The 55,411-nt window shown below is 69.9% G+C and carries 57 protein-coding genes, 1 pseudogene, 1 CRISPR repeat array and 1 riboswitch (2 of these 60 running past the window's edge); of the genes and pseudogenes, 42 read left to right on the top strand and 16 right to left on the bottom strand.

Translation table 11 applies throughout. The features are described from left to right. The 6 genes in view from A8W25_RS01245 to A8W25_RS01220 are tightly spaced (at most 37 nt apart) and all read left to right on the top strand, a layout consistent with a single transcriptional unit that may run on beyond the window. Positions 1-617 carry the 3' portion of a lysine N(6)-hydroxylase/L-ornithine N(5)-oxygenase family protein gene (locus A8W25_RS01245; RefSeq protein WP_067154349.1) on the top strand. It extends 688 nt beyond the left edge of the window, so the window shows 617 of its 1,305 coding nt (coding positions 689-1,305); its start codon lies off the left edge, out of view; it ends in the stop codon at positions 615-617. 31 nt (positions 618-648) lie between these two features. Then, positions 649-1,299, top strand: coding sequence for an FMN-binding negative transcriptional regulator (locus A8W25_RS01240; RefSeq protein ID WP_067154346.1), 651 nt, complete (start codon positions 649-651; stop codon positions 1,297-1,299). Further along, positions 1,289-2,887, top strand: a complete 1,599-nt coding sequence (locus tag A8W25_RS01235) for an AMP-binding protein (RefSeq protein WP_067154343.1) — start codon at positions 1,289-1,291, stop codon at positions 2,885-2,887. The genes A8W25_RS01240 and A8W25_RS01235 overlap by 11 nt, the downstream gene beginning before the upstream one ends. Next, positions 2,884-3,150 (top strand): phosphopantetheine-binding protein, encoded by a 267-nt coding sequence (locus tag A8W25_RS01230; RefSeq protein WP_079125734.1) that lies wholly within the window; start codon positions 2,884-2,886, stop codon positions 3,148-3,150. Before A8W25_RS01235 ends, A8W25_RS01230 begins: the two co-directional genes overlap by 4 nt. 37 nt (positions 3,151-3,187) lie before the next feature. Next, positions 3,188-4,504 carry a condensation domain-containing protein gene (locus A8W25_RS01225; RefSeq protein WP_067154336.1) on the top strand — a complete coding sequence of 439 codons (1,317 nt, stop codon included), beginning with the start codon at positions 3,188-3,190 and terminating at the stop codon, positions 4,502-4,504. After that, positions 4,501-5,274, top strand: coding sequence for a hypothetical protein (locus A8W25_RS01220; RefSeq protein ID WP_067154333.1), 774 nt, complete (start codon positions 4,501-4,503; stop codon positions 5,272-5,274). The genes A8W25_RS01225 and A8W25_RS01220 overlap by 4 nt, the downstream gene beginning before the upstream one ends. On the opposite strand, the gene A8W25_RS01215 is transcribed toward A8W25_RS01220, so the two are convergent. Then, positions 5,268-6,167: a phosphotransferase gene (locus A8W25_RS01215; RefSeq protein WP_079125733.1), complete on the bottom strand. Its 900-nt coding sequence runs from the start codon at positions 6,165-6,167 to the stop codon at positions 5,268-5,270. The genes A8W25_RS01220 and A8W25_RS01215 overlap by 7 nt on opposite strands. Positions 6,168-6,254: 87 nt before the next feature. Here A8W25_RS01215 and A8W25_RS01210 point away from each other — a divergent pair, with 87 nt between their 5' ends. From A8W25_RS01210 to A8W25_RS01195, 4 genes are all read left to right on the top strand, one after another. Further along, positions 6,255-7,058: an inositol monophosphatase family protein gene (locus A8W25_RS01210; protein WP_158942345.1), complete on the top strand. Its 804-nt coding sequence runs from the start codon at positions 6,255-6,257 to the stop codon at positions 7,056-7,058. Positions 7,059-7,061: 3 nt separating this feature from the next. Continuing rightward, the gene (locus A8W25_RS01205; RefSeq protein WP_067154329.1) at positions 7,062-7,880 is read left to right on the top strand and encodes an SDR family NAD(P)-dependent oxidoreductase; all 819 of its coding nucleotides are present in this window, start codon (positions 7,062-7,064) and stop codon (positions 7,878-7,880) included. A gap of 51 nt (positions 7,881-7,931) precedes the next feature. After that, positions 7,932-8,870, top strand: a complete 939-nt coding sequence (locus A8W25_RS01200; protein WP_067154326.1) for an HpcH/HpaI aldolase/citrate lyase family protein — start codon at positions 7,932-7,934, stop codon at positions 8,868-8,870. Positions 8,871-8,980: 110 nt separating this feature from the next. Beyond that, positions 8,981-10,699, top strand: coding sequence for a non-ribosomal peptide synthetase (locus tag A8W25_RS01195; protein ID WP_158942343.1), 1,719 nt, complete (start codon positions 8,981-8,983; stop codon positions 10,697-10,699). Between the two features lie 130 nt (positions 10,700-10,829). Here the strand turns inward: A8W25_RS01195 and A8W25_RS01190 are convergent, their stop codons facing one another. From A8W25_RS01190 to A8W25_RS01175, 4 genes are all read right to left on the bottom strand, one after another. Continuing rightward, a complete protein-coding gene (locus A8W25_RS01190) occupies positions 10,830-11,237 on the bottom strand; it encodes a hypothetical protein (protein ID WP_067154318.1) in 408 nt (135 codons plus the stop codon). 1,665 nt (positions 11,238-12,902) lie between these two features. After that, a CRISPR array of direct repeats spans positions 12,903-13,725; the repeat unit is 28 nt; unit sequence GAACTACCCCCGCGGGTGCGGGGACGAC. Between the two features lie 385 nt (positions 13,726-14,110). After that, on the bottom strand, positions 14,111-14,854 hold the full coding sequence (locus tag A8W25_RS01185; RefSeq protein ID WP_067154313.1) for a thioesterase II family protein: 744 nt from the start codon (positions 14,852-14,854) through the stop codon (positions 14,111-14,113). After that, on the bottom strand, positions 14,851-15,780 hold the full coding sequence (locus A8W25_RS01180) for a ketopantoate reductase family protein (protein WP_067154310.1): 930 nt from the start codon (positions 15,778-15,780) through the stop codon (positions 14,851-14,853). Before A8W25_RS01180 ends, A8W25_RS01185 begins: the two co-directional genes overlap by 4 nt. A 75-nt stretch (positions 15,781-15,855) precedes the next feature. After that, on the bottom strand, positions 15,856-16,377 hold the full coding sequence (locus A8W25_RS01175; protein ID WP_067154307.1) for a winged helix-turn-helix transcriptional regulator: 522 nt from the start codon (positions 16,375-16,377) through the stop codon (positions 15,856-15,858). A gap of 293 nt (positions 16,378-16,670) precedes the next feature. On the opposite strand from A8W25_RS01175, the gene A8W25_RS01170 reads away from it, so the two are divergent. The 5 genes from A8W25_RS01170 to A8W25_RS01150 all read left to right on the top strand — a co-directional run bounded on the left by A8W25_RS01170 (position 16,671) and on the right by A8W25_RS01150 (position 21,563). Further along, on the top strand, positions 16,671-17,450 hold the full coding sequence (locus tag A8W25_RS01170; protein WP_420708403.1) for a hypothetical protein: 780 nt from the start codon (positions 16,671-16,673) through the stop codon (positions 17,448-17,450). Positions 17,451-17,599: 149 nt separating this feature from the next. Beyond that, on the top strand, positions 17,600-18,043 hold the full coding sequence (locus A8W25_RS01165) for an SPW repeat protein (protein WP_079125730.1): 444 nt from the start codon (positions 17,600-17,602) through the stop codon (positions 18,041-18,043). Between the two features lie 224 nt (positions 18,044-18,267). After that, the gene (hemC, locus tag A8W25_RS01160) at positions 18,268-19,203 is read left to right on the top strand and encodes a hydroxymethylbilane synthase (protein WP_067154301.1); all 936 of its coding nucleotides are present in this window, start codon (positions 18,268-18,270) and stop codon (positions 19,201-19,203) included. Between the two features lie 217 nt (positions 19,204-19,420). Then, a complete protein-coding gene (locus A8W25_RS01155) occupies positions 19,421-20,722 on the top strand; it encodes a radical SAM protein (protein WP_067154298.1) in 1,302 nt (433 codons plus the stop codon). 316 nt (positions 20,723-21,038) lie between these two features. Beyond that, a complete protein-coding gene (locus A8W25_RS01150; protein WP_234386088.1) occupies positions 21,039-21,563 on the top strand; it encodes an ATP-binding protein in 525 nt (174 codons plus the stop codon). Positions 21,564-21,597: 34 nt separating this feature from the next. On the opposite strand, the gene A8W25_RS01145 is transcribed toward A8W25_RS01150, so the two are convergent. After that, complete coding sequence (locus A8W25_RS01145) at positions 21,598-21,807, bottom strand: hypothetical protein (protein WP_067154296.1); 210 nt, start codon at positions 21,805-21,807, stop codon at positions 21,598-21,600. A 409-nt stretch (positions 21,808-22,216) separates the two neighbouring features. Here A8W25_RS01145 and A8W25_RS01140 point away from each other — a divergent pair, with 409 nt between their 5' ends. Further along, the gene (locus tag A8W25_RS01140; protein ID WP_067154293.1) at positions 22,217-22,669 is read left to right on the top strand and encodes a subtilase-type protease inhibitor; all 453 of its coding nucleotides are present in this window, start codon (positions 22,217-22,219) and stop codon (positions 22,667-22,669) included. Then, on the top strand, positions 22,578-22,844 hold the full coding sequence (locus tag A8W25_RS35525; protein WP_324616172.1) for an LAETG motif-containing sortase-dependent surface protein: 267 nt from the start codon (positions 22,578-22,580) through the stop codon (positions 22,842-22,844). The genes A8W25_RS01140 and A8W25_RS35525 overlap by 92 nt, the downstream gene beginning before the upstream one ends. Positions 22,845-22,928: 84 nt before the next feature. On the opposite strand, the gene A8W25_RS01135 is transcribed toward A8W25_RS35525, so the two are convergent. Next, a complete protein-coding gene (locus A8W25_RS01135) occupies positions 22,929-25,106 on the bottom strand; it encodes a discoidin domain-containing protein (RefSeq protein WP_067154290.1) in 2,178 nt (725 codons plus the stop codon). 193 nt (positions 25,107-25,299) lie between these two features. Between A8W25_RS01135 and A8W25_RS01130 the strand changes: the two genes are divergently transcribed. Beyond that, on the top strand, positions 25,300-26,364 hold the full coding sequence (locus A8W25_RS01130) for a LacI family DNA-binding transcriptional regulator (RefSeq protein WP_067154287.1): 1,065 nt from the start codon (positions 25,300-25,302) through the stop codon (positions 26,362-26,364). 27 nt (positions 26,365-26,391) lie between these two features. On the opposite strand, the gene A8W25_RS01125 is transcribed toward A8W25_RS01130, so the two are convergent. Next, positions 26,392-27,723 (bottom strand): ROK family protein, encoded by a 1,332-nt coding sequence (locus A8W25_RS01125; RefSeq protein WP_067154284.1) that lies wholly within the window; start codon positions 27,721-27,723, stop codon positions 26,392-26,394. A gap of 150 nt (positions 27,724-27,873) precedes the next feature. Here A8W25_RS01125 and A8W25_RS01120 point away from each other — a divergent pair, with 150 nt between their 5' ends. Beyond that, positions 27,874-29,187 (top strand): ABC transporter substrate-binding protein, encoded by a 1,314-nt coding sequence (locus A8W25_RS01120; protein ID WP_067154280.1) that lies wholly within the window; start codon positions 27,874-27,876, stop codon positions 29,185-29,187. A gap of 70 nt (positions 29,188-29,257) precedes the next feature. Here A8W25_RS01120 and A8W25_RS01115 read toward each other — a convergent pair whose 3' ends face one another. Continuing rightward, entirely contained in the window at positions 29,258-29,944 is a 687-nt protein-coding gene (locus tag A8W25_RS01115; RefSeq protein ID WP_067154277.1) for a histidine phosphatase family protein, read from the bottom strand. Next, positions 29,941-31,254: a glutamate-1-semialdehyde 2,1-aminomutase gene (gene hemL / locus A8W25_RS01110; RefSeq protein WP_067154274.1), complete on the bottom strand. Its 1,314-nt coding sequence runs from the start codon at positions 31,252-31,254 to the stop codon at positions 29,941-29,943. Before hemL ends, A8W25_RS01115 begins: the two co-directional genes overlap by 4 nt. A gap of 150 nt (positions 31,255-31,404) precedes the next feature. Here hemL and A8W25_RS01105 point away from each other — a divergent pair, with 150 nt between their 5' ends. The 10 genes and pseudogenes from A8W25_RS01105 (at position 31,405) to A8W25_RS01060 (ending at position 39,168) form a co-directional block, all read left to right on the top strand. Then, the gene (locus A8W25_RS01105) at positions 31,405-31,986 is read left to right on the top strand and encodes a hypothetical protein (RefSeq protein WP_079125728.1); all 582 of its coding nucleotides are present in this window, start codon (positions 31,405-31,407) and stop codon (positions 31,984-31,986) included. 284 nt (positions 31,987-32,270) lie between these two features. Then, entirely contained in the window at positions 32,271-32,666 is a 396-nt protein-coding gene (locus tag A8W25_RS01100; RefSeq protein WP_067154267.1) for a TOBE domain-containing protein, read from the top strand. A 136-nt stretch (positions 32,667-32,802) separates the two neighbouring features. Further along, positions 32,803-33,606 (top strand): molybdate ABC transporter substrate-binding protein, encoded by an 804-nt coding sequence (gene modA / locus A8W25_RS01095; RefSeq protein ID WP_067154264.1) that lies wholly within the window; start codon positions 32,803-32,805, stop codon positions 33,604-33,606. A gap of 70 nt (positions 33,607-33,676) precedes the next feature. Then, a pseudogene (locus A8W25_RS01090) lies at positions 33,677-34,615 on the top strand (ABC transporter permease); the annotation flags it as partial. Positions 34,616-34,659: 44 nt separating this feature from the next. Next, positions 34,660-35,052, top strand: coding sequence for a WXG100 family type VII secretion target (locus A8W25_RS01085; protein WP_067156525.1), 393 nt, complete (start codon positions 34,660-34,662; stop codon positions 35,050-35,052). Between the two features lie 61 nt (positions 35,053-35,113). Then, the gene (locus A8W25_RS01080) at positions 35,114-35,419 is read left to right on the top strand and encodes a WXG100 family type VII secretion target (RefSeq protein WP_067154260.1); all 306 of its coding nucleotides are present in this window, start codon (positions 35,114-35,116) and stop codon (positions 35,417-35,419) included. Continuing rightward, the gene (locus A8W25_RS01075; protein ID WP_067154258.1) at positions 35,419-37,107 is read left to right on the top strand and encodes an RNase A-like domain-containing protein; all 1,689 of its coding nucleotides are present in this window, start codon (positions 35,419-35,421) and stop codon (positions 37,105-37,107) included. The genes A8W25_RS01080 and A8W25_RS01075 overlap by 1 nt, the downstream gene beginning before the upstream one ends. A 75-nt stretch (positions 37,108-37,182) precedes the next feature. Then, the gene (locus A8W25_RS01070) at positions 37,183-37,482 is read left to right on the top strand and encodes an RNase A-like domain-containing protein (protein ID WP_067154255.1); all 300 of its coding nucleotides are present in this window, start codon (positions 37,183-37,185) and stop codon (positions 37,480-37,482) included. Between the two features lie 8 nt (positions 37,483-37,490). Next, positions 37,491-38,141 carry a contact-dependent growth inhibition system immunity protein gene (locus tag A8W25_RS01065; protein ID WP_067154251.1) on the top strand — a complete coding sequence of 217 codons (651 nt, stop codon included), beginning with the start codon at positions 37,491-37,493 and terminating at the stop codon, positions 38,139-38,141. Position 38,142: 1 nt separating this feature from the next. Next, positions 38,143-39,168, top strand: a complete 1,026-nt coding sequence (locus A8W25_RS01060; protein WP_067154248.1) for a hypothetical protein — start codon at positions 38,143-38,145, stop codon at positions 39,166-39,168. Positions 39,169-39,231: 63 nt separating this feature from the next. Here A8W25_RS01060 and A8W25_RS01055 read toward each other — a convergent pair whose 3' ends face one another. Continuing rightward, complete coding sequence (locus A8W25_RS01055; protein ID WP_067154245.1) at positions 39,232-39,648, bottom strand: VOC family protein; 417 nt, start codon at positions 39,646-39,648, stop codon at positions 39,232-39,234. 20 nt (positions 39,649-39,668) lie between these two features. Then, on the bottom strand, positions 39,669-39,890 hold the full coding sequence (locus A8W25_RS01050; protein WP_067154243.1) for a hypothetical protein: 222 nt from the start codon (positions 39,888-39,890) through the stop codon (positions 39,669-39,671). 232 nt (positions 39,891-40,122) lie between these two features. On the opposite strand from A8W25_RS01050, the gene A8W25_RS33780 reads away from it, so the two are divergent. Continuing rightward, positions 40,123-40,437 (top strand): hypothetical protein, encoded by a 315-nt coding sequence (locus A8W25_RS33780; protein WP_158942341.1) that lies wholly within the window; start codon positions 40,123-40,125, stop codon positions 40,435-40,437. Between the two features lie 192 nt (positions 40,438-40,629). Further along, the gene (locus A8W25_RS01045; protein ID WP_067154240.1) at positions 40,630-41,784 is read left to right on the top strand and encodes a response regulator transcription factor; all 1,155 of its coding nucleotides are present in this window, start codon (positions 40,630-40,632) and stop codon (positions 41,782-41,784) included. Between the two features lie 72 nt (positions 41,785-41,856). Here the strand turns inward: A8W25_RS01045 and wrbA are convergent, their stop codons facing one another. Beyond that, positions 41,857-42,462, bottom strand: a complete 606-nt coding sequence (gene wrbA, locus A8W25_RS01040; protein ID WP_067154237.1) for an NAD(P)H:quinone oxidoreductase — start codon at positions 42,460-42,462, stop codon at positions 41,857-41,859. Positions 42,463-42,670: 208 nt separating this feature from the next. Between wrbA and A8W25_RS01035 the strand changes: the two genes are divergently transcribed. The 3 genes from A8W25_RS01035 (at position 42,671) to A8W25_RS01025 (ending at position 44,505) form a co-directional block, all read left to right on the top strand. Then, complete coding sequence (locus A8W25_RS01035; protein ID WP_067154234.1) at positions 42,671-43,297, top strand: TetR/AcrR family transcriptional regulator; 627 nt, start codon at positions 42,671-42,673, stop codon at positions 43,295-43,297. A gap of 259 nt (positions 43,298-43,556) precedes the next feature. Beyond that, positions 43,557-44,009, top strand: a complete 453-nt coding sequence (locus A8W25_RS01030) for an STAS domain-containing protein (protein WP_067154230.1) — start codon at positions 43,557-43,559, stop codon at positions 44,007-44,009. 31 nt (positions 44,010-44,040) lie between these two features. Beyond that, positions 44,041-44,505, top strand: a complete 465-nt coding sequence (locus A8W25_RS01025; RefSeq protein WP_067154227.1) for a Crp/Fnr family transcriptional regulator — start codon at positions 44,041-44,043, stop codon at positions 44,503-44,505. Between the two features lie 4 nt (positions 44,506-44,509). On the opposite strand, the gene A8W25_RS01020 is transcribed toward A8W25_RS01025, so the two are convergent. After that, positions 44,510-45,931, bottom strand: coding sequence for a short-chain fatty acyl-CoA regulator family protein (locus A8W25_RS01020; RefSeq protein WP_067154224.1), 1,422 nt, complete (start codon positions 45,929-45,931; stop codon positions 44,510-44,512). A 391-nt stretch (positions 45,932-46,322) separates the two neighbouring features. Here A8W25_RS01020 and aceA point away from each other — a divergent pair, with 391 nt between their 5' ends. The 3 genes from aceA to A8W25_RS01005 all read left to right on the top strand — a co-directional run bounded on the left by aceA (position 46,323) and on the right by A8W25_RS01005 (position 49,472). Next, on the top strand, positions 46,323-47,642 hold the full coding sequence (gene aceA / locus A8W25_RS01015) for an isocitrate lyase (RefSeq protein WP_067154221.1): 1,320 nt from the start codon (positions 46,323-46,325) through the stop codon (positions 47,640-47,642). A gap of 62 nt (positions 47,643-47,704) precedes the next feature. Beyond that, positions 47,705-48,571, top strand: coding sequence for a 3-hydroxybutyryl-CoA dehydrogenase (locus A8W25_RS01010; RefSeq protein WP_420708391.1), 867 nt, complete (start codon positions 47,705-47,707; stop codon positions 48,569-48,571). A 109-nt stretch (positions 48,572-48,680) separates the two neighbouring features. Beyond that, positions 48,681-48,832, top strand: a riboswitch (cobalamin riboswitch). Positions 48,833-49,046: 214 nt separating this feature from the next. Continuing rightward, positions 49,047-49,472, top strand: a complete 426-nt coding sequence (locus A8W25_RS01005; protein ID WP_067154218.1) for an acyl-CoA thioesterase — start codon at positions 49,047-49,049, stop codon at positions 49,470-49,472. A 74-nt stretch (positions 49,473-49,546) separates the two neighbouring features. Here the strand turns inward: A8W25_RS01005 and A8W25_RS01000 are convergent, their stop codons facing one another. Beyond that, positions 49,547-51,001 (bottom strand): multicopper oxidase family protein, encoded by a 1,455-nt coding sequence (locus A8W25_RS01000; protein WP_067154215.1) that lies wholly within the window; start codon positions 50,999-51,001, stop codon positions 49,547-49,549. Between the two features lie 509 nt (positions 51,002-51,510). On the opposite strand from A8W25_RS01000, the gene A8W25_RS00995 reads away from it, so the two are divergent. The 5 genes from A8W25_RS00995 (at position 51,511) to A8W25_RS00975 (ending at position 55,194) form a co-directional block, all read left to right on the top strand. Then, entirely contained in the window at positions 51,511-51,753 is a 243-nt protein-coding gene (locus A8W25_RS00995; protein ID WP_067156520.1) for a hypothetical protein, read from the top strand. A gap of 59 nt (positions 51,754-51,812) precedes the next feature. Then, complete coding sequence (locus A8W25_RS00990) at positions 51,813-53,060, top strand: flotillin family protein (RefSeq protein ID WP_079125725.1); 1,248 nt, start codon at positions 51,813-51,815, stop codon at positions 53,058-53,060. 97 nt (positions 53,061-53,157) lie between these two features. Beyond that, on the top strand, positions 53,158-53,643 hold the full coding sequence (locus tag A8W25_RS33775; RefSeq protein ID WP_158942339.1) for a luciferase family protein: 486 nt from the start codon (positions 53,158-53,160) through the stop codon (positions 53,641-53,643). Between the two features lie 155 nt (positions 53,644-53,798). Beyond that, the gene (locus A8W25_RS00980) at positions 53,799-54,443 is read left to right on the top strand and encodes a hypothetical protein (protein WP_067154210.1); all 645 of its coding nucleotides are present in this window, start codon (positions 53,799-53,801) and stop codon (positions 54,441-54,443) included. A 145-nt stretch (positions 54,444-54,588) separates the two neighbouring features. Next, a complete protein-coding gene (locus tag A8W25_RS00975; RefSeq protein WP_067154207.1) occupies positions 54,589-55,194 on the top strand; it encodes a sigma-70 family RNA polymerase sigma factor in 606 nt (201 codons plus the stop codon). Positions 55,195-55,284: 90 nt separating this feature from the next. Here the strand turns inward: A8W25_RS00975 and meaB are convergent, their stop codons facing one another. Beyond that, a protein-coding gene (meaB, locus tag A8W25_RS00970) for a methylmalonyl Co-A mutase-associated GTPase MeaB (RefSeq protein ID WP_067154203.1) crosses the window boundary here: on the bottom strand, positions 55,285-55,411 show its final stretch. 866 nt of this gene lie beyond the right edge of the window; only the last 127 of its 993 coding nucleotides appear in the window; its start codon lies off the right edge, out of view — the gene reads right to left on this strand; its stop codon occupies positions 55,285-55,287.

Below are 55,411 nucleotides of genomic sequence, written 5' to 3'. Positions count from 1 at the left end.
CGCGGGCCGAAATCCACGCGGTCTTGACCCGGTACGGATACAGCGTTGCCGACGACAGCCCCTTCGCCAACCGCATCTTCGACCCGTCAGCCGTGGACGACTTCTTCTCCGCACCCGAGGACGTCAAGCAGAGACTGCTCGCCTACCACAGCAACACGAACTACGCGGTGGTCGACCTGGACTTGAGCCAGAGCCTGTATCGCACTGCCTACCGGGAGAAGGTCTCCGGCGGTCGACGCCTACACCTCCACAACGTCAGCCGTGTGAGCGACGTCGAGGAGACCGCCGGGCACGTGAACCTGACGGTGGGCTCCTTGCCGGACTCCACTGCCCAACGCCTCCAGGTTGATTGCCTGGTGTATGCGACGGGCTACCGTCCAGCTGATCCGCTGCCCCTCCTGGCGGAGCTGGAGCCGGAAATCAAGAAGGACGACAACGGCAGGCCGGCGCTCACCCGGGACTACCGCGTTGTCACCACGGATGGCGTGCGCTGCGGCATCTACATCCACGGCGCCGCAGCTGAGCACTCGCATGGCCTGTCCGCCGGACTGCTGTCGAACGTCGCAGTCCGCGCAGGCGAGGTTGCACAGTCCATAGCCGCTCGCACCACTCTGTGATGGTGCGGCACGATGCGGAAGGAGTAAGAGCATGTTTGTTCCGCCCGTGTACCGTCAGCGGGACCCTCGGCAGCTGGCCGACGTCGTGCGACGGTACCCGCTGGCCGCGCTGGTGACCAATGGCGAGCCCACCCCCTACACGACTCATCTCCCGGTGATACCGGAGTCCGAAGTGGACGAGCCGGACCTGGTGGGGACTACTTTGCTCGGTCACATGAACCGGGCCAACCCCCACTGGTCGTCACTCGGTGTTGTCACCCCCGCCAAGCTGGTCTTCTGGGGGCCCCACTCCTACGTCACCCCCGTCGCTTATGAGACCGAGCCCGCAGCCCCCACCTGGAACTTCGTATCCGTCCACTTAGAAGGTGTACTGCGGAGGATCGAAGGCGTGGAGAACACCCTCGCTGTGGTCCGGCGCACCGCCTCGCTCTTCGAGTCGTCATTCGGCGCTGGCTGGGATTCTGAGGGATCGCTCGACTACTTCCGGCAGATCGTGCCCGGTGTGGGCGCCTTCCGGCTGGAGGTCAGCTCCGCCCAGGGGATGTTCAAGCTGAGCCAGGACAAGGACCTGGCCACTCAACGCCGAATCGCCGAGCGATTCGCCACGGCGGAGACGTCACATGCTCGTGAACTTGGCCAAAGCATGGACGAGTTGAGGGAGCCAGCCGACCATGACGCCTAGCGTCGAGGCTGCCCCTGAGCAGCACCTGCCACCGCGCGCCCTCTGGGGCGGACGCGCTAGCGCGCCCTGCTTCCTCGAGTCGTTCCGCACGATCGTGCGAGAACACCCCGACGTCGTCGCGGTGGTGGACGAAGACCTGGAACTCACCTACGCGCAATTGGACTCGTGGATCGGGCGTATCGCCGCGCTCCTCGTCGATCAGGGCATCACCGCCGGGAGACGAGTGGCATTCGCCGGGTCACGTGGTGCACCGGCCGTGGCCGCGATGCTGGCCGTGGTGTCATTGGGAGCCACCTACGTCCCACTCGACTCCGAATATCCGGCCAGGCGACTGGCACACATGGTGGCCGACAGCGGTGTCACCGTGTTGCTCCACGCCGGGGATCCGCCAGATTTCGACACAGCCGCCCGCCTAGTGCCGGTGCCCCCCTGGTGGAGGTCCGCCCCGGCGGCCCCAGCCGACCGGGTGCTGGCTCAATGCCGGACCGAGCTGCCCGTCTACATCATTTATACCTCCGGCTCCACCGGCCTGCCGAAGGGTGTGGCAGTTCCGCACAGTTCGTGCGACAACATGGTGGAGTGGCAACGGACGCATTCGGTTCGGCCCGACCTGAGGACTGCCCAGTACGCGCCGCTGAACTTCGATGTGTGCTTCCAGGAGATTCTCGGCACCCTGTGCGGCGGCGGCACGCTCGTCGTAGTACCCGAGCGGCTCAGACGCGATCCGATCTCCCTGCTCGACTGGCTCGTGGTGAACCGTATCGAGCGACTGTTCCTCCCCTGCGTGGCCCTTCATATGCTCACGGTCGCTGCCACCGCCGTGCATTCACTCGCCGGTCTGGTCCTGGCGGAGATCAATGCCGCCGGTGAGCAGCTGGTCTGCACGCCGGCCATCAGAGATTTCTTCGCGTTGCTGCCCGGTTGCCGACTGAACAACCACTACGGGCAGAGCGAATCGGCGATGGTCACGGTCCACACGCTGACCGGCCCCAGCCGGGAGTGGCCCGCGCTGGCTCCCATCGGCCGGCCACTGCCGGGATGCGAGGTGCTGATCGACCCCCCAGACCTCGAAGAGCCGGATGTCGGGGAACTGTTGGTGGCCGGAGCGCCTCTGTCGGCGGGATACCTCAATCAGCCCCAACTCAGCGCCGAGCGGTATGTCACCGTCGATTCAACTCCGCAGGGACACACTCGTGCCTTCCGGACGGGTGACCTCGTCCGGGTCGACGGGGACGTGCTGCGGTACCTCAGCAGGGTGGATCACGAGGTAAAGATCCGCGGCGTGCGGGTCAATCCCGTCGAGGTGGACGCTTGTCTCCTCGCCTATCCGGGCATCGTCGAGGCGGTCTGCGTAGCCGTGGAGATGAGCGAGGGTTCGCGGCAACTGCGCGCCGCCGTCACGATGGAGCCCGGACTGCCCGCCCTCGACACTGCGGCCGTCCGAAGGGCGCTGGCCGAGCGTTTGCCCGCACAGTCGCTGCCACAGTCGGTCACCGTGCTATCCCATCTTCCCCGGACCCCGAGCGGCAAGATCGATCGAGTAGCCGTCACCGAGCTGCTCACCCGTCCTGCGGAGGCCCAGCGATGACTGCGCGTCGGGATGTTGTGCTCACGCCGACCGAAGCGAGCCTGGCAGTGATCTGGACCTCAGTACTGGGCACGCCCGTGGAATCACCCGACACAGACTTCTTCGACTCCGGAGGCGACTCCTTCCTGGCCACCAAGGTCGTCGTCACCGTGCGGCAACAGTGGAGGATCGAAGTGGCGGTTGACCTCCTCCTGGAGAACACGACCCTTCGAGAACTGGCCTGGCAGATCGACGAGTTCACCTCGTCCGAACCGGTTGAGTAGATCCTGACATCCCCCCCGCACAGACAAGACGGGTTCAATGCTACGAGACGAGACCCCCACGGCCCAAGCACGGCTGGACAGCGTCCGGGGCGGCCCGCTCTCCCACGCCCAGCGACGTTTCCTGATGGCTGAGCATTTCTCGCCTGGTGCCGCAGACAACACTCTGGTGCAGGTCTACATCCTCACCGGTCCTCTGCAGCCGGACACGCTGGGCCAGGCGCTGCAGCAGGTCGTCGCCCGCCACCCGGTGTTGCGGACCGTCTATCCCTGGGCTAACGGGCAGCCCATACAGTTGGTGCTGTCGGTTCGGGACGTGATGGTGCAGCTGGAATATGTGCCACCCCCGCTCGACCGTGCGATGTCCGTCCAGGAGGTAGCCGAAGCGGTCACGGCCGACTGGTGGGACACGCTCTGGGCCCTGGACCGCGAACCCCCCGTTGAGGCGCGGTTGTGCCGTCTCTCGGAGGGACAGCACCTGCTGTGTCTCAGGTTTCACCACATCGCCTTTGACGGCTGGTCTGAGGGCGTGTTTCTGAGAGACCTGGAGCTCGCCTACCGCCAGGCCCTCGCAGGACAGACCCCCTATAGCGAGCCCGCGTCCGGCGAGCTACAGGCAGGTGCCCGGGAGCGAGAGCAGTACAGCCACTGGATGGCGGAGGAATTGCCCTACTGGGAGACCGTTTTGGCGGCGGCGCCGGGGCCAGTTCTGCCGACGCCCCAGACCAACCATGAGGCAGCCTGCCAGGAGCTCGTCGAGACCCTCCCGCCTGCCGCGGTGACGTCGTTGACCAGCGTTGTCCGACGGAGAGGAGGGCCTCCCACGGCCGCTGTCGTCGCCCTGGCTGGCTTGGCACTGAGCCGCGCGTACGCGACCCCCGATGTCTGCCTCGGGACACTGACCAGCGGCCGCTACGAGCCGGTGCTGGACTCCGCGATTGGCTACTTCGTCAATCCGCTGGCGGTGCCCCTGCGATCGCTCCTCAGCGATGTGTCGGCTGTCGTGGACACCGCGGCGGATCAGGTGCTGGCCGCCTTCGAACACGCCAGGACACCGTTTGACGAACTGGTGCGCCTCCTACGGCCCGAAAGGCCTAGACATGCGTGGTTTCAGGCCTGGGCGATCCTGCAGGGGCCGCTACCTTCAGGCGAGCTGGCCGACGGTCTAGCCTTCTCATCTGTCCGCGTGCGCCCGCCGCGTACGACGCGGGAATGGACACTCCAGGTGTTCCCCCAGGCGGACGGCGGCTGGGAATTCGTACAGCAATGGCGTGAAGATGTCATGGATCGTCGTACCGCCGCATCCGTGATGGGCCACCTGCTGGACGCGGCGGAGGAAGTGTGCGGTCTGCGATGAGGAACGGCCAACGAGACATCGTCGTGCTCGACTATCCGGGCCGGCGCGCCGCGGCCAGCATTGCGTCGCTGGGACTCGAGTCCGAGGGCTACACGCCGTGGTATCTGATGTCCCGACACCTGCCCGACGAGCCCACGGCAGCTCACTACACGGCCAGTCTGTACGAGCATGCATCCCCCGACCTCAGGGTTGGCGCCGTCATGGCATATTGCGCCGCGAGTGCGCTGGCCGGCGACTACGCGGCGCTGGTCGGAGCCGCTTCCGGCAAGCGGCCGCCGGTGATCTGCTTCGACGCGGAGCCGTGCACCGTGCGGGATCTCGTGGAGTGCTACGCCGCGGCACTCCGGCAGGTACCCGAGGGTTCTGACGGAGCGCCGCCGGTCGACATCGCCTCGCTCGCCCACCAGCCGCATCGGCTAGTCGAGACGGTACGCGAGGATCTGACCCGCCGGATGTTTCACGCTCTGCTGGCCGATGGTATCCAAAGCGCGGATGCCGAAAGCGTGGTCACGCGCAGCGTGGACATCCAAGTGTCATGGCTGACCCACCTTCTCGCCTGCTTTGACACACGCTTGCCAAACCACGAGGGGAACGTCTTGAACGTGCTCTCAAGAAGGCAGGCAGACCACGGAAAGTGGCTGGCTGGCGAGACAGCCAGCACGGTCCGGATCGACTGTTCGCGCAACGACCTGCTGCGCCATCCCGAAACCCAATCCGTGGTCCTGTCCTTCTTGGAAGAGCACCTGTCACCCGGGAGTGGTGATCAATGACCTTCCGGAAGATAATTGACCATCCTGCGCCACATGGCCTTCATCTCCCTGTCGTCAGCGTGTTCGGCGAAGAAAATGGCGGCGTATTCAGCTATCTCATTCAGGCGCCACCGCATTTCATAGAAGCGCAGAAAATCTGGACGGCAGCTCGGCGCGCGCCCCAGCGTCCGTGCGAAGTGAAACCAGTCCCGCTCGGCAGGCCCCCACATTGCCTCACCCCAGTCAGCAAACAGAAAGGAATCCGCCGTCCGGAGAATGTTGGGGGCGCCTGGTTCGCCATGCGTAATCACCAACGGCACGTCGGACTCGGCGCACCGACGGCCCACTCCGGTGAGCTCCTCATACGTCGCTGTCACAGCTGTGTAGTGGCGGCGGAGAAGCGCATGCGCGCGAGCCCCATATGGGCCGGTGTCGGGAGCCTTTCCCTCGGCCACCGTCAGCGCATCAAACAGGTCGGACTCGAAAGACAGGCCATAGTCCTCGGCGGGCAGATCCCGAGAGATGTCCACCCGGTGGATCGAACGCATCAGCCCGATCACCGTGTCAAGGTCGCTCTTGCTGAGCGTTGCAGTGTCCAGAGGCATGCCGGAGACATACGGGAAAACCACGACGGGAAAGTCTCCCACACGGTGAGAGACTCCTCCGTCGGCACCCGCCAACGGGGCCAGGACGCAGTTGAGACCGGCATCCGCCAACAGTCGGGCAGCCTCATAGGAAGCGGGAGCATGGCCCCGCAGATCCCTGCGCACGCTGACCCAGAGGTCATCCAGCCGGTATGACCAGCTGTCCTCGCCGAGAGGCTGGAATTCAAGTGCCCCGCCCGATATGTCAAATTGTTCATTAAGCATCAACATAAGCCCGGCCTCGTCCAGTCCGTGCGGTGGCAGCAGCATGAGTCCCCCTCGTCAAGAGTTGAATAGGAAAATGCGTCGCGCCGTCGAAATCTGTGATCCAACGGGAAGGTAACTATGACACAAGCCGTGTACTACGACCAAGACGATGCGCTTCTCCGCAGTCACCCGGATCTTATGCTGACGCTGCACCTCGCGCAGACGGCCGCCAAAACAGCAATGTCATATTTCGGCTGCGACGTGCGGAAGTGGGCGAAGGCGGACAGCAGCCTGGTCACGGAAGCGGACCATGCAGTGGAACGCCAAATCCTCGACACTATTTCCCGTGCGAGGCCGACCGATTCCGTACTGACCGAGGAAAGCACCGGAATTCAGTCCGGGAGCCCCCGTCAATGGGTCATCGACCCAATCGACGGCACCACCTCGTTCCTGGCGGGTGTTCGCTCCTGGGGCACGCACATCGCCTTGGATGACCACGGCACACTGCAAATGGCTGTGCTCACCCGCCCCACTGAGGACGCGTGCTGGTGGGCGGTTCGGGGACACGGAGCCTACCGAAGCCGTCTCACTGACCCCTGGCAGTCCCGCTGCCGTCTGCGGACGTCCACGGTGAGCCGCCTCGTTGAAGCGAGGATCGGCGGACTGGTCCCGCCCGGTTCAACGTCCGCCGAAGCCCTGCGCCGCGAGGCCACCTGGGCCGAGGACGAGGTGTCGGTCGTGGTCGCTCTACTGGAAGGGCGTATCGACGCGGTGCTGGACGAAGGCGGCGACGCCTGGGATCAAGCCCCCGCCACGCTGCTCGTCACCGAAGCGGGCGGCGCCTTCCACGACCCCCACGGCGGAGCCCGCTACGACCTGGGCTGGGGCCTCTACAGCAACGCACACCTCCAAGAAGAACTGCTGAAGCTCCTCCGGCCCCTCCAGAAAGGCTGACCCGTGGCAACCATACTCATCACCGGATCCAGTGCAGGCATCGGCGCCGCCGCCGCCGTCCGGCTGACCAAAGAAGGCCATCAGGTCTTCATCACCGGACGCTCTCCGGAAAAACTGACGGCCGTTCACCGCCGCCTGCTCTCCGTGGCGCCTGCCGGCGCCAAGGTGCCTAACCCCATCCCAGCCGACCTTTCGAGCCTGCACAGTGTGCGGTCCCTGGCGGAGACCATCCTGCTGCGCGCCGGGCGGCTGGACGTTCTGGTGAACAACGCTGCGGTGCAGCCTCCGCGGCGGCGTTTTTCAGAGGACGGCTTCGAACTGGGCTTTGCTGTCAACCATTTGGCCCATTTCCTGCTGACCGGGCTGCTGGCCGAGCGGCTCCGTGCCAACGGCGGACGTGTCGTCAACACGTCATCGGACGAGCATGCGGCCGGTCGGCTCGACCTCGACGACCTCAACATGGACACCCAGTGGACGTCAGCCCTGTCGTATCGTCGGTCGAAGCTCGCCAACGTCCTGTTCACCACGGAGCTCCGCAAGCAGCTCGGGCTGCCAGCCTCGTCCTTCCACCCCGGCTCCATCAGCACCGACCTCAACCGGGACGCGCCGTTCGTGCGCCTCATCAAGCCGTTCGAACGGCTGATCATGAAAAAACCCGAGGAAGGTGCCACAACGCTGGTCTGGTTGGCGACCGACCCAGAGGGCGCCGAACCGACGGCCGACTACTACGTGGACCGCCGTCCGGCGGAGACAGGGCAGGCGGCCCGCGATCCGCACACCGCCGCCCGGCTGTGGGACATCAGTGCCCGCCTCTCCGGCTGACAGCAACGAGCAAGACGATCACACGAATCTCCGTCACCGGGAGTACACCCTATGGACCTTCGGAAACAGCCGCGACGCTCGATTTTCATCACGCCCTGCACCAATTTCGAGATGATGAAGCGAGGACTAGACAGCGATGCTGACGCCGTCGTGTTCGACTTGGAGGACTCGGTCCCCGACACGGGGAAGGCCGAGGCCCGCCGACGCGCCATCGAAATGGCGCCGAACCGGAAACCAACCCAAGCCCTCGGCCTGCGCATCAACGACTGGACAAGCCCCTGGTGCTACCGCGATCTGATCGACGTCCTCGGCACCGCCGGCGAACACATCGACTACATAGTGCTGCCCAAAGCAGAGTCGGCAGAGCAGGTCGCCGCCGTCGGCTGGATCCTCCAGCAGATCGAACGGGAAGCCAGCACCAACCACCAAATCCTCGTCGAACCCTGCATCGAAAGCGCCACAGGACTGCTGGACGCGAGGAGCCTACTGGCGGCGAGCACGCGCGTATTCTCCGTCGGCTACTCGGCCACTGGCTTCGACCTCGCCGCCGACCTGCACTTCGATGACCGGGTACCTGCGGCGTTCCGCGACACCACCGCCCTCCTGCCACTCCTGGCCGCACGCGCGCTGGGCCTCGCCCTCATCGACGGGCCCCACCCCCCGCTCCACGACGCCGAGGGGCTGCGCGCCCTGGCCACCGACCGCTTCGCCATGGGCTTCGATGGCAAGTGGGCCATCCACCCTGCTCAAGTGGAAATCCTCAACGAGGCTTTCACCCCCACCCAGTCCGCGCTGCGACGCGCGGTATCCACGCTCGAATCCTACGACGAGGCCGCCCAGCGGGGGCGCGGCGCCGCCGTGGTCGACGGCAGCATGGTGGACATCGCCTCACTGCGAGTGGCTCAGCGGACGCTCGCCAGTGCCCCAGCCAAGACGACCCCCCAAGCTCAGCAGTCCGGCGCATCTATGAGGGATACCGGCGGGCGCTGAGCCTCTTGGGGCAGCGAGGAACGCAGACCCCAACTGCTGACGATTCGCATCCGACGACACGACAGGCAGATGTACGCATGGCAGATCCCTCGTGGGCCACTATTGCCCAAGTGCTGGATGAACAAGCAGCCGAGCGCGGAACGGCAACGGCCCTCAGCACCCCTGCGGGCGGACGGGTTTCCTACCAGGAACTCGCAGCACAAGTCCGGCAGGCTGCACGGCAGTTGACAGCAGCGCTCGGGTCCGGCCAGCGGATTCTGGTCCCGATGGCCAACACACCGGAATCGGTCGTAGCGGTACTCGCGGCGATGACGGCAGGAGTGGCTGTCCCGGTGAACCCGGACGCCACCGCCTCCGAGAGAGCAGCGATCGCAGCGAAAGCACGCCCGGCTGCCGTGTTCCTGCCCACGGCCGCTGCCAGCGGCTGGACAAACGGCCCACAACGCCAACTGGTACTCGGCCGCCTCCCTACGGAGCCAGCCGACACGTCCGACAAACAGCGGCCAGCCGCTGATGACCTTGCTCTGCTCATGGGCACCTCGGGAACCGCCGCGGGGCCGCGGCTGGTCGCTTTCACCCACCGCCAGTGGCTGGAGTGCGCGTGCAGAGTCGTCCACGAATTCGGACTCACCGAATCCGACCGCACTCTTAACCTGATGCCCCTCTTCCATAACCACGGGCTCAACGGAGCGGTGCTCGCATCCATCTATGTGGGGGGGCAGGTGATGTGTCCCGGACCAGCCGACATGGAACATGTGGTGACGTGGCTGGCTGAGGCGGCGCCGACGTGGCTCACCTGTGCACCCACCGTGCATGCGATGCTGCTCGATGCTGTCAAGTCCGAACAGGAATCGACCTCCAGCGCCGGGCTGCGGTTCCTGCGGACAGCCTCGGCTCCGATGTCCGCCACGCTCTGGGCACGTCTGGAGGAGACGTTTGGAGTGCCGGTTCTCAACGCCTGGGGCATGACCGAGACGGGGCAGGTGACAGCGACCCCGCTGCCGCCCGGCCTGCGTAAGCCCGGCAGTGTGGGCGTCGTCCGCCATGGCTTTGAGGTGGTCGTTCGAGACGAAGACGGGGCACCCTGCGCTCCAGGTGTGACAGGGGAGATCCTGCTCAAGGGGCCTCTCGCCTACTCAGGGTACTTCGGCGATCCTTCAGAGGCCGCCACCCTCCTCGAAAACGGCTGGCTGCATACCAAGGACCTCGGCAGGATCGACGATGACGGATATCTGTGGATCGAGGGCCGGAACGCCGACTTCGCCAACCGGGGCGGAAGCAAGATATGGCTCCCGGACATTGACGCGGCGTGCGCCGCTCACCCGGATATCGACAGCGCCCTGGCGTTCGCTGTCCCCCACCCGAGGCTGGGCCAGGACGCCGTTGTAGCCGTGGTCTTGCGAGCGGGAGCGGCCACCACCGCGGAGGCGCTGCACGGCTTCCTCAGCAGCACCTTGCCCGCAGAATCCGTTCCACGCCGTATAGAGATCCTCCCGGAGATGCCGGGGAGCCCCACGGGAAAGCCGCAGCGCCGACTCCTTCAAGAGAGATTCGGTAACCATCCCACGCCGTCGCGACGGGATACTCGTCCTCGCCGCTCCACAGTAGTCATGGAAATCGCGGCATTGTGGTGTGAGGCCCTCGACCTGGAACGGGTCGGTGAGGACGAGGACTTCCTCGCGTCGGGAGGCGATTCCCTCCTCGCGACTTGGCTCACGGCCAAAGTCGCCAAGACACTAGGCGTGGACTTGCCGGTCAGTGCCCTCTTCGACGAAGCGAACACAGTAGCCAGGATGGCCGCATTGGTGGAGGCGGCCAGGGGCGCATGACGACTGCCATGACGAGCCAACGCGACGTTGCATCCCGAAGCACGGCGGCAGAGCCTGCCAGCCGCAGCCGCTGACCTGCACGTAGATGATGGCCGCGATCAGTGGTCCGGGCACAGCGTCCCCGCTGTGCTTATCTGGCGGAGCCTACCCAGTGGGAACTGTTGTGGGTGAAGTCGGGAGTCACCTCCAGGTCGATCTTGCCCAGGTTGGCCTGAGGGACGTCGAACCCGTACACCGCCGTGGCCGATGCTCCGGGCAGGACGGTACCGGTCAGGTGGGTGCCGAGGTTTCCGGCTGAGTCGAACACTTCCTCGGCTTGTTCCCCGTCGGTGCCGGGTTTCACGTACACGGTGACCAGAGCGACCGTGAAGGTCTCGCGCGTACCGTTGGTCACGGTGATGCGCCATTTCACGCCTTGGTTCGGGGGCGTGTGGCTGGCAGCGGTGCTGGTGGGCTGGAACAGAAGGGGTTTGCCGACGATGATGGCCAGGCCGTCGGAATAGGTCTGGGTCTCGCCCCAGGTACCCGCGCTGGCCACCCGGACTGCGGAACCGGCGTGTGTCAACAAGCTACCGCCATGAGCGGCAGCTGCTGTCGTCGTCAGAAGCGCACTCGCCACGGCTGCCACCACACCGGCCCGCAAGGACCTGTATGTGGCTGGACGGCGTGCGTCACCGCTGCTGTCCATAGATTCAGCATCCGCCCTACGAACCAGTACCGCACCAGTAAGCGTGAACGGTGATGATCGCCCATTGCTGGGTAACGGGGGCGGCTTGCCTGATGGAGCGGGGTGACGTCGATCGCCGTGGCGAACTCGGGCCGGACCTTGATTTGGGCTACTGATCTTCGCTGCAAAGACTGGGGTGCAGCGGCTTCTCCCGCGCCTCAAGTCGGAATGGTGTCGGTCCTGCGGGGCAGCCGCATCGATTCCGAGGCCCGTCGCCCACGCGTGGCCGGAGCCCTGGTCGGCGGGGGTGCGGATGTCGCGCTCGGCGCCATGCCTCGGCGCGGGAATGTACGCTCGCCGGTAGGACCGCGAATCCACGCTCTGGGCACATTCATATTCATGATGTTCTTCGTGAAGTCAAGGGGCGGGGTCGCTCGATTGGCGCTCTGACGGGCGTTTTCCCAGATCAGGTGCTGTCTCGGGCAGGTGACGGTGTTCGCACGTCTAGTCAGCTTCGATCAGGTCTGGTCGGACGCATGCTGACCCAGTGCTGACTTTCCTGATGGGGCGTCAGGCGTCAAGTTGGTTGGCGTGGCCTGCTGCAGCCGACCCTTCACTCAGAGCTTTGCTTGCGACTGGGCATCGAGGCGCGGTTTATGGCGAGGGACCATGTCCTTACGGTTCTGTTCCTGCAGCAGTCGCGTGTCACGCGGTTACTCCCTCCGCCTTGGTTGGGCGCTAGTGCAGCATCGTCCTTTTACCGCAATGGATTACCTGAGGGGTGCGGCGCGTTTTGCTGCCGTCGCTCCGCCGTTGCCGGAACACGGGTGATCAATCTCTGCTGTGGGAAACAACGAGGTGCTCAAGTGCCGTTGGCATGGTCAAGGGGGGCGAGTGTTGGAGGACGATAATCCGCCGGCCGGATGGGACGGAGGTGAGTACCGGAGGTGGGAGGCGTACCGGCGCGTTGAATTGCGAGGGTGTGGTGCGCGGGGGTGCCGTGCGCTGGCTGCTGCTCTTCCCACAGCCGCCTCAGCTCGGCCATCTGGCCCGCCTACGGCTGCGCGGTGTACGCATTCGGGGCGTTCTGGATCTGTCGGAGGCTGCCGTACAAGGCGCCGTCCGTCTGCGGCAGTGCCGGTTCGACGAGGCACCGCTCTTATCAGGCGGGCAGTTCGAAGCGCCTGAGCTAAGTGAAGAAGGGCTCGGCGATGTTCGGCGACGAGATGATCGACGATCGGGTACTCGTCCTTGTGCTCCAGCTGGGTCGCGACCGGGATGATCTGTGTCGACTCCCCGGTATTTACGCGTCCAGTGCCCGTACCACCCAGGAATTCACGGTCAAAAGGTGCACCGTGAACGGCACTGTGGACCTTCGCTCCCTCAGCGTTGGCACCCATCTGTCCCTCCAGGACACAATGGTCCGCCCCGCGCGGGAGAGGCCGCGGTTGCCGCCCAGTCTGTTGCCGTCGACGAGTCCCTGTGGGCGGCGGATCTGGACTGCGTGGGCCCCTTCAACAGCAGCGGCAGTAGACGGAACTACCCCCGCGGGTGAGGGGGCGACCACCCTCGACCACGGCGTATCTGGCCCAAGGCCTGAACTAGCCCTGCGGGAGCGGGGACGACCACGACAACGGCGGGCTCGACCGCTGGGTCCGCGAACTACCCCCGCGGGTGCGGGGACGACAATACGGACAAGGGGATGCGATGCCGACGCAGGGAACTACCCCCGCGGGTGCGGGGACGACGTCGTCCGTCCGATAAAAACGGAGTCCAGCCAGGAACTACCCCCGCGGGTGCGGGGACGACGCCGAGAACGGCCAGTGCTACGCACTCGACCAGGAACTACCCCCGCGGGTGCGGGGACGACGGCCATCACGGTCTCCTTCGATTCGGGATCTTCGAACTACCCCTGCGGGTGCGGGGACGACGATGGAGACGGCGATGCTCGCGACGACGCGGGCGAACTACCCCCGCGGGTGCAGGGACGACTACGACCCCGCTGCCCACGGGTCCGAGTCTGAGGAACTACCCCCGCGGGTGCGGGGACGACACGGCCGCGCTCGACCGTATGCAGGCCGCCGACGAACTACCCCCGCGGGTGCGGGGACGACGGCACCGGGGCCGGGTAGAGCTCCGCGAGCTGCGAACTACCCCCGCGGGTGCGGGGACGACCCGGGGTCGGTGTAGCGCACGTCCGTGGCGCCGGGAACTACCCCCGCGTGTGCGGGGACGACCTCTCCCGCTCGGCGTGCTCCTGGGGCGTGAGCGAACTACCCCCGCGGGTGCGGGGACGACGTTGCCTCGGTGTAGACCCAACTGCCGTCAGGCGAACTACCCCCGCGGGTGCGGGGACGACAATCGAGGGGCTGATCGCGCCGGAGAACAACAGGAACCACCCCCGCGGGTGCCGACAGGTCGGCGATCCAGTGCTCGGCCTCGGGATGGGAGCTACCCCCGCGGGTGCGGGGACGACCCGCAGGAGGGCCTTGCGCTGGGGGGTGCGGGCGAACTACCCCCGCGGGTGCGGGGACGACAGGGCGTCGGCGGCGTCCGCAAGCCCAAGCCGAGAACTACCCCCGCGGGTGCGGGGACGACGGTCGGCGGCGGTTCGGGGCACTGCTCCGGGGGGAACTACCCCCGCGGGTGCGGGGACGACCCCCCCCTTGTGTGCGTGGGGCGGGAGGGCGTCGCGGGATGAGCGCGGGGGCCCGCCGTCTCCGGCAGGCCCCGGCACTCGCCCTTCAGCGCGCGGTCGTGGCCGCGATGTGCTCGCGGACCTCCTGTGCCACGACGGGCAGATGGGCGTCCAGGAAGAAGTGGCCGCCGGCCAGGACCCGCATCCGGAAGGACGCCGAGGTGTGCCGCTCCCACAGCGCCACGTCGTCGGGGTCGACCACCGGGTCGGCGTCGCCGCACAGGGCCACGACCGGGCAGGCCAGCGTCCGGCCCGGCTCGGGGGTGTGCGTCTCCAGCGCGCGGTAGTCGCCGCGCAGCGCGGGCAGCACCATGCGCAACAGCGACTCGTCCGCGAGGAGTTGGGAGTCCGTTCCGGAGAGTTCCCGGAGATGGCGGACCAGCGCGTCGTCGTCCACGAGGTGGAGCCGGCGGGACAGCGGGACGGAGGGCGCCGAGCGGCCCGACGCGAACAGGCCCAGCGGCCGCACCCCCTTCTCCTCCAGCCGCAGCGCGACCTCGTAGGCGACCGAGGAGCCCATGCTGTGGCCGAAGAGCGTGAGCGGCCGGTCGGTCCACGGCATCAGCTCGTCGGTGATGAGGCCGACGAGGGTGCGCATGTCCTCGACGGGGCGCTCGGCCAGCCGGTCCTGCCGCCCGGGGTACTGGATCGCCAGCACGTCCACCTCCGGCGACAGCGCCTTGGCGGCGGCGAAGAAGGAGGTGGCCGAGCCGCCCGCGTGCGGGAAGAAGACGAGCCGGGTGGGGGCCTGCGGCGCCGGGTGGTACCGCTTGATCCAGGGGCTGTTCACCGCTGCTTCGCCCCCACCCGGTGCTGGTGCACGCGAAGGTGCACGGTGGCCAGGTCGAGCAGGGGCGTGGGGACCGACAGATCACGGGCGCGTGCGGTCAGGTCCCCGAAGATGTGCTCCACCTCGGTGGGGAAGCCGGACACCACGTCGCGGTACATGGACGAGGCGAAGCCGGAGCCGGCCTGGGTGACCAACGAGGTGGTGAGCTCGCGTTCGCTCTCGGGAACGGGGAATCCCGCCGCGGCCGACACCGCGGCGCCCTCGGCCAGGACGGCCGGGCCGATGCCGGTGCCGCCGGGGACCGCGGCGACGTCACCGACCTCGCCGCGCATCAGACAGGTCACCGTGGACAGGGTGGTGATGAAGACCCACTTGTGCCACATCGAGGCGAGGATGTCGGGCGACACGCTCGCGTCGATGCCCGCCCCGGCCAGTACGGCGCGGATCTCCTCGGTGCGGGCCGAGGCGGTGCCGTCCTGCTCCCCGAGCAGAAGGACGGCCAGCGGCGCCAGCCGGACGATGTCGCCCTCGTCGTTCAGCGTGGTGATGACCTTGGCCACCCCGCCGAGGACGGACTCCTTGCCGAAGCGGGCGTTCAGTACGTCGAGGTGGCGTATGCCGTTGAGCAGCGGCACGATCACGGTGTGCGGGCCGACCGCCGGGGCGAGGTCCTCGACGGCCTGTTCCAGGGCGGTGGACTTCACCGAGAGCAGGACCAGGTCGTACGGCTCCGCCGGCTCGTCGGCGGTGATCAGACGCGGTGTGAGCACCTCGTCCCCGCCCGCGCCCGTCAGCCGCAGCCCCCGTTCGCGCAGGGCCGCGGCGCGCCGTGGCCGTACCAGGAACGTGACGTCGCCTCCCGCGAGGGCGAGCAGGGCGCCGAAGTAGCCTCCGGTGGCTCCGGCGCCGACGACCAGGATCTTCATATGCGTACACCTTTCGTCGTGAACATCGTCGTGCGAGAGGGGGGTGCGAGGGGTGTGTCCCGGCCGCGGGGCATCTCAGCCGCGCAGGGGGTGGAGCAGGCGGTGCGGGCGGCTCAGGGCCACCGTCACCGGGTCGTCGTCCTCACCGCCCGGGCCGAGGCCGGGGCCGGGCGCGACGAGGATGTCCCGTACGTCGACGGGCGCGTCGCACCGGGTGCACCGCCCGTCGGCGGCGATCGGAGCGTCGTCGGCGGTGTGCCGGAAGACCCGGCGCGGGCCGCCCCGCGCGTAGTGCTCGTCGCCCCAGCCGGTGAGCGCCCGCACCACGGGCCACAGTGACACGCCCTTCGGCGTGAGCTCGTAGACCTCGCGTCGCCCGGGGCCCGGCACCCTCGCGAGCACGTCCGCCTCCACGAGGGTGGTGAGCCGGTCGGTGAGGACGGCGCGGGGGACCCCGAGGTGTGCCGCGAAGTCGCCGAACCGGCGCACCCCGTAGAAGGCGTCCCGCACGATCAGCAGCGTCCAGCGCTCCCCGACGATCTCCAGGGAGCGCGCGAGGGAGCAGGACTGGCCGGTGTAGTCGCGGGGCAGCGTCATGGGGCCGACCCTAACCCACGACAGTTCGGTCAGTGAACTGAAATCTTGAAGGTCCTTCACCCCGCGATTACCTTGGTGTGGACCCCCCGTGCGCGGCGCGTGTTCGACCTGGTGCACGATCTGGGGGTACGTGGGGAGCTGGGGAGCTACGCGCCGATTGTCACGACCTGACTGGCGTTGCAGCGTGAGGGGTTGATCAAGCGGTGTTTCAAGTGGCCGACGGCCGTCGTGACGGGGTGGAGGGCGGCCACGGCGACCCGGTCGAGGGGGCCGGCCCGCCGGGCGTGCCGCCCGTGGCGGGCGGCGAGGGCCGCGGGCAACGGGCCGATGTGCTGGTGCGTTTCATCCGGTTCCTCGCGCGCACCCTGCGCGGCGAGTTCCACGGCATCGTCGTCGACCCCATACGGCAACTGGTCAACCGAGGTCTGCGCGGCCTCTTCCTCGGTGTGCTCGCCTGTGTCGCGGTGACCGTCTTCCACGCCATCCATCTGACGCGGGCCGGTGCGGTGGTGGTCCGGCTCACCGGCGAGGTCAAGGCCGATCTGCCGCTGTGGCTGGCGCTGCTGCGCACCCCCATCTCGCTCTTCGTCCCGGCCCTCGACCTGCCGGTCTGGGCGGGCCTCACCCAGCTGTTCCTCGGCTTCGCCCTCGCCGAACTCGTGCTCGGCCGGACCCGGACGCTGGTGATCGCGTACGTCACCACCTTGGCCGGGACGCTCAGCGCACGCGTCATGATCGCGCTCGGCCCCGGCACCTGGGGCGGCCTCGGGCTGCCGAAGGAGATCGGGCAGATCCTGGACACGGGGCCGTCCGCGGCCGTGGTCGGCCTGTTCACCTATCTCTCGGTGATCCGCCGGGCGCCGGTCGTGTTCGCGCTGACCGGCGGCTCGATGCTGTTCGAGGCGATGGTGAAGCCCAATCTGGCCGGCCGCGAGCATCTGATCGCGGTGGGCACGGCCATCGTGCTCGGTCTGCTGCACGGACGCGTCGACCTGGGCCCGGCCGCGCTGCGGCGCAGGTGGTCGCGGTGGCGCAACCGGCGCGCGATGGCGGCCGTCGAGGCTGCCGCCTAAGCATTTCTACACAGAACGCCTGGAACTTCTGTAGATATTGGATAACGGCTAAATGTACGCATAAAGGCCAGATAAGAGCACACTGGAATCGCGACCGGATGTCGCATCGGGGCCAAAAGACTTGCAGGCATCAGAAGGAGGCGAGTCACATGGCCGACGTCTCTCACCGACCAGGTGACATATCCGGGCACCCCGACGTATCGGAGATGCGCGACAGGTACGCGGCGGTACTGGAGACCCGAGGGGTCGCGGCGGTCGAGGAACTCGTGATCCTCGCCGGAATCTACGCGGCCATCTCCGGCTGGACCGTGCACTTCTCCGGCTCGCTGCCGACGCTCGCCCTGACGAACCTGATCGTCGGCATCGCTCTCGCGGTCGTGGGCCTGTGCATGTCCATCGCCCCGGAGCGGTCGCAGGACCTCAACTTCGTGGCCCTGCTGTTGGGCGCCTGGCTGATCGTCGCTCCGTGGGTGGTCGCCCGCCACCCCGGCACCGGAGCTGTCCTGAGCAACATCATCACCGGTGGTGCGGTGTGTCTGTTCGCGCTGGTCGCGGGCGGCATGCTGATGAGCAAGAACAGAAGGGCCACCTGATCCGCGGCGGCTGCCCGCACAGCCGCCCGCCCCGGGGCCCCCGCCCGCGCGAGCCGCGGGCTGGGGGCCGTCGGCGTTCCGCGCCCCATCGCAGGGCAGCTTTCCCTATCGGCTGATCGTCGCGGGCCGCGTCCGGGGCGGACGTCAACTCCCTTGGCGTACAAAGACACTGAGGTCACGGGGCGGTGTGCGCGAGATGCGGGCGCTCCCCATATCGTGGACGCATGCCGACTGCCGAGTTGATCCGGATCGTCTCGCGTGACTCGCCCATGGCGCTCGCGCAAGTGGAACGCGTACGTGCCGAACTCGCGGCCCTGCACCCCCGGGTGGCCACCGAGGTCATCCCGGTCAAGACGACCGGCGACAAGTGGATGGGCGACCTCTCGCTGGTCGAGGGGAAGGGCGCGTTCACCAAGGAGGTGGACGCCGCGCTGCTCGCGGGCGAGGCCGACCTCGCCGTGCACTGCGTCAAGGACGTGCCCGCCGACCGCCCGCTGCCCGCCGGGACCGTCTTCGCCGCGTTCCTCAAACGCGACGACATTCGCGACGCCCTGATCCACCCCGGCGGCCGCACCCTCGACGAACTGCCCGCCGGCACCCGTATCGGCACCTCCTCCGTCCGCCGGGTCGCGCAACTGGCCGCCTCCCACCCCGAACTGCGCTGCGTCCCGATGCGCGGCAACGCCAACCGCCGTCTGGAGAAGCTGGCGGCGGGGGAGGCGGACGCGCTGCTGCTCGCCGTCTCGGGCCTGGAGCGCATCGGCCGTACGGACGTGATCAGCGAGGTGCTCTCCCCGGAGGTGATGTGCCCGCCCATCGGTGCGGGCATCCTGGCCCTCCAGTGCCGCGAGGGCGACCGCGAGCTGATCGACCTGGTGAGCGACCTGGGCGATCCGGACGTCCACCGCGAGGCGACGGCCGAGCGGATGTTCCTGCACGTCCTCCAGGGCCACTGCAACAGCCCGATCGCCGGGTACGCGAGAGCTACCCGCAACGGCGATCTCTCGCTGCGGGCCTGTGTGTTCACCCCCGACGGAAAGACGGTCCTCAACGCCCACGAGTGGGCGGGCCCGCTCGACCCGGCCACCCTGGGCACCTCGGTCGCGGTCACCCTGCTCCGCCAGGGAGCCCGCGAGCTGATCGACTCCATCGCCCACTGAGGACGCCCCGTACCCGCGATGCCGGGTCCTGCGGCAAGTGCCTAAGTCTTTCGGATGAGGAGAAGCGCGACCCCGGACCGATCCGCCGAAGATCGTCCCGCGACTAGCATGGCGACAGCTCGCCGGCTTCGTCGTCGATGCCCAGTCCATCGGCGAAGCCGGCGAGAGCATAGGTTCAGTAGGACAGGAACGCGACTGGACCGGAGGACGTCAGCACATGCTCAGCCGTACCGATGAGGTCGAATCACTCATGGCCCGGTTCCCCGGAGTGCCCCGGGAAGCCGTGATCAAGGAAGATCTGCTGCGCGGAGGGATGGCCTTCGACGACTCGGCCCTCAGCGACAACGAGTCCGGGGAGGTCAAGCCGAAGTCCTACTTCATCTTCTCCTTCGACCACCGCACCCTGCCGGAGCTGGGCGCCGCCGCACTGCGCCGCCCGCCGGAGGAGATCGTGCTGACCGGTGGCCCGTACGAGCTGCGCCGCACGGTCGTGTCGGTGCGGGTCAACCCGGAGTCCCCGTACCGGGTCGCCGCCGACGACCACGGCATGCTCGGTCTGTATCTGGACGGGAAGCGGATCTCGGACGTGGGGCTGCCGCCGATGCCGGAGTACTACCGGCACAAGCTGTCCAACGGCAAGTCCGTGATGGAGGTGGCCCCGACGATCCAGTGGGGCTATCTGATCTACCTCACCGTGTTCCGGGTCTGCCAGTACTTCGGCGCCAAGCAGGAGTGCCAGTACTGCGACATCAACCACAACTGGCGCCAGCACAAGGCGGCCGGGCGCCCCTACACGGGCGTCAAGCCGGTCGAGGAGATCCTGGAGGCGCTGGAGATCATCGACCGGTACGACACCGCCAAGGCGTCGACCGCGTACACCCTCACCGGCGGTGCGATCACCTCGCACGTCGGCGGGCGCGACGAGGCCGACTTCTACGGGATGTACGCGAAGGCGATCGAGGAGCGCTTCCCCGGCCGCTGGACCGGGAAGGTGGTCGCCCAGGCGCTGCCCAAGGAGGACGTGCAGCGCTTCCACGACTACGGCGTGCGGATCTACCACCCCAACTACGAGGTGTGGGACCGGCGGCTGTTCGAGCTGTACTGCCCGGGCAAGGAGGAGTACGTCGGGCGCGACGAGTGGCACCGGCGCATCCTCGACTCGGCGGAGATCTTCGGCCCGCGCAATGTGATCCCCAACTTCGTCGCGGGTGTGGAGATGGCCGAGCCCTTCGGCTTCACCACGGTCGACGAGGCGATCGCCTCCACCGTCGAGGGGCTGCACTTCTTCATGTCGCGCGGGATCACCCCGCGCTTCACGACCTGGTGCCCCGAGCCGACCACCCCGCTCGGCAGGGCCAACCCGCAGGGCGCGCCGCTGGAGTACCACATCCGGCTCCTGGAGGCGTACCGGGCGACGATGGACGAGTACGGCCTGGCCTCCCCGCCCGGATACGGGCCGGCGGGGCCGGGGAACGCGGTGTTCTCGGTGAGCTCCTTCATGGACAGCCTGTCGGTCTAGTACCGCTGGGGCGCCGGTGCGGTGCCGGTCCAGTTATGGTTTATGATTCATCTATACGCGGGCAGCGCTGAACCGCCCGCCCCCAGTACGAGCCCCGGCAGGTCTCCCCCGTCCTGCCGGGGCTCTTTGGCGTCCGGACGGGCCGGAACCGGCCGGGACCCGGCGCCGCCGTGCGGGCCGGTGTTGCGCGTTCACCCGGATGGGGTCACGCTGAGGGCGTTCCCTCTGTATTCGAGTGACTACTTTCCGCTTTCTCGGGGCTGTCATTGTCAAAGCGGCAGCCGGTCCGCCGGCCGTCCTGATGAGGAGCGCAGTCGTGGGCGTGGTCGTGGAAGTGAACCGTCAGTACAGCCTGGATCTCGAAGCCGCCCCCGAACGGGTGCCGCAGATCCGCCGGATCGTCGCCGCACACCTTCGGTACTGGAAGCTGGAGTGTCTGATCCAGCCGGTCAGTCTCGGTGTGTGCGAGCTGCTCACCAACGTCTTCCGGCACACCGAGGGCGACAAGCGCTGCACCCTCGAACTGCGCTGGACGGGGCGCCGTCTGACCGCCGCCGTCCTCGACGGCGACCCCCGACTGCCCGTCCTGGGCGGTGGCGAGCCGCTCGCCACCCACGGCCGGGGCCTGGCCATGGTGGCCTCCCTCAGCGACAGCTGGGGCACCCACCCCACGGCCGGCGGCAAGGTCGTCTGGTTCACGCTGCGGGCCGAGTCGCCCGACGCGCAGGCCCTGGTCCGGCTGCGCCCCCTGCGGGCGCTGTCGATGGCGCAGCGCCCGCCCGGCTCGGTGGTGCGCCGCCCGCTGGTTCCGCTGGAGCGGGCGCCGCATCCCTGCGGATAGCGGGCGGACGGCGGTACGGCCCGGGCGCCCCGCCTCACGGCACTTCGCGCAGGAACAGGGCACCGCAGGTGTGGCAGAACGGCCGCGCCCGCTCGGTGCCCCAGGCGTCGGCCGGCAACTGGTCCCGGCTCATGTCGAGTTCACGGCCGCACATGGACACGCTCTGGCCGGCACGGACCATGTGCCACTCCTTGAGCGTGCTGCCTCCGGGCTCGGTCATCTCGGCGAGGATGCGGTGTTCCATCGTGTGCTGCTCCTTCGTGTGGGCCCGTGGGCGCCTGGCGGGCCGGGCGTGGCGAGCGCGGCACCGTCCCCACTCTGACGCCCGCCCCGGGTGCGCGCATGTCCGGCGGCCCCGGAGGCATGGCTGGAGGGCCCGGGTGTTGCCTTCGGATGAAATCGAATCGAAACCTAACTATTCAAGATTCAATGTTCTGGTTGCTTTAGAAAGCCAAGTAGAGGCGGCTTTGCGCCTTCTTCTCTACGGGCGTCCATCAGCCCGGCCGACCGTTCGGGTGGCTGTGGCCTGCAACTTCTAGCGATCGCGGGGTGGCGGAGGGTGACCGGATCCGTATACGGCGGTCTGCGGAGCCCCGGGGACTGGACAAGACTCTGGCTCGTTCATCGGTCCCTGAATGACAGGAGTGTTCGATATGCGTAAGACGCTTGGGCGTACGACTCTGGTGGCCGCGCTGGCGCTCGCCGGCGCTGCGGTCGCCGTACCGGGTGCGGCCGGCGCCGATCAGCACGACACCCGGGGTGCCGCGATGAGCCTCTACCCGCCGTCCGCGCTCGTCCTGACCGTGGCGCCCGGCAACGGAGACGACGGTGCGTCCGTCCTGCGCGCGGTGACACTCAGCTGCGCGCCCACCCCCTCCGGCACGCATCCGGCCGCCAAGAAGGCCTGTGCGGAGCTCAAACACAACCAGGGGAACTTCGCCGCGATCACGGCGGGTCCGCCGCTCGGAGTGGTGTGTACCAAGGAGTGGAACCCGATGACCGTCACGGCCGACGGTGTCTGGGACGGCCAGCGCGTCTCCTACAAGTACACGTTCGGCAACCCCTGCCTCAAGCAGGCGGGCCAGGGCGTCGTGTTCGACTTCTGACCGACGGGCCCACGACGAGCACACTTCGTCGTACGCGCGCCGCAGCACCATCGCACGAACGGCGGGGCGCTCGTCGAGCTCGACCCCGCTGGTGGCCGGAATGGGCGGTGCGGTGCTCGTCGCGGGCGGCGGCATCGTCTGGGCCGCGCGCCGGCGTCGCCCGACCCGGCACTGAAGCGCTCACCCCGTGGCGACTGCGCCGGTGGCCCCGTGCGGCCACCGGCGCAGTCGTGTGTCACACCCCCGGTCGGGCGGGAACTCAGGGGTAGGAGACCACCGTCGACGGCGTCGTCGAGGTGCCCGAGGTCGGCGCCCCGGTGCCGTTGACGACGTGCGCGTACTGCCCCTGGCCGCCGAGTGAGACCACCAGCAGGTCGTGCAGCCGTACGCCCGGCCGGTCCGGCACTTGGAAGCCGTGGTCCTGGACGATCGTCGGATCCACGTTGTAGTAGCAGTAGCTGCCCAGTCCCCAGCCCTCGTGGGTGGTCACCGAGTCGGCCACCTGGTACGCGGCGAACCCGCGCACGCTCCCGTTCTGCACGGCGGCCTGGTTGGGCGCGTCGTACGCCTTCTCGTTCTGGAAGAAGATCGTCCGGCCGCGCTCGCCGTTCCACCGCACGTCGTACTTGTTGAAGTGCTCCACGAACAGACCCGTGGCCAGGACGTCGTCGCCGTTGACCGTCAGACCGTAGTCGGCCCGGTTGGTGTCCCAGCCGACGCCGCTGCCGTGGTCGGCACGCCACAGCCAGGTGTGGTCCACGACGGTGTGGTTGCTGTTGATCTCCATACTGGAGGTCGCCCGGCCCGCGCCCGCCCCGCCGATCCGTACGAACACGTCCTGGACGGTCGTCGGGTCCGCCGCGTGGTCCGCGCTCGCCCCGGGCGGCCCGACCTGGAGCAGTACGGGCGAGTTGACCGGCCCCGCGTCGATGAGGAGGCCGGCGAGCCGCACCCCGTCGACGTCGGCGACCCGCATCGCGGTGACACCGTTGTCCGGCACGACGGTGGCCAGTCCCAGGCCGAGGACCACGGTGCCGGGCCGGGTGACCTCGATCGGCCGGTCCACGTGGTAGATCCCGGGCGTGAACAGCAGGTTGAGGCCCTGGGCGAGCGCCTGGTTGATGGTCGACGCGCTCGCGCCGGGCTTCACCACGTAGAACTGGCCGAGCGGGAGCGAGCTGCCCGGCGAGGCGCCGGAGGCCCAGGACACATCGCGCGCGTTGGTGCGCTTCGCGGGGACGAACACCTTGTAGTCGTCGCCGTCGAGGTAGAGGAACGGCTTCTCGCGCGAGACCGGTGTGGTGTCGAGCGTGGTGTACGGCGGGTTGGGGAAGCTCTGCGCGGGCGCGCCCCGGACCCCGGAGAAGGTCATGTTCCACACGCCGTTGGTCCAGCCGCCCACCGAGCTGTCACGGGTGTACCACTGCTGCTGCGAGTACGGCCCGACCGTGCCGTCGATCCTGCTGTCGGCGATATAGCCGCCGCTGGCCCAGCCGTAGCCGTTGGGCGCCAGGTTCAGCCCGCCCTTCACATGCATCCGCCGGAACGGCGCGGCCTGGGCGACCGCCCAGCGGTCGGTGCCGTTGACGGGGCTGAGTGCCAGGTTCTCGGCGGAGCGCCAGAAGTTCTGGGTGGCGTTGCCGTTGAACCAGCCCGCGTCCACGGTCACATCGCCGTTGATGGTCGTGTCGTCGGGGTTGCGCCCGAGGCCCGCTATCGAGGTGTAGAAGCCGAGGTTGGCGTTGAGGCCGTTGTACGTTCCGGGCTTGAACAGAAGGGCGTAGCGGCCGGTGCCGAACTGCGCCGACTCCTGCTGGCGGAACACCTGGTCGAGCCTGCCCTGGATGTCGGGGGTCGACGGGTCGAAGACCAGCACGTTGGGGCCCAGGTCGCCGCCGCCGGGCAGGGTGGCGCCCCCGCTGCCGAACACCTGGAACTCCCAGAGGGAGTAGCCGTATCCGGTGGCGCGGGCCGTGCCGTACATCCGTATATAGCGGGCGGTGCCCGAGATATTCAGGGTCTCGGTGCCGCCGGGGCCGTTGGCCGTGGAGTACGCCGTGGTCCAGGCGGTGCCGTCGGTGGAGAGCTCGATGCGGTACGCCTTGGCGTACGCCGCCTCCCACTTGAGGACCACCTTGCCGAGCGCCGCCGGGGCGCCGAGGTCGACCTGGATCCACTGCGGATCCGAGAACGCGCTCGACCAGCGGGTTCCGTCCTCGCCGTCGACGGCCGAGGCGGCCGGGGTACCGCCGTTCTCCTGGCTGGAGACGGTGACGGGCCGGCCCTGGGAGAGCGGCGGCGGGTCGGCGTGGGCGGCGGGCGCGGGGGCGAACAGGAGCAGCGCGGCCACCAGGGCGGCGGCCACGGCGGCGGCGAGCCGCCGAGGATGTGCGAAGGGTCTGGGGGACACCGGCGAACCGGTGGGGGGAGCGTGCATCGAGCCTCGATCCTGGGTCGTGGGGGTGAGGAACGGGATACGGGAGAGCGCTCTCCGACTGCACCCAGATGGTTCTCCGGCGGTGCCGACACGTCAAGTCTTGTACGCAGACCGGTTGTTGGGGTGGGAAGGCCGTGGGTGAGGGGGGATGCCCTCGGCTCCGGTGGAGCGCTCTCCCCCGTACAGTGCCGCCATGAGCGGAGATCTGCGGGAGCGCGCCGGGGCGCCCACGCTGGAGGACGTCGCGCGGGTCGCCGGGGTGTCACGGGCGACGGTGTCCCGTGTCGTCAACGGCGTCCGCAACGTCGACCCCGGCATCCGGGAAGCCGTGCGCAGGGCCGTCGAGGCCACCGGATACGCGCCCAACCGCGCCGCCCGCTCCCTGGTCACCCGGCGGGCGGGGACGATCGCGCTGGTGGTGTCGGGAGTGGACGGGGGGTCCGCCGGGCACGACGGGCCGGACGCGTTCGCCGCCCGGGTGTTCGCCGACCCCTTCTTCGGCCGGGTGGTCGCCGGGGTCGTGGGCTTCCTGCGGCCCCGCTCCACGCATCCGGTGCTGATGTTCGCGGAGACGTCCGCCGACCGGGAGCAGATCGCCGGGTATCTGCGCCAGGGCAGCGCCGACGGCGCGCTGATCGTGTCGGCGCACGGCGAGGACCCGCTGCCCGCGCTGCTCGTCGCCGCCGGGCTGCCCGCCGTGCTCTTCGCGCGCCCGGCCCGGCCGGTGCCGCTCAGCCACGTCGACCTCGCCCACGCGGACGGGGGGCGGCTGGCGGCCGAGCACCTGCTGGCCCGGGGCTGCCGGCGGATCGCCACCATCACCGGGCCGCTGGACGTGCCGGCGGGCCAGGACCGGCTCACCGGGTTCCGGGACGCGATGGCGCGCCGGGGGCAGCCGTACGTCCCCATCGTCGAGGGGCGGTTCACCCAGCGCAGCGGCGAGGAGGCGATGGCACGGCTCCTCGCCGAACACCCGGACGTGGACGGGGTGTTCGTCGGCAACGACGTGATGGCGCGGGGCGCCTGCCAGGTGCTGGGGGAGCACGGCAGGAGGATCCCCGACGACGTCGCCGTGGTGGGCTTCGACGACAGTGCGGCGGCGACCTCCGGGCGGCTCGGCCTGACCACCGTGCGCCAGCCCGTGGAGGACATGGCGGCGGAGATGGCCAGGCTCCTCCAGGAGCACATCGAGACACCGGGGCGCCCGGTGACCTCCGTCGTCTTCGCTCCGGAGCTGGTGGTACGGGAGTCGGCCTGAGGGCGGGCGCCGTCGCCGGTACGGGGGTCAGCGAGCGGCGCGCTCCTCGACCGAGGCCCGCCAGCCGGGCTGCTCGGGGACGGGTGCCACGCCGTCGGCCGGTGCGCGGTGGCCGCCGCGCGCGAAGAAGTCGGCCAGCGGCAGGGTCGCGGCGCCGACGGTGACCGCGTCCGGGCCGAGCCGCCCGAGCTCGATGGTGACGCGCTCGGCGGGGTGGCGCAGGGCGTACGCCGTGGCGTGGGCGCGCACCGACTCCAGGATGTACGGGCCGAGTTGGAGCCCCGCCCAGCCGCCGACGAGGATGCGCTCGGGGTTGTAGAGGTTGATGAGGTCGGAGAGCCCGGCGCCGAGGTACTCGGCGGTCTCGTCGAGCACGGTCCGCGCGACGGGGTCGTGGGGCGCCTCGGCGGGGACGTCCGGGCCTTCCGGATAGGCCGCCGCCACCAGCGCCGCCACCGCCGCCTCTTCCTCGATGCCGTCCGGCAGGGCGGCGCCCGCCTCGCGCCAGCGGGCGACCAGGGCCTCCGCCCCCGCGTACGCCTCCAGGCAGCCCGGCGCCCCGCACCGGCAGCGGCGCCCGCGTACCTGGACCGTGGTGTGGCCCCACTCCGCGGCGCTGCTGTGCGCACCCCCGTAGATCTGCCCGTCGGAGACGATGCAGGCGCCGACGCCCGAGCCGAACAGCACGATCACCGCGTCCTGCGCGCCGCGCCCGCCGCCGAACCACATCTCGGCCTGGCCGAGCGTCTTGGCGCCGTTCTCCACGAAGAGGCGGATGCCGGGCGGGAGTTCACCGGTGAGCGCGGAGCGCAGCAGGGCCTCCAGCGGGACCGCGTCCCAGCCGATGGTCTGCCCGTGCACCACCGCGCCCTCGGGGCCGCTGCGGTCGACGATGCCCGGGACGCCGACGCCGATGCCGAGCAGCCGCTCGGGCGCCAGGCCGGTCTCGCGCAGCACGGCGGCGACCCCGTCGCGGATGAGCCCGACGATGTGGTCCACGTCGTAGCCGTCCACCGTCAAGGTGAGCTCCGCGCGCGCCAGTTCGCTCATCACCAGGTCGAAGAGCTCCACGCGGACGCGGGTCTCGCCGACGTCCACCCCGATGAGGTGGCCGCTGTCGCGGGTGACCCGGAGCAGGGTGCGCGGTCTGCCGCCGTCCGATTCGACGACACCGGCGTCCTCCAGGAGCCCCTCGGCGGCGAGCTCGGTGACCACGTTGCTGATGGAACCTGAACTCAACCCGGTGGCGGGGCCGAGCGCCTGACGGCTCGTCGGACCGTCGAAATACAACCGTTGCAACACCGCGGTCCGGTTGTCGCGCCGCAGGTCACGAACGGTTCGTCTGTTCGGCATGGCCATATGGCTCCCTCCCTGCGTGCAACATACCGCCGCCCGGGGCCTTGACGCGACCTTCTCTCGGGTCTTAACTCACGTCCTAAATTAAGGCGTGAGTCCGTTCAGGACCTGAACCCGGCCATCTCTGGAACCCCGGAAAGGGGCGATCCCGCCATGCGCAGACTCCGAGCCGCGGCTGCCTTCGCGACCGTCACCGCTCTCGCCGCCACCGCGAGTGCCTGCGGCGGCGGCTCCGCCACGGGCGGCGGCGGCAACGACTCCCCGAAGTCCCTGACGTACTGGGCGTCCAACCAGGGGCCGAGCATCGAGGCGGACAAGAGGATCCTGACCGCCGAGCTCAAGAAGTTCGAGCAGCAGAGCGGGATCAAGGTCAAGCTGGAGGTCGTCCCCTGGTCCGACCTGCTCAACCGCATCCTCGCCGCCACCACCTCCGGCCAGGGCCCCGACGTACTGAACATCGGCAACACCTGGTCCGCCTCGCTCCAGGCCACCGGCGCGCTCCTGCCGTGGGACCGGGCCGCGTTCGACGCGATCGGCGGCCGGGCCCGGTTCGCGGACTCCGCGGTCGCCGCGGCCGGCGCCCCGGGCAAGGACCCGGCCGCCGTCCCGCTGTACTCGCTGTCGTACGCGCTCTACTACAACAAGAAGATGTTCGCCGACGCGGGCATAGCCGAGCCGCCCGCGACCTGGGACGAGCTCGTCGCGGACGGCAAACGGCTCTCCAAGGACGGCAAGTGGGCGCTGGGCGCCGAGGGCGCCAACCTCGCCAACAACATCCACCAGGTGTTCGTGCTCGGCAGACAGCACGGCGCGGACTTCTTCGACGCCGCCGGAAAGCCCACCTTCACCTCGGACGGCGCGGTCGCCGCGGTGAAGCAGTACGTCGACTTCATGGCCAAGGACAAGATCGTCGCGCCGGGCAACGCGGAGTACGCCCAGAACCAGTCGCTGCGCGACTTCTCCACCGGGAAGACCGCCATGGTGCTGTGGCAGGCCGCCGCCTCCACCTTCGCCGCGCAGGGCATGAAGCCCGAGGACTGGGGCGTCGCACCGGTGCCCGTCCCGGCCGGGACCCCGGACTCGGACAGGAACGTCAACTCGATGGTCGCGGGCATCAACATCTCCGTCTTCAAGAACACCCACAACCGCGACGGCGCCCTCAGCTTCGTGAAGTTCATGACCGGCGACGAGGAACAGAAGATCCTCAACAAGACGTACGGCTCCATCCCGCCGGTCAAGGCCGCGCAGGCCGACCCCGCCTTCGGCGCCCCCGACACCTCGGTGCTCAAGGAGACCCTGCTGAAGAGCGCCGCCCCGCTGCCGCAGGTTCCCGAGGAGTCGCAGTTCGAGACGGCCGTGGGTACCGCCGTCAAGGGCCTGTGGGCCGACGCGGCGGCGGGCCGCGCGGTCACCACCGAGTCCGTGAAGGCGGCCCTGGCCAAGGCCCAGCAGCAGATGCCGAAGTGAGCGCCCCGGTGACCCCGACGACCCCGTGCGGGGTGGGGACGACCCACGGCCCGCGCCCGCCCGTCGGGGCTCACGCCCCGAAGGCCTTCGCCTTGCCCTTCACCGGCTTGGCGCCGGCCAGCAGGTGCGCCGGGACCAGATCGCGGGCCGGCTCGCTGTAGCCCACCGAGACGATCTTGTCGCCGCGGTAGGTGAACGAGGTCAGCGAGGCGAGCGTGCACTGCCGCTTGCGCGGGTCGTGCCACAGCCGCCGCCGCTCCACGAACGAGCGCACGGTCCAGATCGGCAGCTGATGGCTGACCAGGACCGCCTCATGGCCGCGGGCCGCGTCGCGCGCCGCGTCCAGGGCGCCCATCATCCGTACGACCTGCTCGACGTACGGCTCGCCCCAGGAGGGGCGGAACGGGTTGGTGAGGTGCTTCCAGTTGGCGGGCTTGCGCAGGGCGCCGTCGCCGACGCCGAACGTCTTGCCCTCGAAGACGTTGCCCGCCTCGATCAGCCGCTCGTCGGTGCCGAGGTCGAGGCCGTGCGCCTTGGCGATCGGGGTGGCCGTCTCCTGGGCGCGCTCCAGCGGGGACGCCACCACGTGGGTGATGTCGCGGCCCGCCAGGTGCTCGGCGACCCGGTCGGCCATCTGCCGGCCGAGCTCGGAGAGGTGGTAGCCGGCGCGACGGCCGTAGAGCACGCCGTCGGGGTTGTGCACCTCGCCGTGGCGCATCAGGTGGACGACGGTGAGGTCGCTGCTGCTGTCGTTCATGCGGTGGCCTCCGCGGCGGCACGGGCGGCGGCGGGCAGCGCGGCCGCGACGCGCTCGATCGCGCGCTCGTCGTGGGCGGTCGAGACGAACCAGGACTCGAAGGCGGACGGCGGCAGGTAGACGCCGTTCGCCAGCATCGCGTGGAAGAAGGCGGTGAAGCGGAAGGCTTCCTGCTTCTTCGCGTCCTCGTAGTCGCGCACCTCGTCCGGGGTGAAGAAGACGGAGAACATGTTGCTCGCCGTCTGGAGCCGGTGGGCGACGCCCTCCTTGGCGAGCGCGGCGGTGACGAGCCCCTGGATCTCCTTCGACACCGCGTCGACCTTCACGTACGCGGCGTCGTCGAGGAGCCGCAGCTGGGCGAGGCCCGCGGCGGTGGCGATCGGGTTCCCGGAGAGCGTGCCCGCCTGGTAGACGGGGCCGGCCGGGGCGAGGTGGGCCATCACGTCGGCGCGGCCGCCGAAGGCCGCGGCGGGGAAGCCGCCGCCCATGACCTTGCCGAAGGTCATGAGGTCGGGCTTCACGCCGTCGACGCCGTACCAGCCGGCCTTCGAGGTCCGGAAGCCGGTCATGACCTCGTCGGAGATGTACAGCGCACCGTTCTTGGCACAGGCGGCCTTGAGCCCCGCGTTGAAGCCGTCGGCGGGCGGGACGACGCCCATGTTGCCGGGCGAGGCCTCGGTGATCACACAGGCGATCTCGCCCGGGTGGGCGTGGAAGGCGGCGTGGACCGCGTCCAGATCGTTGTACGGGAGCACGATCGTGTCGCCGGCCTGGGCGCCGGTGACGCCCGGGGTGTCCGGCAGCCCGAACGTGGCCACGCCGGAACCGGCGGCGGCGAGCAGCGCGTCGACATGACCGTGGTAGCAGCCGGCGAACTTGATCACCTTGGCGCGGCCGGTGAAGCCGCGGGCCAGCCTGATCGCGGACATGGTCGCCTCGGTGCCCGAGGACACCAGGCGGACCTGCTCGACGGGCTCGACCCGGGCGACGATCTCCTCGGCGAGGGCGACCTCGCCCTCCCCCGGCGTACCGAAGGAGGTGCCGCGCGCGACCGCGTCCCGCACGCTCGCGATCACCTCGGGGTGCGCGTGCCCGAGGATCATCGGACCCCAGGAACACACCAGGTCGACGTACTCGCGCCCGTCGGCGTCGGTCAGATAGGGCCCCGTACCGGACACCATGAACCGGGGCGTACCGCCCACGGCGCGGAAGGCACGGACGGGGGAGTTCACGCCGCCGGGCGTCACGAGGGACGCGCGGTCGAATAGCGTCTGCGAAACTGGGGCGTCGTATTCGTACGGATAGCTCACACAGCCATGGTGGCAGAGGCCCGGACGTTCTTGCGGACAGGTGTTTCACCGCACCCCGGTGGGGGAGGTCACTGACACGATGATCGGGTTGCGCGGCGGGGGTCGCGCCGTCTACAAAGCAGTCGGGCTACAAGCAATCGGGTGAAAGATATGCATCGCGGTGGCGGACTGGGCGAGGGGACCGATGACCGGGGTCCCGAGCGCGCCCGTCGGCGGGGACGGCACCGGCGCGACGCGGAGGAACGGATCGAACGGATCGACCGCGTCACGGGTCCGGGAAACGGAAGTGGCCGAGTGGGGGTGACCTACAAGTACTTCGGCGCGCCCGACGGAGCCACCGCGGCCCGGGTGCCGATCTCGATGCGCCCCGAGGAACTCGGCGGCGACGAGCTGGGCATGGGCGGCATGTTCACCAAGATCAAGCCGGAGACGGTGGCGGCGATGGTCCTCACCGGCATCCAGGGCATACCGCTGCACAAGGTCCCCCCGCTGGAGCTGGTCGTCCTCCACCCCGACTACGCGGTGGTCAAACTCCCGATGACGGTGGTCGACCCCCTGCGCGGCGTGGGCGAGGAGACGGTGGGCGCGGCGGCCTTCATCTGGTCCACGGTCCCGGACCGCGGCGGCCCCCGCGACGCGTTCAACGTGTACCAGCTGCTGCACGAGTGGCAGGACTTCTCCGTGCGGCTGCACGAGGCCGGGCATCAGCCTTATTGCCTTGTCTGGCCGTGAGCCGGGGACGTCGCGCGCCGATTGAGGCGGCTGTCGAAGCCGGCGCTCAGCGGGCGCGCGGTCGCCGACGAGCATGTCCACGACGAGCCTCTCGTCGCCGATCCCGCCGACTGGGCGGACCTTCCCGTACGACACCTGTCCAGCAACGCGTCCCGGTAGGCGCGACGCCGCGCCGGACCACCCCCGCACTCCCCCTGGAGCTTCCTCCACCGGCATCGCACCTGCGATGTACATAACCCCAAAGCATCTGTAAATGCGGCCTGAACTGGCCTATCTTGTGGCACATGCAGTCCTACACGATCGGTCAGGCCGCCCGCCTGCTCGGGGTCAGCCCCGACACCGCCCGCCGCTGGGCGGACGCGGGCCGCGTCGCCACCCACCGCGACGACAGCGGCCGCCGTCTCATCGACGGCCGCGACCTGGCCGCGTTCTCCGTCGAGGTCGCCCAGAGCGGCACCGGCGAGGACGACGTCTCGTACACCTCCGCCCGCAACGCCTTCCCGGGCATCGTCACCGCCGTGAAGCTCGGCGATGTCGCCGCCCAGGTCGAGATCCAGGCCGGCCCTCACCGGCTGGTCTCGTTGCTCACCCGGGAGGCCGTCGAGGAGCTGGGACTCGAAGTCGGCATGCAGGCCACCGCCCGCGTGAAGTCGACCAGCGTGCACATCGACCGCGCTTAGGACCCGCCCGCTCAGGACAGTCAGGGCAGTTCAGGACACCCGTAAAGGACACGTCCGTACGTCCTCGCAGTACGTCCACGTTCCCCGCGGCGTCGCCGTCACCGGCGCGGCTCAGCACCCAAGGAGTACCGTCCCCATGGCCCCCTTCCTCACCCGGCGCCGCGCCGCGGCCGCCGTCGTCACCGCCGCCCTGCTCGTCCCCCTCGCCGCCTGCTCCAAGGACGACGACAAGAAGAGCGACCAGGGCGCTTCCAAGGGCTCCACCGCCGCGCCGGCCGCGAAGCTCACGGTCCTCGCCGCCGCCTCGCTCACCGACGTCTTCAAGACGGCGGGCGCCGCGTACGAGAAGGCGCACCCCGGCACCAAGGTGACGTTCTCGTTCGCCGGGTCGCAGGAGCTCGCCGCCCAGGTCAAGCAGGGCGCCCCGGCCGACGCCCTGGTCACCGCCGACACCAAGACCATGGACGGGCTGAAGGCGGACACCGGCGCCGCCACCGTCATCGCCAAGAACCGGCTGGTCATCGCGACCGGCAAGGGCAACCCCAAGAAGGTCGGCGCCCTCAAGGACCTCGCCGACACCAAGCTGAAGGTCGTGCTCGCCGCACCCGAGGTGCCGGTCGGCCGCTACAGCAAGAAGGTCCTGGACGCGCAGAAGGTCACGGTCAAGCCGGTCTCGCAGGAGCCGAACGTACGGGCCGTCCTCACCAAGGTCGAACTCGGGGAGGCCGACGCGGGCATCGTCTACAAGACGGATGCCGCCTCCGCCACCGGCAAGGTCGACGCCGTGGAGATCCCGGACGCCCAGAACGCGGTGGCCCAGTACCCCGCCGCCACCCTGAAGACCTCCAAGAGCGCCGACGCGGCCGCCGCCTTCGTGCAGTGGCTCAGCAGCCCCGAGGCGCAGAAGATCCTCCAGGACGCGGGCTTCCAGAAGCCGTGACCCCAGGCCGGGGCCGTCCGTTCCGCACGGGGGGCGCAACGGACGGCCCCGCACCCCCCAGGAAGCCGCGATGAAGAACCACAGCCGCCCGCACCGCTGGAGCAGGGGCGCCCGCTCCGGCGGTCTGCGCGCCCCCGTCACGCTCCTGGTGCCCGCGCTGCTCGCCGTGGCGTTCCTGCTGATGCCGCTCGTCGGCATCCTGGCCCGCACCTCGTGGGGCGACCTCGGTACGCATCTGTCCAGCCCGGGCGTCACCGAGGCGCTGAAGCTTTCCCTGCTCGTCTCGTTCTGGGCACTCGGCCTGTCCCTGGTCCTCGGGGTGCCGCTGGCGTGGCTCCTCGCGCGCGTGGACTTCCCCGGCAAGGCGCTGGTGCGCTCGCTCGTCCTGCTGCCCATGGTGCTGCCGCCGACCGTCGGCGGTGTGGCCCTGCTGCTCGGTTTCGGACGGCGCGGGCTGCTCGGGCCGTGGCTGGAGGACACCTTCGGCATCACGCTGCCCTTCCACACCTCCGGCGCGGTCGTCGCCGCCACCTTCGTGGCCATGCCGTTCCTGGTGATCAGCCTGGAGGGCGCGCTCGGCGGGCTGCGCCCCCGCTACGAGGAGACGGCGGCCTCGCTCGGCGCCTCCCCGTTCCGGGTGTTCCTCACCGTCACGCTGCCGATGGTCGCGCCCGGTCTGGCCGCCGGGGCCGCGCTGACGTGGGCGCGCGCGCTGGGCGAGTTCGGCGCCACGATCACCTTCGCGGGCAACCTCCCCGGCACCACCCAGACCCTCCCCCTCCAGGTCTATCTGCTCCTCCAGAACTCCCCCGAGGCCGCCACCTCCGTCTCCCTGCTGCTGCTCGCGATCGCGATGGCGGTGCTGATCGCGCTGCGCGGCCGCTGGACGGGCGGCGGGAGCCGTTCCGTATCCGACCGGCGTACGGAGGAGGGCCGCGCGTACGCGTACGAGCCCGAGGAGCCCGTACCACCTCATCTGGCTCAATCCCAACTCCCCTCCCCCACACCTCCGTTATAGAGTCCCGACGCAGCTGTCTACGGGGGGTGGGCGTCATGCAAGGCAAGCCGGATCTCGGTGTGCCCGAGGAAGACGGGCTGGCCACGCTCGCCGGAGATCTGCATGACATGCAGGACCATCTCGACAAGCAGGTCCGGCGCATGGACGGCATCGTCGACCGCATCGAGGCCGGATGGCGCGGGCCCGCCTCGGCCGCCTACCGCGACCTGCACCGCGGTGCCGCCAAGGATGCCGTGCGGATACGGGAAATCCTCGCCGTCGTGGAAGAGGCCGTACGGCTCGGCAGGGACGGGTTCAGTGAACAGGATCTCGCCGTCCTAGCCCAGATGCGCCAGATCCAGGACCACATCGACGTCGGCCGCGAAGCCGATGCCCTTCAGGCTCCCCCTTCCGCGCCCGGATCCCGCAGCGGCATCAGCGATCTGTAGGCGTGCCCCCATCTCCCGGAACCTCGCCCCACCGCCCAGACCCCGAGGAGGGCCCACCGTCATGTCCGGCCCCGACGAGCACATAGCCGTACGCTTCAGCGCCCTCCGTGAGCTCGCCGGTGAGCTGGAGGACATCCTCAAGCAGCTCAACGACAGGCTCGACGCGCTGTACACCCGTACCGAGAAGGTCGTGCTCACCTGGGACGGCGAAGCGCGGCACGCGTTCGTCGCCGAACTCGACCGGTGGGACCGCGACATGCAGGACCTCCAGACCCGGCAGGCATGGCTCCACGAAGTGGTGACCACCGGGCACGCCAACTACGCGGCAGCCCATCAGGCGGTCCTGCGGGGCTGGGGTGCCGCCTGATGGCCGGCCCGGCCACCGCTCCCACCGCCGGTTCACCCAACGGCGGTTTCTCCGTGCCGCCCGCCGAGCTCTACACCGCCTCGGACAACATCGGCGTCCAGCAGGACAACTTCCACAAGGCAGCCGAACGCTTCCTCGACGAGCTGGAGAAACACCCCGACTGCGGTGGATTCGGCACTGCCGCCCAGCAGTTCGCCGACGCCTACACCAAAGTCGGCAACCGGCTGCTGGAGGTGTGGGCCAAATCCGTCGCCGGCATCGGCGGCGCCGCCGTCGGCTTCACCGTCACGGCGAACAACTACGCCACAGCCGACATGGCCACCCTGCCCACCGGGCCCTCCGGCAACATCGGGATCCCCCACCACCAGCCCCCGGCGGTCATCGACAGACCGCCGGATTACCGAGACGTACCCGGTCTCAAATGGGGGTCCCACGATGACGCCCAGGAGTTCATCGACAGCGCGCTCGAACACGTAGAGGCCGTCATCCTCATCGTGTTACGCCCCCTGCTGGAGCACGCCTGCCGCTTCGGGAAGGCGGCCACCATCCTGCCGCTGCCCAACCACCAGCGGTTGCAGGAGGTCGCCCAGGCGTGGATCATCCCCGGCTCGGTGGCCGGCACCACCGACGGCAACCTGGTCAATGTGCTGGCCGGGATCACCGACCAGACGAACAGCGACTGGTACACCGCCATGCGCCAGTTCTGCAGCGCGGTATGGGGCACGACCGCCTGGGGAACCAACCGCGACGGTTACGTCTGGTCCCACGACCAGGCCAACAACACTGGTATGTCCCATCCGGTCCTGGCGGTGATCAACGACACCTGCGGTGCGGTGAGTCAGGCCCTCCACGCGTACGCCCAGGCCGCCCAGGACGTACGGCACGACCTCCACCAGATCTACCGCAGAGCCGTGCTCAACTCCCTGCCGCACATCGATGTCGGCAACCCCTTCAAGTTAAAAACGTGGGAGGACTTCGGCAAGAGTCTGGGCAGGTCGCTGGAGGACCTCAGCGTCGGCATCGTCCTGCACCTCGACGAGCACGCGCTGAACGAGGCCGTCGACGCCTACAACAACCGCGTCACCCGGCAGATACCGGAACTCAACAAGCTCATGGCCGCGCTCGACGAGGCCTTCCTGAGCGTTCCGGAGTTCCGCAAGGAGGAAGCCCGCGCCGAGGCGTTCGGAGCGCGCGCGCTCACCGACTTCAAGGGGAACCCTCTCTACACCGTCGCCGGTGACCACGAGCACAACCACACCTTCCCGGTGGACCTCGCCAACCAAGAGGGGGTCAGCGGCGCCCACGTCATCGACCGGCACGTAGGGCTGACCGACGAGCAGCTCGGACAGCGGTTGCGCGACGCCCCGGGCACCAACCCGGCCATTCCCCCCAAGGCCTCGACGTTCGCGGATCTCGCCACGGCCCAGCGGCTGACCCAGGCCGTCCTTGACGATCCCGGCAACCAGCAGAAACTCCAGAACTACCTGGCCAACACCCCCCACTCACCCTCCTCCAGACGCGAGCTCGGGCTGACCTTCTCCCAGCCGACCGGCACGACCTGGACGGCGGGTGACCCGGCGCCACACCCCTCCATGAACGTCCTCGTCGTCATCCGCCCCGTCCCGGGCGGCCACCCGCCGTACGTCGTCCTCACCTCCATGCCTTCCGACCGCCAGCCGCCGCCGTGAACCTGAAGCCGTACGCTCTCCGCACAGCCCCCGGACCACTGGGCGCCGCCCCCGCCTCGCGATAGGCAGTCATCCATGCGAACCCGCTCCGCCACGTACACCGACCGTGCCACCGCACAGTGGGCCACCCAGGAGGTCGTGACGCGCAATGAGCAGGTGATCCACCGCTGGCTCGCCCAGTCCGCGCGGCAGCGGCTCACCATCGAGGCGGGCTGGCCCTCCCGTCCCGAGCCCGTCGGGCGCGTCCTGCTCCAGGCGATGATGCTGGCGGGCCGGGACCCCGTCGATGTCCGTGCCGCGCGCGTCATCCTCAAACGCAGCGACGCCAACCCCCACGGCTTCACTGTCCACGCCACCTTCCCCGTCTACGTCTGAGGCCGACCGTGTCCCTCAAACCTCTGCAGCACGACCGCCAGTACGGCGAGCTGGACCAGGTCCTGCGCGCCTACCTGGGCATGCCCGCCGACGACACGCCGGAACAGCGCAGCGCCGCCCTGAACGCCTATCTCCGCCACACCTGGCACACCCGCCCCTGGGCCCTGGCCACCGCCGAGTCCCAGCTGCGCGAGTACGCCCGCAACCCGCCCGGCAGGCTCCGCCGACGGCTCGGCGAGTTCTACGCCGTACCGGACACCGACCTCCCCGGCGCAGACGTACAGCGCTGGCTGCTGATCCTCGCCGACCACCTGAGGCAGAGCATCGAGGACGGCGAGCTGCCGCCGCCGGGCGCTCCCGCGACCCACTGGGAGTGGCACGCCCGCTTCCCCGAGCTCGCCCAGCTCCTCGGCGGCTGGTTCTCCCAGGACATGCCGGACGAGTTCACCGACCACGAGGCGGCACTCCAGGACTATCTGGACATGACCGACCCTTCGCTCGCCGCCAGGGCGGCCGGGGAGGTCCACGAACTCCTCGCCCTGCGCCTCGACGAGACCGACTGCGCCCTCGCCGTCGCCGAACTGGGAATGGAGGTCGACCCACCGGCCCCGTACACCCCGGCCGCATGGCTCCAGCTCCTGGCCGACAGACTGTCCTGACATGAGACACCACTTCACCTGGGGCGAGGTCTTCGAGCGCACCGACCAACTCGCCGACCACCAGAACTGGAACGAGCTGATCCAGCTCTACGACGCACTGGACGCGGCCCTCGCCGACGCACCCCCCGATGACCGCGAACTACGCCAGTGCCGCGCCCGCGTCGCACGCGTCGCCGTCTTCGAGCTGCCCGCCGACCGGGGCGCGGACGCCGTTCGGATCCTGGAGCGGGAGTACGAGGACGGGTTGGCCCACTCCGGCGCGCTCTGGGAGACGCTGGCGCACGTCCGGGTCTGGGAGGAAGTCGGGCCCCATCTGCGTCATCCGCTGCTGCGGCACCTCGTGGCGCACGCGCGCGTGTTGCGCGGGGAGGATCTGGCCGGCGCCGACGGGCTCGATCCGGGGGCGTGCGGTGGTGTGCCTCTGGCACTCGCTCCCTGGGAGGCGGAGTTCTGGGATGCCGGGGACCATCCCGGCTCGTCGGGGCGGAGCAGCGGGGGCGCGGCCATCGCCTCGCTCTCCTCCGTCGGGCGCGAGGGGCGCACGCGGCTCCCGGCCGCCGGCGGCGGCGCCGTACCCGTGCTCGCCGCGCCCGAGCCCCTGGTGCCGGGCGCGCCCACGTACTGCTTCGTCGGCGTCTCCGGACCCGTGGCCTGCGACGTGCACCAGGCGACCGCCCGGTACCTCCGCGCACTCCCGGCCCACGAGCGGCCCTCGTACGCCACGCCCATCCCGTTCGCCGCCGCCTACCCCGACCTCGTGCTGGCGCTCGGCGGCAGCAGTGCGTACGGGACGGTAGCGTCCGCGGCGCTCGGACGTATCGCCCTCTGGCGGATGCTCAGGCGGTTCGCCGGACTGTCGGTCGCGGCTCCCGCGGCGGACGTGTCCGCCTTCGTCGCCGGGCTCACCTGTCTCACCTGGGAGCTGTCCAGCGACGAGATCTGGTTCCTCCATCTCGCCATCGGGCACGGCGGGACGGAGGGGCGGGGAAGCGTCAGTTGGATCGTCGACGGGCAGGACGTCGACTGACCTTCGCCTCGGTCCGTCGACTGACGTTCACCTCGGGCCTTCTCCTCGGCCCGAAGGCCCCGCTCACTGACTCAGCAACGAAAACGTATGCCCCGCCGGATCCGAATACAGCCGGGAGTCGCGTGGGCCCTCGTTGTCCTTCGTGTCCAGTGGGCGGCCGCCCAGTGCGATCACCTGGCGTTCCACCGCGTCCATGTCCACCCGCGCCACCAGCAGTTCCAGGTGCGCCTGTTGGGAGTCGTCGGGGCGGGGCCAGCTGTTGGGGGCCGCGCCGTGGTCTCGGCGGAAGGCCATCCTCGTACCGCCACGGCCGGTGATCTCGATGCGTTCCGGCCCCCCGCACTCCGTGGACAGCTCCGCGCCCAGCAGGCGGGCGTAGAACTCCGCCAGCGCCTCCGGCTCGGCGCAGTCGAGGGCGAGGACCGCCGCTTCCACCAGGCCTGTCGACTCCGTCGTCACCCTCTTCGAGAGTGCTTCCATCCTCAGTCCTCCACGTCTCATCAGTAGTAGCGGCGGTCCTCTTCCACGATCGGCGCGGCAGGCGGGGGCGCCTGCAGCCGACGACGCTTGAAGATGCTCACGTACGCGGCCGTTCCGATGATGCCGACGGCCATCAGCACGAGACCCGCCACATGGATGTTCATGCCCTGAACGTGCCAGTCGACCGCGAACGTGAGAATCGCGCCGATCCCTATCAGCAGAATGCATCCGCCCAGACCCATGGCTCTACCTCCGAACTCGACTGCACGTACGGTCGGTTCGTACGGGTGCCCATGAGGGCCCACGTCTAACGCCCCGTCCCGCCCCACCGGGCGCCCGCCGCGCTACGTTGATTGCGGGCGCTTGCCCCCGCCCCTCCGCCCACGGGACCGTAGCCGGAATCACTTCGGATGACGGGGTGGCGCACACCGGTCGGCTTCTTCTCGCGGTACTCGCGGTACGACCACCGCGCGCGTGTCGCGACAGTTCGCGATGGTCGCGGTCGCTGTCGGGAGGAGGGCGTCGATGCGTCACATCCTGAAGCCGAAGGGCCCGGAAGAGCGAGAGGAGCGAACGGGGGGTCATGAAGCCCCCGGAACCGAATCCGGGCCCGTCGTGAGGTGGTACCCGCGGGAAGGCGCCTCGTGGTGGAAAGGCCTGCGCGCAGTACTGAGTGTCCTGGACACCGCGTCGGCCCTGAAACAGAACGAGGCCCTTGCCTTGGCGGCAAGAGCGCTCATCGCGGTGGGTGACCTGATCGTCGACGCCGGCAAGCACGAGCGATCATGACACCGGGCCTGGCCGCCGCGAGGCGGCCGGGCCTCCTCCCAAAAGGGAACAACACCTTCGGGGTATGGCCAAGACCTGCTCACCCAATCCATGCTGAGAAGCAGCACGAAACTCGTTTCGTGCCGTCGAGTTGCACACCAACGAGTTGCGCACCAAGCACCAACAAGCACCAAGGACCAAGGGGGGAGTGCCGTGAGCGCGGATGAGCGTACGTGCGAGGAGTGCGGCACTGCCCTGCCCGCCGCGCTCAGTACGGGGCGACCCCGGCGGTACTGCTCGGCGACGTGCCGATCCGCCGCCCGCCGGACCCGGCAGCGCGCCGACGAACAGGCGGCCACCGAGCTGGCGCTGCGGTGCTCGAAGGACGTCGCCGGCCGCCCGTGCGGCGGAGAAGTGGAGTTCGTGCTCAACGTGGAGGGCCGGGAGTCGCGTGTCTGTGGACCCTGCCAGGAGCGGGAGTTGTCGTCGCTGCTCGGCCGCGGCGTGCCCGTCAGCTCGGTCCGCTCCCACCGCCTGACGGACCCGTCCGAGGAGCCCGCGAGCGTGCCGTCCGCCCGACACCCCGCAAAGGGGGCTCGACTCCTGCTCATCGAGGACGACCAAGGGGTCAGATACGCGCTGCGGCACGCACTGGTCCAGCGCGGCTACCACGTCGAGGCACAGCCCGACGGCACAGGCGGACTGCGAGAGGCCTACGCACAACGGCCCGACCTCGTCCTCCTCGACCTCGGGCTGCCCGGCATGGACGGCTCTGAAGTGCTCAAGCGCCTGCGCCTCGTCAGCGACGTCCCCGTCATCGTCGTCACGGCGCGCTCCGATCTCCGCTCCCGCGTTCACCTGCTGGACAGCGGCGCGGACGACTATGTGGTGAAACCCTTCAGCATCGAGGAACTCGTCGCACGCATCGAGCGCGTGCTGCACCGCCAGACCTCCGGGCGGTGGACGGAAGAGGTGTACGACGACGGAACGGTACGGCTTGACTCCGTGCGGCGCGAAGCGCAAGTGGCCGGCACTCCACTGCAGTTGACCGGCACCGAGTTCCGCCTCTTCGACCTTCTCGTACGTAACGCGGGCAGCGTCCAGCCGTTGGACAAGCTGCTCGCCAGGGCGTGGGACACGCCGACCCGGAGCGACACCCGGAAGGTGAAGTTCATGATCTCGCGGCTGCGGATCAAGCTGGACGCGACCCCGCTGGGCAGCGCCTCGATCGTCTCGGCCCGGGGCGTCGGCTACCTCTACCAGCAGCCATCCATACCCGTGGCCCCGGACACCGAGGCCCCCGCACCCCGCACGGGCTACGGCCACGCCGGAAGCATCCTCGACAAGCTCAACGCCAAGAGGCCATAGGGACGTTCCCCGGTACGCGTCGGCGCCCCCGACCGTTACGCACAGTCAGGGGCGCCGAGGTAGCGGCAAGGGTCAGCGCGCGCCGGCCTGGAGGCGCGCCGTGATCGTCGCCAGGCGCTCACCCTGGTAGCGGGCCGCGACCAGCGTCTCGTCGGAGACGGCGTCGGAGCCGAAGTGGGCCGTGCCGTACGGGTTGCCGCCCGCGCCGTACACGACCGGGTCCGTGTAGCCGGGGGCGACGATCAGCGAGCCCCAGTGGTGGAACGTGTTGTACAGGGCGAGCGTCGTCGACTCGTTGCCGCCGTGCCTGTTGTGGGCGCTGGTGAAACCGGTGGCGGGCTTGTCGGACAGGATGCCCTTCGACCAGAGGCCGCCCGTCGTGTCGATGAACTGCTTCAGCTGCGCGGCGATGTTGCCGTAGCGGGTCGGCGAGCCGAAGGCGTACGCGTTCGCCCACTCCAGGTCGTCGAGCGTGGCGACCTCGACGACGTCCTTGACCGCCTCGACGTGCTCGCGCCACGCCGGGTTGGCGTCGATGGCGGCGTCCGGGGCCAGCTCGGGGACCCTGCGCAGGCGGACCTCGGCACCGGCCTTCTCCGCCCCCTCGGCTATCGCCTTGGCGAGCTGGTGGACGTTCCCGGTGGACGAGTAGTAGATGACCGCGACCTTGGCACTCATGACGAGGCCCCTCCCAAGCAGAGATCGTTAGACCGTACCGGCGAACTGGATAGCTATCCGCTTCCGTCGCCGATGACGAGTAAAGCGGATAGCAATCCACTTTGCAAGGGGGTTTCGGCAGTGCGCGCCATGCCCGAATCTCGGGCCCACAGGACGGGCCTCAAGCTTCCCGCGATCAAAACGGATAGGTATCCGATAGCCTCGAACCATGACCCGCATCGAACTCTCCGTCACGGGCCAGGCTCCACCCGAGCGCGCCGACGCCGCCCGCAACCGCCGGAAGATCCTCGACGCGGCCGCCCGACTGGTCAGGGAGCAGGGGCCCCAGGCCGTCACCATGAACGCGGTCGCGCACGCCGCCTGCATGGGCGTCGGCACGGTCTACCGGCGGTTCGGCGATGTCGGCCAGCTCCTCTTCGCCCTCCTGGACGACAGCGAGCAGCGCTTCCAGCAGTCGTTCCTGTCCGGCCCCCCGCCGCTCGGCCCGGGCGCCCCGCCCGCCGAGCGGCTGCGCGCCTTCCTGCACGCGCTCGCCGACCGGATCGTGGAGCAGCGCGAGATCATGCAGATGGCCGAGGCCGCGTCACCGAGCGCGCGCTACAGCAGCGGGGTGTACGCGACGCTGTTCGCCCATACGTCGATGCTTCTGCGCGAAGCGCGTCCCGAGGCGGACACGGCGATGCTGGCCCACCTCCTGCTCGCCCCCTTCGTACCGAGCCTGTTCGAGCACCTCACGGTCACCCGGGGAGTGACGCCGGAGCGCATCAAGGCGGGTATCGACGATCTGCTGGGAGTGGAGCACGGCCCGGCCCGCACCACCCACGACGGTTCCTGACCGCCGGGCCAGGCCCCGTCAGGCCCTCCGGCACAACCGATCAACTGCGGATCGGTCATATGCCAACGCATAATGTTCAATGGCCACTTGGGCCGGGCATGCACACACCGGAGGCCCCGGTTCTCGACACAGGGGGCCGGACGTCTCCACGGTTCCACCACGCATCGCCCCACCGCAGATCGTCCCACCGCACCTTGCCCCCGCACCCTCTCCTCCGTTCGCCTCCGGGCGGGCGGGTCGCCTCCCCCGAGGTGAGCACATGGTCACCGTCCTTCCGGACTTCGCTCCACCGTCACGCGTCTACCGCGCGCACGGGCACACAGTCCTGGCCCTCTGCGGCGAGATCGACATCGCCACCGCCGCCGAGGTCGTCCCGTACCTGGAGGCGGTGACCGCCCCGTACGAGCCCAAGGTCGTGATCGACCTGACGGCGGTCACCTTCTTCGACTGCTCCGGCCTGCGGCTGCTCAGCGCGGCCCGCCGCCGCGTGACCGCCCGCCACGGCAGCCTCACCGTGGTGTGTGCGCACCCGTTCACTCTGCGGATCCTGGCGCTGTCGGGCCTGGGCCCGGCTCTGCGCCTGGTCCCCACCTTGGAGGACGCCGTCCGCCCACCGGCCCCACCGGCCCCGCGGGCCGCAGCCGAGCCGGGCGGCGGCACCCCAGCGTGCGACGGGCGGGCACGGCGGCACACCGCGGCCGACTCCGGGTGACACTGGAAGAGGACCGACAAGGAGGCCGCCCATGAGCATCCCCGCGCTCCCCCGGCTCACCAGCGCCCTGGCGGACGAGCACCGCAACCGCCTCACCGGCCTCGCCCGCGAGGTCGACTTCCCCACCGGGACCCGCCTCTTCAACGAGGGCGGCCACGCCGACCGGTTCTGGGTCCTGCGCTCGGGCACCGTCACCCTCGACATGCGCATCCCCGGCAGACGCCCCGCCGTGATCGAGACGCTCGCCGCGGACGAACTGGTGGGCTGGTCCTGGCTGTTCCGCCCCTATGTGTGGCAGCTGGGCGCCGAGGCCATGACACCCGTACACGCCTACGAGTTCGACGCCGCCGCCGTACGCGACCTCATGGAAGCCGACCCGGCGTTCGGCGTGGCCGTCGGCGGCTGGGTGGGCCGCGTCCTGGCCCACCGTCTGCACGCCGCCCGCACCCGGCTGCTCGACCTGTACGCCCCGTACGGCAGCGGCCACGCCATGTGACCGGTCACCTCTCCTGCCCCGCGCCGTCCGCCACCGGATACGGCACGAACGTCGTGCTGTTCTCGTCGATCGCCAGGGGGCGCCCCAGCGGCGGAACCGCGCGCTGCGGGCAGTCGAGGCGTTCGCACATCCGGCAGCCCATGCCGATCGGGGTCGCCGCGGCCGCGTTGTCCAGGTCGAGGCCGTCGGAGTAGACGAGGCGGGAGGCGTGGCGCAGTTCGCAGCCGAGGCCGATCGCGAAGGTCTTGGCGGGCTCGCCCCAGCCGCCCCGGTGCCGGGTGACCGTACGGGCGGTCCACAGATAGCGCTGCCCGTCGGGCATCGCGGCGATCTGGACGTGGATGCGGCCGGGCGAGGCGAAGGCCTCGTAGACGTTCCACAGCGGGCAGGTGCCGCCGCTGCGGGAGAAGTGGAAACCCGTCGCCGACTGGCGTTTGGACATGTTGCCGGCCCGGTCGACGCGGACGAACGAGAACGGCACGCCCCGGGCGCGCGGCCGCTGCAAGGTGCTGAGGCGATGGCAGACCGTCTCGTGGCCGAGCCCGAAGCGGTCGCCGAGCCGCTCGATGTCGTAGCGGACCTCCTCGGCCGCGGCGTGGAAGGTGCGGTACGGGAGGATCAGCGCGGCGGCGAAGTAGTTGGCGACGCCGATGCGGGCGAGCGGCCAGGCCGGGGCCGCCGGGTCGAAGTCCTCGGCGGCGTGCCGGGACAGTTCACCGGCGTATTCGAGCAGGGCGAGCTGGGTGGCCAGCCGGAACGCCTGCTGGCCGGGCCGCAGCCGCGGCGAGAGGTACAGGACGCGGGTCGCCGGGTCGTAGCGGTGCAGCCGGTCGCCCTCCTCGGTGACCAGACGGACGCCATGTCCGGTGGCGAGGCGGGCGGCGAGCGCCTGGCGGACCTCGCCGGGGCGGATGCCGATCTCGGCGGCGAGCTCCTCGGCCGCCAGGTCCACATCGTGGAGGTAGTTCTGACGGCGGTAGAAGAAGTCGCGGATCTCCTCGTGCGGGGTCCGGGCGGCCACCGGAGTCGCCAAGTCATCGCGTCCGTCGGCCAGTTCGGCCAGCCGCTCGGTCAGGTCCTGGTTGCGTCGGCTCAGATCCAGGAGCACCTCGGCGACGCCCGGCAGCCGGCCCGCCAGATCGGCGAGCTCGGACGGCGAGACGCGGGCGGCGGACACCTGGTCGGCCATGGCCTCGCGCAGTCCGGCGAGCAGCCGGGTGGTGTCGTGCTCGGAGAAGAACGACGGGTCGACGCCGAACGCCTCGGTCAGCCGCAGCAGTACGGGCACGGTCAGCGGGCGCGAGTCGTGCTCCATCTGGTTCAGATAGCTCGGCGAGATCGCCAGCAGCCTGGCCAGCTCGGCCTGGTTGAGCCGGCGCTCCTCGCGCAGCCGTCGAAGCCGCGCACCGGCGTACGTCTTGCTCACCGCGTCCCCCTTCGCGTACGGGCGGCCGCGCGCGTGTCCGTACGGTCCCCGCGAGCCGATCGGGCGCGATCAGCGTAACTCACGGGTGGGTTCGCAAAGTTGGCACAGCAGGGCGGAAAGATTCGCACAACATGGCTTCCGGCCGGCATCGACACCCGCCCGGCACCCCTGCCACAGTCGTACCGCGGCCGCCCGGAACCGAAGCCCCGGGCCGGCTGGGTCGGTATACCGCTCCACTCCACTCCCGGTGCACCTGACCCGTCGCGCCCGACGGCACAGCCGTCGGCCTGTGCGCCGAGCGTACGGTTCCGGGCGGCCGCAGCATCCCCGGCGTTGACTCCGCCGACTCTCCCACCCTCCTTAACACCCTTCGCACTCCGAGGAGATGGCCATGACACAGGACGCCACCACGGCACAGGACGTCGCTACCGCGCGGGACGTCACGACGGCGGCCGAGCAGCTCACGCGGCGCTGGGCATCGGAGCCCCGCTGGAAGGGGGTCGAGCGCACCCACAGCGCGGCGGACGTCGTACGGCTGTCGGGCAGTGTCCGCGAGGAGCACACGCTGGCGCGGCGCGGAGCCGAGCGGCTGTGGCGGCAGCTGCACGAGCGCGACTATGTGCACGCACTCGGCGCGCTCACCGGCGGCCAGGCCGTCCAGATGGTCAAGGCGGGCCTCCAGGCGATCTACCTCTCCGGCTGGCAGGTGGCCGCCGACGCCAACCAGGCCGGTCACACCTACCCCGATCAGAGCCTCTACCCGGTGAACTCCGTGCCCACCGTCGTGCGCCGGATCAACAACGCGCTGCTGCGGGCCGACCAGATCGCCACCGCCGAGGGCGCCGGCGACACCACGGACTGGCTGGCGCCGATCGTCGCGGACGCGGAGGCGGGGTTCGGCGGGCCGCTCAACGCGTTCGAGCTGACCAAGGCCATGATCGCGGCCGGTGCGGCGGGCATCCACTACGAGGACCAGCTGGCGTCCGAGAAGAAGTGCGGCCACCTCGGCGGCAAGGTCCTCGTGCCCACCGCCCAGCACATCCGCACCCTCAACGCCGCCCGGCTCGCCGCCGACATCGCCGACGTCCCCACCCTGCTCGTGGCCCGCACGGACGCGCTCGCCGCCAACCTGCTGACCAGCGACGTCGACGAGCGCGACGCCCCGTTCGTGACCGGCGAGCGCACCGCGGAGGGCTTCTACCGGGTCGAGCCCGGGATGGGCCCGGCCATCGCCCGCGGTCTGGCCTACGCCCCGTACGCGGACCTGCTGTGGATGGAGACGGGCACGCCGGATCTGGCGCAGGCCCGCGCGTTCGCCGAGGCGATCCACGACCGGTACCCGGACCAGATGCTCGCGTACAACTGCTCGCCGTCGTTCAACTGGCGGGCGGCGCTCGACGACGACCGGATCGCCAAGTTCCAGCGGGAGCTGGGGGCGATGGGCTACCGCTTCCAGTTCATCACCCTGGCGGGCTTCCACTCCCTCAACCACGCCATGTTCGACCTGGCGCGCGGCTACGCGGAGTCCGGTATGACGGCGTACGTCGACCTCCAGGAGCGGGAGTTCGCCGCCCAGCGCGACGGGTTCACCGCCGTCCGGCACCAGCGGGAGGTCGGCACCGGCTACTTCGACCTCGTCTCCACCGCCGTCAACCCGGCCGCCGAGACGCTCGCGCTGCGCGGCTCGACGGAAGAGGAGCAGTTCCACTGAGGGTTTCACCGCACCGTCACGCACCGTCATCCACCTGCTTCACCAGACCGTACGGAGGGATCGTGAGCACCATCCAGCGCGTGGGGGTCGTCGGGGGCGGCCAGATGGGTTCGGGGATCGCGGAGGTGTGCGCCCGGGCCGGACTCGACACCGTCGTCTGCGAGGCCGACGCCACCGCGGCCCGGGCGGCCCGTGAACGGCTGGCCCGTTCCCTGGACCGCGCCGTCGAACGGGGCAAGGCGACCCGGGCCGAGCGGGACGACGCCCTGGCCCGGCTCGTGTTCAGCGGCAGCCTCGACGACCTGGCCGACCGGCAGTTGGTCGTCGAGGCGGTCCCCGAGGACCCGGCGCTGAAGGCCGAGGTGTTCGCCGCGCTCGACAAGGCCGTGGAGGATCCGGACGCGATCCTGGCGACCAACACCTCCTCGGTGCCGGTCATGCGCCTGGGCATGGCGACCGGGCGCGCGGACCGGGTGGTGGGCCTGCACTTCTTCAACCCGGTGCCGGTCATGCCGCTGGTGGAGGTGGTCCCGTCCCTGCACACCTCGGCTCACACCCTGTCCAGGGTCGAGGAGTTCGCCGCCTCCGTCCTGGGCCGCACCACGGTCCGCTCCCAGGACCGGGCCGGGTTCGTGGTGAACGCCCTGCTGGTCCCGTACCTCCTGGCCGCCGTCCGCATGGCCGAGTCGGGCTTCGCCACGGCGGCCGACATCGACACCGGTATGGAACGGGGCTGCGCCCACCCCATGGGCCCGCTCAGGCTCGCCGACCTCATCGGCCTGGACACGGTGGCGGCGATCGCGGACTCCCTGTACGCGGAGTTCAAGGAGCCGCTGTACGCCCCGCCGCCGCTGCTCCAGCGCATGGTTGAGGCGGGTCTGCTCGGCCGCAGGAGCGGGAGAGGATTCCACCGGTACGGGACGGAGTGAGGCTCGTACGGACGAGGGTGCCGGGCAGCCGATTGCCGTCCGGTTGCCGCTCTCTGGTTACGCTGTCGGTGCAGCTGGTTCGCCCCGTCCGCCAGGCGGGATGCGTCGCAAGAGGGAACCCGGTGGGAATCCGGGACTGCCCCGCAGCGGTGAGCGGGAACGACCGCCGTCATACGCACTGGGCCCGCGAGGGCCCGGGAAGCGACGGCCACTAGGTGTCCGCCGGGAAACCGGCAGGCGTGCCCGCGAGTCCGAAGACCTGCCCCTGCCCGTGCGCCACCCGTGCGTACGGTGATCTCGGCGGCCTTCGAGGGGAGGGCCGGCGGAGCGGGCGGACACGCACTCGGACACGCGTGCCACCGGCGCTGCCGATCCTCCGCACCCTTCGCCTTCGCTTCTCGGCGAATTCCGGTTCCTCGCGACCAACCGCCCGGGATCCCCACCGCGACTCGCGAAGGAGAGTCCCGTGCACCCCATGGGCATCCGCACGACCACCGGCCGCGCCCACAAGGCACCCGCCGACTCCCGGGTCACCCTCGCGCACATCATGAGCGAGCACGACACCAATCTGTACGGCACGATCCACGGCGGCGTCGTCATGAAGCTGATCGACGACGCGGCCGCGGCCGCCGCGGGCCGCCACGCGGACGGCCCCGCCGTCACCGTCTCGGTGAACCGCATGGCGTTCCTGTCCCCCGTCCGCGCGGGCGACCTGCTCACGGTGCACGCCGAGTTGGAACGCGCCGGCCGCACCTCGATGGACGTCGCCGTCCACGTCACGGCCGAACGCTGGAACGCCTCCGGCCCCACGACGGAGGTCGCCACGGCCCAGCTGACGTTCGTGGCGATCGACGCGGACGGGAGCCCGAGGGGCGTGCCGGAGCTGACTTCCACGGCCTGATACCAGCCGACGAGACGGTGCGAGGGGACGCCCGGGAGGATTCCCGGAGGGGCCCCGCCGCTACGGCACGGGCGTCAGACGACTTCCATCGTCGCCATCATGCCCATCGCCGCGTGGTCGAACATGTGGCAGTGGTAGACGTACTTGCCGCGGTAGCCGGTGAAGGTGGCCTGCACCTTCACCTTCTCGCCGGGCATCAGCCGGACCGTGTCCTTGAGCCCGGTCTCGGGCCCGGACGTCACCGGCACGCCGTTGCGCTCCAGCACCCGGAACTGCACCAGGTGGATGTGGAAGTTGTGCGGCACCCGCTGGTTGACGTTGCTGACCGTCCACACCTCGGTGTCGCCGTACTTGATGGTGTTGTCGACGCGGTTGTGGTCGTACACCTTGTCGTCGATGTACCCCATGCCGTCCGCGACACCCTCGTCCACGCGCAGCACCACGTTGCGGTTGACGGTCGGCGTCGGCAGCGCGGGCAGCGTCCGCAGCTTCGCCGGGACCCGGCTGTAGTCCGCGGCCGTGCGGGTCACCCGGAACTGGAGGACCGGCGTCGGGGGCACGCCCGCGGGCACGCCTTCCGTGTTGACGAGCTCGAAGGTGGTGCCCACCGGGAACTTGGAGAAGTCGACGACGATGTCGGCGCGCTCGCCGGACGTCAGCGAGATCGCGTCGGTGGTCACCGGGGCCTCCAGCAGGCCGCCGTCGCCGCCGATGTGCTGGACGGTCGAGCCGTTGGACAGCTTCAGCGTGAAGAACTTCATGTTGGCCGTGTTGTACAGCCGGAAGCGGTACTTGCGCGCCGCGACCTCGAAGTAGGGCCAGGCCTTGCCGTTGGCGAGGATGACGGTGCGGCCCCGGAAGTCGTTCATCTGGTAGATGAGCTGGCCGTCGACGTCGAAGCGGGCGTCCCGGATGGCGATCGGGATGTCGTAGGCGCCCGACGGCAGCCCCAGCGCCTTCTCCGGCAGGTCCATCAGCGTGTAGAACCCGGTCAGCCCGCGGAAGACGTTCTCCGACTCGACGTGGTGCGCGTGGTCGTGGAACCACAGGTTCGCGTTGGGCTGGCTGTTCGGGTACGTGTAGGTCTTCTCGTTGCCCGGCTGGATCAGGTCCATCGGGGTGCCGTCGCTGGACTCCGGGACGTGGCCGCCGTGCAGGTGGATCGAGGTCGGCGACGGCAGGTTGTTCTTCTGCGTGACCACCACGCGGTGGCCCGAGCACGCCTTGATCCACGGACCGGGGAAGTGGCCGTCGAAGGTGCGGACGGTCGTCTGCTTGCCCGGGATGATCTCGGTCTGGACTTCCTGCATCTCAAAGCTGTAGTACGCGGTGGTGCCCGATATCCGGTCCGGCTTGGTGACCTCCGGAACCGTCATCTCCTGAGCGAACTTGGGGATGGTGGTGGGGTCGATGTCCGTCGCCGTCTGGGCCTGAGCCTCGCTGCTCAGCGCCGGAAGCAGCAGTCCCGCGCCCCCCACGGCGCCGGTGAGCGCGACACCGGCCTTCATCGCATTCCTGCGTGTGATCATCAAGAACTCTCCCAGCGAGGCATGCTGAGGACGCCCCCGCGGCGTCCTGGCAGTGATCGTTCGGGCGGCGTGCGGGCACTCCCGCAGGCGCCGCCGGCCCGTCACGCGGTCCGGCGAGTGGATCGGCTCGCCGCCGCCTGACCGGCAGTCCCGGGGAACAGCCCCACCTCGTTCATGAAGCTCGGCCTCGGGGTGTCGCATGGTGCTTCGGCGCCCTTCCGGAGTGGGGCCCGGCGCGGCGCAGTAGATCTTGTCTCCCAGTCTCCTGGTGCCGCTCTGGCCGAACAAGACACTCTGGTTTCAGGGTTGTGTCAGATTTCGCAAATTAGTTGCCGATTGTGTAGGGCCTCTGGCACCCGAACGTCAGACTCCGTCAGGTACCCGAGGATGGGCCGTACGCAGGTGGGGAGCTATCGTCGGAAGTCCGGATCGGTCGCGTGTCCGGAACGTGTGGGCGGCCCCGGACCGTGGAGGGCCGGTTCCACGGCGACAAGGGGGGCGGTCGGGCCATGGAGCAGGACGATGCCGTGATCGGCTGCACCGGCGAAGTGCTCGTCGGAACCCGCGGTTCCGGCGGCCCCGGCGAGGTCCTGGTACGGGTCCGCGGTGGCTCGGAGACGTTCCTCGCCTGGTCCGAGGAGCCGTTGCCGCGCGGGGCGAGGGTCCTGGTCGTGGAGTCCCGCGGCACGCGTCAGGTCGACGTCATCGCGTGGGCCGACCCGCTGGACGAGCTGGGTCTCGGCTCCGGCTGAGACCGCCCGGCCCCCGGGCCGCTCAGCAGTACCTCAAGCAGAAGACAAGGGAGACCCACATGTTCGGTTACCGCGTGCCCGCCCCGGACGAGGCGATGCTCATCTCGGGCGGCAGACGAGGCCTGGGTGGCGCGCCGTTCCGGGTGGTGACCGGGCACGGCAAGTTCGTGCTCCCCGTCTTCCGCAAGACCCGGTTCCTCACCCTGGCGATGTGCGAGTCCGAGGTCACCGAGACCTGTGTGACCAAGCAGGGCATCGCGCTGACCGTACGGGCCGTCATCGCCTTCAAGGTCGGCAACGACACCGAGTCCATCGTCAACGCCGGTCAGCGCTTCCTGTCCGACCAGGACCAGATGTCGGTGCTCACCGGCCGGATCTTCGCCGGTCATCTGCGGGCGATCATCGGCTCGATGACCGTCGAGGAGATCGTGACCGAGCGCCAGAAGCTGGCCGCCGAGGTCCTGGACACCTCGAAGTCGGAGATGGCGAAGATCGGCCTGATCGTCGACTCGCTCCAGATCCAGTCGATCGACGACGGCGACACCGGCTACATCGAGGCGATGTCGGCGCCGCACAAGGCGGCCATCCAGCGCCAGGCCCAGATCGCCCAGGCGCAGGCCACCCAGGCCTCGGTCGAGGCCGAGCAGGTGGCCGCGCGCAACCAGGCCGAATACGCCCGCCAGACCGCCGTCGTCAAGGCCGAGTACTCGGCCGAGGTCGACCGCGCCCAGGCCAAGGCCGCCCAGGCCGGCCCGCTCGCCCAGGCCCACGCCCAGCAGGAGGTCCTCGCGGCCCAGACCGAACTGGCGCTGCGCCAGGCCAAGTTGCGCCAGCAGCAGCTGGTCGCCGAGATCGTCAAGCCCGCCGAGGCGGAGGCCGAGCGGATCCGGGTGCTGGCCGTGGCCGAGGCCGAGCGGATGAAGATCCAGGCCGAGGCGGCCGCCTCGTACGACCGGGTCGCCCTCGACCGGATGCTGATCGACCAGCTGCCGCAGATCGTCAAGGAGGCCGCGGGCGGGCTCGCGGGCGCCAACGTCAACGTACTGAACGGGGCCGACGGACTCGGCGAGATCGCGGCGGGCCTGGTCGGCCAGGGCCTGACGATCCTCGACTCGGTACGCCAGAACCTGAGCGGATCCGGCCAGGGCCAGGACCGGCGCGACGGCTCCGCGAAGGGCAGCGGCCCGCTGGAGCTGCAGAGTTACCCCGGTGCCTCCGGGAAGCCCGCGCGGGGAGAGGGCGAGTCGTCGGCCGGGGAGGGCACCTCGCAGGCCAGGACCGGTGAGGGTCCGGTCACTCTGGACTGATTCGTCCGCACCGGCATTGGGGCACGGATTGGTCAAGCGGCGCCGGATAAGCGTGACGGGGGTGTCCCGCGGGTGAATCGTGCGCGAGGATGGGGTTATGACCGCGGCCCATCGCGCCATGGCTCAGTTGGAGACATGGCCGAATCTGGTAAGTGGCCCGCCCCGGTGCGCCGTTGGGCAAGCCTTTCGCACGATCGAGTACGAGGTGGTGCACTTCCACTCCGACTACGCCGCCGATCTGCATCTCACCCACCCGGCGATAGAGCGGCTGCTGCCCGAGCTCCGGCGCAGCAGCGCGATCCGGGTGACGCCCGGGTCCGCCTGGCTCACCGTGCTCCTCGACTGCGACGCGGACGTCGAGCTGCTGCTGAGCCTGGTCAGCGTGGCGCTGAAGGCGCACGGCGACGCCCGTCAGCGCCACCCGGGCCCGCCGTGCGAGTGGTACGGCTCGGCCGTGCCCGCACCGCGCGCCACCGTCGGGGCGGGTGCGGGGGCCGCCCCCACCGCCACCCCGCACGGCCTGGTACCGGCCGCCCGGCGTGCGATGGGCCGTCTCATCCCGCACGGCCACAAGCCGGACTGACAGCCCGGGCCCGCCCCAGTAGTCGGTGTGAACCGGCCTCGGGTTCCGGCGAGTCGACGTGGCGTGGATCACGCACGCTTTCAGGGCGGAATCGGCCGATCAATGTGCGAACCCGCCGGTGAAACGCCCGGGGCGGATGCGAGGATGAGCGCGCCATGACTGCCCCAGACACTTGCCGCACGGTGCGGGCCGCGATGTTCGCGGCTCTCTGTGTGCTGCTCACCGCGCTGGGGCACGCCCTCATGTCGGATGCCCCGGTGCCCTGGTGGGCGCTGGGGTGCGGCTTCGTCGCCACCGGCGCCACGGCGTGGGCCCTGGCAGGGCGCGAGCGCGGTTTCGGGCCGGTCGTGGCGTTCGCCGTGGGAACCCAGACGGTGCTGCACGAGCTGTTCTCGTGGGCCCAGACCACCGCGCGGCCCGCCGCGCAGCCCATGGACATGCGGATGACCGGAATGTCCACGACTCATATGAGCCATATGGGTCACATGGGCTCCATGGGCCACGACATGGCCGATATGCCCCTGGGGATGTCCTCCAGTGGCATGTTCGCCGCCCACCTCCTCGCCGCGCTGCTGTGCGGGCTGTGGCTGGCGCACGGTGAGCGCGCGGCCTTCCGGATCCTGCGGGCCTTCGCCGGCCGGCTCTTCGCCCCGCTGCGGCTGATGCCGCTCTCGGCCGCGCCGCCGCGGCCCGCGCGCCGGCGCGCCCGCCCGGACCGTACGGTCCGCGCGCCCAGGCAGCTCTTCCTCGTCCACGCGATCACCTCACGGGGTCCGCCCGCCGGGACCGCTGTCGTCTGACGACAGCCGGTTCCCCGCGGCGTCCTGGGAGTCCCTCTCCGGCGCCCCGGGCATCGGCCGCACGCCTTCGTGCCGCCGTACCCCTTCACCGGACCCGCCGCCGAGCCGGCCGGTCCGGATCCCGGATTCCCGAGAAGGACATCAGGTGATCACTCCTGCCCTGCCCCGCTCGCGCGACGAGTCGACGGACCAGGTCATCACGGCCTGGGCGCTGGCCGCCCGCACGGGCGACCCCGAAGCCGTCGAGCACTTCGTCCGCGCGCTCCACCGCGACGTACGCCGTTACGTCACCTACCTCGGCGCCGATCCACAGGCCGCCGACGATCTGACCCAGGAGACCTTCCTACGGGCCCTGGGCAGCCTGCACCGCTTCGAAGGCCGTTCCTCCGCCCGCACCTGGCTGCTGTCGATAGCCCGCCGCGCGGTGGTCGACAACCTGCGGTACGCCGCCGCGCGGCCGCGCGTCTGCGACACCGCCGACTGGCAGTCGGCCGCCGAACGGGCCCAGCCCCGGGGGCTGCCCGGCTTCGACGACGGGGTCGCGCTGGCCGATCTGCTGGCGGCGCTCCCGGACGAGCGCCGGGAGGCCTTCGTCCTCACGCAGCTCCTCGGGCTGCCCTACGCGGACGCGGCCCACGTCAGCAACTGCCCTGTGGGAACCGTGCGCTCCCGGGTGGCCCGGGCCCGCGCCGCACTGATCGAGCGACTGCACGACGCGGAGGGCGCGGAGCTGGCGGGCGCCCCGGCCTGAGCACGGGGAAGGCCCGGACCGTGTGGGTCCGGGCCTTCTGAGGGCTCACGGAAGTGCGATGCGGTTGCGTGCCGCTTCAGGGGCAGCCCTTCACCGCACCCCGGGCTCCCCTTGAAACGCGCTCAAGAGGTGTCCCGCGGCGAGCGTCGCCGTCAACTCGCCGTCCCGGACGCGCTGTTCGAGCACCGGGGCCAGGTCCCGTACGGCAGGGTGCGCG

Origin of the sequence: Streptomyces sp. ERV7 (genome assembly GCF_001653515.1) — a bacterium.
Taxonomy (GTDB): Bacteria; Actinomycetota; Actinomycetes; order Streptomycetales; family Streptomycetaceae; genus Streptomyces.
The sequence above is the reverse complement of the archived record's forward strand: the minus strand, read 5'-3'. Positions and strand labels throughout refer to the sequence as shown.

Bases quoted from the DNA above. Each gene is read 5' to 3' on its own strand.
- A8W25_RS01085 (WP_067156525.1), top strand. From the start codon at position 34,660: ATGCAAGGCAAGCCGGATCTCGGTGTGCCCGAGGAAGACGGGCTGGCC.
- A8W25_RS01070 (WP_067154255.1), top strand. From the start codon at position 37,183: ATGCGAACCCGCTCCGCCACGTACACCGACCGTGCCACCGCACAGTGG.
- A8W25_RS01050 (WP_067154243.1), bottom strand. From the start codon at position 39,890: ATGGGTCTGGGCGGATGCATTCTGCTGATAGGGATCGGCGCGATTCTC.
- A8W25_RS01025 (WP_067154227.1), top strand. From the start codon at position 44,041: ATGAGCATCCCCGCGCTCCCCCGGCTCACCAGCGCCCTGGCGGACGAG.
- A8W25_RS01140 (WP_067154293.1), top strand. From the start codon at position 22,217: ATGCGTAAGACGCTTGGGCGTACGACTCTGGTGGCCGCGCTGGCGCTC.
- A8W25_RS01225 (WP_067154336.1), top strand. From the start codon at position 3,188: ATGCTACGAGACGAGACCCCCACGGCCCAAGCACGGCTGGACAGCGTC.
- A8W25_RS01030 (WP_067154230.1), top strand. From the start codon at position 43,557: ATGGTCACCGTCCTTCCGGACTTCGCTCCACCGTCACGCGTCTACCGC.
- modA (WP_067154264.1), top strand. From the start codon at position 32,803: ATGGCCCCCTTCCTCACCCGGCGCCGCGCCGCGGCCGCCGTCGTCACC.
- A8W25_RS01135 (WP_067154290.1), bottom strand. From the start codon at position 25,106: ATGCACGCTCCCCCCACCGGTTCGCCGGTGTCCCCCAGACCCTTCGCA.
- A8W25_RS01055 (WP_067154245.1), bottom strand. From the start codon at position 39,648: ATGGAAGCACTCTCGAAGAGGGTGACGACGGAGTCGACAGGCCTGGTG.
- A8W25_RS01175 (WP_067154307.1), bottom strand. From the start codon at position 16,377: ATGACGCTGCCCCGCGACTACACCGGCCAGTCCTGCTCCCTCGCGCGC.
- A8W25_RS01120 (WP_067154280.1), top strand. From the start codon at position 27,874: ATGCGCAGACTCCGAGCCGCGGCTGCCTTCGCGACCGTCACCGCTCTC.
- A8W25_RS01200 (WP_067154326.1), top strand. From the start codon at position 7,932: ATGGACCTTCGGAAACAGCCGCGACGCTCGATTTTCATCACGCCCTGC.
- A8W25_RS01180 (WP_067154310.1), bottom strand. From the start codon at position 15,780: ATGAAGATCCTGGTCGTCGGCGCCGGAGCCACCGGAGGCTACTTCGGC.
- A8W25_RS01240 (WP_067154346.1), top strand. From the start codon at position 649: ATGTTTGTTCCGCCCGTGTACCGTCAGCGGGACCCTCGGCAGCTGGCC.
- A8W25_RS01220 (WP_067154333.1), top strand. From the start codon at position 4,501: ATGAGGAACGGCCAACGAGACATCGTCGTGCTCGACTATCCGGGCCGG.
- A8W25_RS01100 (WP_067154267.1), top strand. From the start codon at position 32,271: ATGCAGTCCTACACGATCGGTCAGGCCGCCCGCCTGCTCGGGGTCAGC.
- A8W25_RS01165 (WP_079125730.1), top strand. From the start codon at position 17,600: ATGGCCGACGTCTCTCACCGACCAGGTGACATATCCGGGCACCCCGAC.
- A8W25_RS01035 (WP_067154234.1), top strand. From the start codon at position 42,671: ATGACCCGCATCGAACTCTCCGTCACGGGCCAGGCTCCACCCGAGCGC.
- A8W25_RS01125 (WP_067154284.1), bottom strand. From the start codon at position 27,723: ATGGCCATGCCGAACAGACGAACCGTTCGTGACCTGCGGCGCGACAAC.
- A8W25_RS01130 (WP_067154287.1), top strand. From the start codon at position 25,300: ATGAGCGGAGATCTGCGGGAGCGCGCCGGGGCGCCCACGCTGGAGGAC.
- A8W25_RS01000 (WP_067154215.1), bottom strand. From the start codon at position 51,001: ATGATCACACGCAGGAATGCGATGAAGGCCGGTGTCGCGCTCACCGGC.
- A8W25_RS33775 (WP_158942339.1), top strand. From the start codon at position 53,158: ATGACCGCGGCCCATCGCGCCATGGCTCAGTTGGAGACATGGCCGAAT.
- A8W25_RS01060 (WP_067154248.1), top strand. From the start codon at position 38,143: ATGAGACACCACTTCACCTGGGGCGAGGTCTTCGAGCGCACCGACCAA.
- aceA (WP_067154221.1), top strand. From the start codon at position 46,323: ATGACACAGGACGCCACCACGGCACAGGACGTCGCTACCGCGCGGGAC.
- A8W25_RS01115 (WP_067154277.1), bottom strand. From the start codon at position 29,944: ATGAACGACAGCAGCAGCGACCTCACCGTCGTCCACCTGATGCGCCAC.
- hemC (WP_067154301.1), top strand. From the start codon at position 18,268: ATGCCGACTGCCGAGTTGATCCGGATCGTCTCGCGTGACTCGCCCATG.
- wrbA (WP_067154237.1), bottom strand. From the start codon at position 42,462: ATGAGTGCCAAGGTCGCGGTCATCTACTACTCGTCCACCGGGAACGTC.
- A8W25_RS01215 (WP_079125733.1), bottom strand. From the start codon at position 6,167: ATGCTGCTGCCACCGCACGGACTGGACGAGGCCGGGCTTATGTTGATG.
- A8W25_RS01230 (WP_079125734.1), top strand. From the start codon at position 2,884: ATGACTGCGCGTCGGGATGTTGTGCTCACGCCGACCGAAGCGAGCCTG.
- A8W25_RS01075 (WP_067154258.1), top strand. From the start codon at position 35,419: ATGGCCGGCCCGGCCACCGCTCCCACCGCCGGTTCACCCAACGGCGGT.
- A8W25_RS00990 (WP_079125725.1), top strand. From the start codon at position 51,813: ATGTTCGGTTACCGCGTGCCCGCCCCGGACGAGGCGATGCTCATCTCG.
- A8W25_RS01235 (WP_067154343.1), top strand. From the start codon at position 1,289: ATGACGCCTAGCGTCGAGGCTGCCCCTGAGCAGCACCTGCCACCGCGC.
- A8W25_RS01080 (WP_067154260.1), top strand. From the start codon at position 35,114: ATGTCCGGCCCCGACGAGCACATAGCCGTACGCTTCAGCGCCCTCCGT.
- A8W25_RS01155 (WP_067154298.1), top strand. From the start codon at position 19,421: ATGCTCAGCCGTACCGATGAGGTCGAATCACTCATGGCCCGGTTCCCC.
- A8W25_RS01145 (WP_067154296.1), bottom strand. From the start codon at position 21,807: ATGGAACACCGCATCCTCGCCGAGATGACCGAGCCCGGAGGCAGCACG.
- A8W25_RS01105 (WP_079125728.1), top strand. From the start codon at position 31,405: ATGCATCGCGGTGGCGGACTGGGCGAGGGGACCGATGACCGGGGTCCC.
- A8W25_RS00995 (WP_067156520.1), top strand. From the start codon at position 51,511: ATGGAGCAGGACGATGCCGTGATCGGCTGCACCGGCGAAGTGCTCGTC.
- A8W25_RS00980 (WP_067154210.1), top strand. From the start codon at position 53,799: ATGACTGCCCCAGACACTTGCCGCACGGTGCGGGCCGCGATGTTCGCG.
- A8W25_RS01005 (WP_067154218.1), top strand. From the start codon at position 49,047: ATGGGCATCCGCACGACCACCGGCCGCGCCCACAAGGCACCCGCCGAC.